This window comes from Tistrella sp., assembly GCF_002684955.1.
Taxonomy (GTDB): domain Bacteria; phylum Pseudomonadota; class Alphaproteobacteria; order Tistrellales; family Tistrellaceae; genus Tistrella; species Tistrella mobilis.
Genome location: NZ_NYWI01000042.1, coordinates 1 through 55082, shown reverse-complemented (window position 1 = coordinate 55082; position 55082 = coordinate 1). Strand labels below are relative to the sequence as shown.

At 68.7% G+C, this 55082-nt stretch carries 54 protein-coding genes and 1 tRNA gene (1 of these 55 running past the window's edge); 31 read left to right on the top strand and 24 right to left on the bottom strand.

Annotated elements, in window-relative coordinates:
• Positions 1-815, bottom strand: partial view of an ABC transporter permease gene (locus CMO28_RS15445; RefSeq protein ID WP_296715030.1) — the 5' portion only. 61 nt of this gene lie to the left of the window's left edge; 815 of the gene's 876 nt are visible here — the first part of the coding sequence; the start codon lies at positions 813-815; its stop codon lies beyond the left edge, outside the window.
• Positions 812-1564 (bottom strand): ABC transporter ATP-binding protein, encoded by a 753-nt coding sequence (locus CMO28_RS15440; RefSeq protein ID WP_296715028.1) that lies wholly within the window; start codon positions 1562-1564, stop codon positions 812-814. The genes CMO28_RS15445 and CMO28_RS15440 overlap by 4 nt, the downstream gene beginning before the upstream one ends.
• Positions 1565-1713: 149 nt before the next feature.
• Here CMO28_RS15440 and CMO28_RS15435 point away from each other — a divergent pair, with 149 nt between their 5' ends.
• The 4 genes from CMO28_RS15435 to CMO28_RS15420 all read left to right on the top strand — a co-directional run bounded on the left by CMO28_RS15435 (position 1714) and on the right by CMO28_RS15420 (position 4865).
• Entirely contained in the window at positions 1714-2214 is a 501-nt protein-coding gene (locus tag CMO28_RS15435) for a class I SAM-dependent methyltransferase (RefSeq protein ID WP_014743541.1), read from the top strand.
• Positions 2211-3560, top strand: coding sequence for an ActS/PrrB/RegB family redox-sensitive histidine kinase (locus tag CMO28_RS15430; protein ID WP_296715023.1), 1350 nt, complete (start codon positions 2211-2213; stop codon positions 3558-3560). The genes CMO28_RS15435 and CMO28_RS15430 overlap by 4 nt, the downstream gene beginning before the upstream one ends.
• 51 nt (positions 3561-3611) lie before the next feature.
• A complete protein-coding gene (locus CMO28_RS15425) occupies positions 3612-4202 on the top strand; it encodes an ActR/PrrA/RegA family redox response regulator transcription factor (RefSeq protein ID WP_014743543.1) in 591 nt (196 codons plus the stop codon).
• A gap of 138 nt (positions 4203-4340) precedes the next feature.
• Positions 4341-4865 carry an acyl-CoA thioesterase gene (locus tag CMO28_RS15420; RefSeq protein WP_014743544.1) on the top strand — a complete coding sequence of 175 codons (525 nt, stop codon included), beginning with the start codon at positions 4341-4343 and terminating at the stop codon, positions 4863-4865.
• A 16-nt stretch (positions 4866-4881) separates the two neighbouring features.
• Here CMO28_RS15420 and CMO28_RS15415 read toward each other — a convergent pair whose 3' ends face one another.
• Entirely contained in the window at positions 4882-5796 is a 915-nt protein-coding gene (locus CMO28_RS15415) for a response regulator (protein ID WP_062762688.1), read from the bottom strand.
• 293 nt (positions 5797-6089) lie between these two features.
• On the opposite strand from CMO28_RS15415, the gene CMO28_RS15410 reads away from it, so the two are divergent.
• The 5 genes from CMO28_RS15410 (at position 6090) to CMO28_RS15390 (ending at position 11004) form a co-directional block, all read left to right on the top strand.
• The gene (locus CMO28_RS15410) at positions 6090-7289 is read left to right on the top strand and encodes an aspartate aminotransferase family protein (protein ID WP_296715018.1); all 1200 of its coding nucleotides are present in this window, start codon (positions 6090-6092) and stop codon (positions 7287-7289) included.
• Positions 7286-8260 (top strand): ornithine carbamoyltransferase, encoded by a 975-nt coding sequence (gene argF, locus CMO28_RS15405; RefSeq protein ID WP_296715016.1) that lies wholly within the window; start codon positions 7286-7288, stop codon positions 8258-8260. The genes CMO28_RS15410 and argF overlap by 4 nt, the downstream gene beginning before the upstream one ends.
• The gene (locus CMO28_RS15400; protein WP_296715015.1) at positions 8260-9243 is read left to right on the top strand and encodes an Hsp33 family molecular chaperone HslO; all 984 of its coding nucleotides are present in this window, start codon (positions 8260-8262) and stop codon (positions 9241-9243) included. Before argF ends, CMO28_RS15400 begins: the two co-directional genes overlap by 1 nt.
• Before the next feature lie 55 nt (positions 9244-9298).
• Entirely contained in the window at positions 9299-9955 is a 657-nt protein-coding gene (locus CMO28_RS15395; protein WP_156503078.1) for a hypothetical protein, read from the top strand.
• Between the two features lie 143 nt (positions 9956-10098).
• Positions 10099-11004 carry an IclR family transcriptional regulator gene (locus CMO28_RS15390; protein ID WP_296715012.1) on the top strand — a complete coding sequence of 302 codons (906 nt, stop codon included), beginning with the start codon at positions 10099-10101 and terminating at the stop codon, positions 11002-11004.
• Positions 11005-11028: 24 nt separating this feature from the next.
• On the opposite strand, the gene menC is transcribed toward CMO28_RS15390, so the two are convergent.
• The 4 genes from menC to CMO28_RS15370 all read right to left on the bottom strand — a co-directional run bounded on the left by menC (position 11029) and on the right by CMO28_RS15370 (position 14915).
• Positions 11029-12138, bottom strand: a complete 1110-nt coding sequence (menC, locus tag CMO28_RS15385) for an o-succinylbenzoate synthase (RefSeq protein WP_296715010.1) — start codon at positions 12136-12138, stop codon at positions 11029-11031.
• 120 nt (positions 12139-12258) lie between these two features.
• Positions 12259-13566, bottom strand: coding sequence for a serine hydrolase domain-containing protein (locus CMO28_RS15380; protein WP_296715008.1), 1308 nt, complete (start codon positions 13564-13566; stop codon positions 12259-12261).
• Positions 13567-13736: 170 nt separating this feature from the next.
• A complete protein-coding gene (locus CMO28_RS15375) occupies positions 13737-14186 on the bottom strand; it encodes an NUDIX hydrolase (protein WP_296715007.1) in 450 nt (149 codons plus the stop codon).
• 42 nt (positions 14187-14228) lie between these two features.
• Entirely contained in the window at positions 14229-14915 is a 687-nt protein-coding gene (locus CMO28_RS15370; protein WP_062762705.1) for a TetR/AcrR family transcriptional regulator, read from the bottom strand.
• A 498-nt stretch (positions 14916-15413) separates the two neighbouring features.
• Between CMO28_RS15370 and CMO28_RS15365 the strand changes: the two genes are divergently transcribed.
• Together CMO28_RS15365 and CMO28_RS15360 are read left to right on the top strand one after the other, a co-directional pair.
• A complete protein-coding gene (locus CMO28_RS15365; protein ID WP_296715002.1) occupies positions 15414-16094 on the top strand; it encodes a Crp/Fnr family transcriptional regulator in 681 nt (226 codons plus the stop codon).
• An 84-nt stretch (positions 16095-16178) separates the two neighbouring features.
• Positions 16179-16925 carry an SDR family oxidoreductase gene (locus CMO28_RS15360; RefSeq protein WP_296715000.1) on the top strand — a complete coding sequence of 249 codons (747 nt, stop codon included), beginning with the start codon at positions 16179-16181 and terminating at the stop codon, positions 16923-16925.
• 33 nt (positions 16926-16958) lie between these two features.
• Here CMO28_RS15360 and CMO28_RS15355 read toward each other — a convergent pair whose 3' ends face one another.
• From CMO28_RS15355 to CMO28_RS15345, 3 genes are all read right to left on the bottom strand, one after another.
• Entirely contained in the window at positions 16959-18932 is a 1974-nt protein-coding gene (locus CMO28_RS15355) for a glycosyl hydrolase family 28-related protein (RefSeq protein ID WP_296714998.1), read from the bottom strand.
• A gap of 253 nt (positions 18933-19185) precedes the next feature.
• Positions 19186-19260, bottom strand: a tRNA-Thr gene (locus CMO28_RS15350).
• 71 nt (positions 19261-19331) lie between these two features.
• On the bottom strand, positions 19332-20804 hold the full coding sequence (locus CMO28_RS15345; RefSeq protein ID WP_296714995.1) for a hypothetical protein: 1473 nt from the start codon (positions 20802-20804) through the stop codon (positions 19332-19334).
• Positions 20805-20994: 190 nt separating this feature from the next.
• Here CMO28_RS15345 and CMO28_RS15340 point away from each other — a divergent pair, with 190 nt between their 5' ends.
• Positions 20995-22440: a hypothetical protein gene (locus CMO28_RS15340; protein ID WP_296714993.1), complete on the top strand. Its 1446-nt coding sequence runs from the start codon at positions 20995-20997 to the stop codon at positions 22438-22440.
• 129 nt (positions 22441-22569) lie between these two features.
• On the opposite strand, the gene fumC is transcribed toward CMO28_RS15340, so the two are convergent.
• The 5 genes from fumC to hemC form a co-directional block, all read right to left on the bottom strand.
• Positions 22570-23976: a class II fumarate hydratase gene (gene fumC, locus CMO28_RS15335; protein WP_296714991.1), complete on the bottom strand. Its 1407-nt coding sequence runs from the start codon at positions 23974-23976 to the stop codon at positions 22570-22572.
• Positions 23977-24149: 173 nt separating this feature from the next.
• Positions 24150-25547 (bottom strand): heme biosynthesis protein HemY, encoded by a 1398-nt coding sequence (locus CMO28_RS15330; protein WP_296714990.1) that lies wholly within the window; start codon positions 25545-25547, stop codon positions 24150-24152.
• Positions 25544-26968, bottom strand: a complete 1425-nt coding sequence (locus CMO28_RS15325) for a COG4223 family protein (RefSeq protein ID WP_296714988.1) — start codon at positions 26966-26968, stop codon at positions 25544-25546. Before CMO28_RS15325 ends, CMO28_RS15330 begins: the two co-directional genes overlap by 4 nt.
• Before the next feature lie 119 nt (positions 26969-27087).
• Positions 27088-27864 (bottom strand): uroporphyrinogen-III synthase, encoded by a 777-nt coding sequence (locus CMO28_RS15320; protein WP_296714986.1) that lies wholly within the window; start codon positions 27862-27864, stop codon positions 27088-27090.
• 60 nt (positions 27865-27924) lie between these two features.
• Positions 27925-28914, bottom strand: coding sequence for a hydroxymethylbilane synthase (gene hemC / locus CMO28_RS15315; RefSeq protein WP_296714984.1), 990 nt, complete (start codon positions 28912-28914; stop codon positions 27925-27927).
• Between the two features lie 105 nt (positions 28915-29019).
• On the opposite strand from hemC, the gene tsaD reads away from it, so the two are divergent.
• The gene (gene tsaD, locus CMO28_RS15310; RefSeq protein WP_296714983.1) at positions 29020-30177 is read left to right on the top strand and encodes a tRNA (adenosine(37)-N6)-threonylcarbamoyltransferase complex transferase subunit TsaD; all 1158 of its coding nucleotides are present in this window, start codon (positions 29020-29022) and stop codon (positions 30175-30177) included.
• 11 nt (positions 30178-30188) lie between these two features.
• Here tsaD and CMO28_RS15305 read toward each other — a convergent pair whose 3' ends face one another.
• From CMO28_RS15305 to CMO28_RS15285, 5 genes are all read right to left on the bottom strand, one after another.
• The gene (locus CMO28_RS15305; RefSeq protein WP_296714981.1) at positions 30189-31235 is read right to left on the bottom strand and encodes a sulfotransferase; all 1047 of its coding nucleotides are present in this window, start codon (positions 31233-31235) and stop codon (positions 30189-30191) included.
• Entirely contained in the window at positions 31232-32404 is a 1173-nt protein-coding gene (locus tag CMO28_RS15300) for an oxygenase MpaB family protein (protein ID WP_296714979.1), read from the bottom strand. The genes CMO28_RS15305 and CMO28_RS15300 overlap by 4 nt, the downstream gene beginning before the upstream one ends.
• A gap of 24 nt (positions 32405-32428) precedes the next feature.
• Entirely contained in the window at positions 32429-33592 is a 1164-nt protein-coding gene (locus CMO28_RS15295) for an oxygenase MpaB family protein (RefSeq protein WP_296714977.1), read from the bottom strand.
• Positions 33593-33709: 117 nt separating this feature from the next.
• Positions 33710-34549 (bottom strand): TSUP family transporter, encoded by an 840-nt coding sequence (locus CMO28_RS15290; RefSeq protein WP_296714976.1) that lies wholly within the window; start codon positions 34547-34549, stop codon positions 33710-33712.
• Positions 34550-34679: 130 nt separating this feature from the next.
• The gene (locus CMO28_RS15285; protein ID WP_296714974.1) at positions 34680-35663 is read right to left on the bottom strand and encodes an NAD(P)H-binding protein; all 984 of its coding nucleotides are present in this window, start codon (positions 35661-35663) and stop codon (positions 34680-34682) included.
• A 257-nt stretch (positions 35664-35920) separates the two neighbouring features.
• Between CMO28_RS15285 and CMO28_RS15280 the strand changes: the two genes are divergently transcribed.
• The 4 genes from CMO28_RS15280 to acs all read left to right on the top strand — a co-directional run bounded on the left by CMO28_RS15280 (position 35921) and on the right by acs (position 39078).
• Positions 35921-36205: a YciI family protein gene (locus CMO28_RS15280; protein ID WP_014743611.1), complete on the top strand. Its 285-nt coding sequence runs from the start codon at positions 35921-35923 to the stop codon at positions 36203-36205.
• A 21-nt stretch (positions 36206-36226) separates the two neighbouring features.
• Positions 36227-36646, top strand: a complete 420-nt coding sequence (locus CMO28_RS15275; protein ID WP_062762752.1) for an EVE domain-containing protein — start codon at positions 36227-36229, stop codon at positions 36644-36646.
• Position 36647: 1 nt separating this feature from the next.
• Positions 36648-37007 (top strand): Rieske (2Fe-2S) protein, encoded by a 360-nt coding sequence (locus CMO28_RS15270; protein ID WP_014743613.1) that lies wholly within the window; start codon positions 36648-36650, stop codon positions 37005-37007.
• Positions 37008-37119: 112 nt separating this feature from the next.
• A complete protein-coding gene (gene acs / locus CMO28_RS15265; protein ID WP_296714970.1) occupies positions 37120-39078 on the top strand; it encodes an acetate--CoA ligase in 1959 nt (652 codons plus the stop codon).
• Positions 39079-39159: 81 nt separating this feature from the next.
• On the opposite strand, the gene CMO28_RS15260 is transcribed toward acs, so the two are convergent.
• Together CMO28_RS15260 and CMO28_RS15255 are read right to left on the bottom strand one after the other, a co-directional pair.
• On the bottom strand, positions 39160-39546 hold the full coding sequence (locus CMO28_RS15260; RefSeq protein ID WP_296714968.1) for a hypothetical protein: 387 nt from the start codon (positions 39544-39546) through the stop codon (positions 39160-39162).
• Between the two features lie 157 nt (positions 39547-39703).
• Positions 39704-39883, bottom strand: a complete 180-nt coding sequence (locus tag CMO28_RS15255) for a DUF1674 domain-containing protein (protein WP_062762761.1) — start codon at positions 39881-39883, stop codon at positions 39704-39706.
• Between the two features lie 156 nt (positions 39884-40039).
• Here CMO28_RS15255 and htpX point away from each other — a divergent pair, with 156 nt between their 5' ends.
• The 14 genes from htpX (at position 40040) to CMO28_RS15185 (ending at position 53782) form a co-directional block, all read left to right on the top strand.
• Positions 40040-40951 (top strand): zinc metalloprotease HtpX, encoded by a 912-nt coding sequence (gene htpX / locus CMO28_RS15250; protein WP_062762764.1) that lies wholly within the window; start codon positions 40040-40042, stop codon positions 40949-40951.
• Between the two features lie 7 nt (positions 40952-40958).
• Positions 40959-42566: an RsmB/NOP family class I SAM-dependent RNA methyltransferase gene (locus tag CMO28_RS15245; RefSeq protein ID WP_296714964.1), complete on the top strand. Its 1608-nt coding sequence runs from the start codon at positions 40959-40961 to the stop codon at positions 42564-42566.
• A gap of 51 nt (positions 42567-42617) precedes the next feature.
• The gene (rpe, locus tag CMO28_RS15240; protein ID WP_296714962.1) at positions 42618-43343 is read left to right on the top strand and encodes a ribulose-phosphate 3-epimerase; all 726 of its coding nucleotides are present in this window, start codon (positions 42618-42620) and stop codon (positions 43341-43343) included.
• 80 nt (positions 43344-43423) lie between these two features.
• Positions 43424-45496, top strand: a complete 2073-nt coding sequence (locus CMO28_RS15235) for a heparinase II/III family protein (RefSeq protein WP_296714960.1) — start codon at positions 43424-43426, stop codon at positions 45494-45496.
• 150 nt (positions 45497-45646) lie between these two features.
• The gene (locus CMO28_RS15230) at positions 45647-46084 is read left to right on the top strand and encodes an SUF system Fe-S cluster assembly regulator (protein WP_014743623.1); all 438 of its coding nucleotides are present in this window, start codon (positions 45647-45649) and stop codon (positions 46082-46084) included.
• A 126-nt stretch (positions 46085-46210) separates the two neighbouring features.
• Positions 46211-47656 carry a Fe-S cluster assembly protein SufB gene (gene sufB / locus CMO28_RS15225; RefSeq protein ID WP_062770121.1) on the top strand — a complete coding sequence of 482 codons (1446 nt, stop codon included), beginning with the start codon at positions 46211-46213 and terminating at the stop codon, positions 47654-47656.
• A 93-nt stretch (positions 47657-47749) separates the two neighbouring features.
• Positions 47750-48508, top strand: a complete 759-nt coding sequence (gene sufC, locus CMO28_RS15220) for a Fe-S cluster assembly ATPase SufC (protein WP_062770123.1) — start codon at positions 47750-47752, stop codon at positions 48506-48508.
• A 4-nt stretch (positions 48509-48512) separates the two neighbouring features.
• Positions 48513-49862, top strand: a complete 1350-nt coding sequence (sufD, locus tag CMO28_RS15215; RefSeq protein WP_296714956.1) for a Fe-S cluster assembly protein SufD — start codon at positions 48513-48515, stop codon at positions 49860-49862.
• A complete protein-coding gene (locus CMO28_RS15210) occupies positions 49862-51106 on the top strand; it encodes a cysteine desulfurase (protein ID WP_296714954.1) in 1245 nt (414 codons plus the stop codon). The genes sufD and CMO28_RS15210 overlap by 1 nt, the downstream gene beginning before the upstream one ends.
• A gap of 11 nt (positions 51107-51117) precedes the next feature.
• Positions 51118-51621: a Fe-S cluster assembly sulfur transfer protein SufU gene (gene sufU / locus CMO28_RS15205; protein ID WP_062770131.1), complete on the top strand. Its 504-nt coding sequence runs from the start codon at positions 51118-51120 to the stop codon at positions 51619-51621.
• A 77-nt stretch (positions 51622-51698) separates the two neighbouring features.
• Positions 51699-52040 (top strand): iron-sulfur cluster assembly protein, encoded by a 342-nt coding sequence (locus tag CMO28_RS15200; protein ID WP_062770134.1) that lies wholly within the window; start codon positions 51699-51701, stop codon positions 52038-52040.
• A gap of 122 nt (positions 52041-52162) precedes the next feature.
• Positions 52163-52849 carry an NnrU family protein gene (locus tag CMO28_RS15195; protein ID WP_296714951.1) on the top strand — a complete coding sequence of 229 codons (687 nt, stop codon included), beginning with the start codon at positions 52163-52165 and terminating at the stop codon, positions 52847-52849.
• Positions 52850-52929: 80 nt separating this feature from the next.
• Entirely contained in the window at positions 52930-53355 is a 426-nt protein-coding gene (locus CMO28_RS15190; protein ID WP_062770137.1) for a MarR family winged helix-turn-helix transcriptional regulator, read from the top strand.
• Positions 53356-53371: 16 nt separating this feature from the next.
• On the top strand, positions 53372-53782 hold the full coding sequence (locus CMO28_RS15185) for a DUF2000 family protein (RefSeq protein WP_296714948.1): 411 nt from the start codon (positions 53372-53374) through the stop codon (positions 53780-53782).
• 37 nt (positions 53783-53819) lie between these two features.
• Here CMO28_RS15185 and CMO28_RS15180 read toward each other — a convergent pair whose 3' ends face one another.
• Positions 53820-54428 carry a GntR family transcriptional regulator gene (locus CMO28_RS15180; RefSeq protein WP_296714946.1) on the bottom strand — a complete coding sequence of 203 codons (609 nt, stop codon included), beginning with the start codon at positions 54426-54428 and terminating at the stop codon, positions 53820-53822.
• A 44-nt stretch (positions 54429-54472) separates the two neighbouring features.
• Positions 54473-55006: a hypothetical protein gene (locus CMO28_RS15175; RefSeq protein ID WP_296714945.1), complete on the bottom strand. Its 534-nt coding sequence runs from the start codon at positions 55004-55006 to the stop codon at positions 54473-54475.
• Between the last annotated feature and the right edge of the window lie 76 nt (positions 55007-55082).

Here is a 55082-nt window from a genome sequence, read left to right as displayed (position 1 = left end):
GCCACCGCCGCCATCACGACCAGCACGCCGTCCAGCGCGAAGGCCCAGGCAAGATGGCGCCAGGGAATGGTGCCGTCGATCAGCACCTGACGCATGCCTTCGAAGATATGCGCCGAGGGCAGGACCCAGGCGACCGGCTGCAGCCAGCCGGGCAGCACCTCGATCGGGTAATAGATGCCCGAGATCGGCTGCAGCACGAAGATCGCCGCCCAGGCCAGCCCCTCGGCACCGAGCCCGACCCGGAGCAGCAGGCTGGCCACCATCAGCCCGATCGACCAGCCCATGATCATCAGCGCCGCCAGGAAGGGCAGCAGGGACCAGCCGAGGGTGAAGATGTCGTAATGGTAGAGCGGCCAGGCCAGCGCCGCCGCGGCCCCCGTGCCGATCGCGACCCTTATGCCCGCGACCGTCAGCATGGCGGCGATCATCTCCCAGGGGCGGAGCGGGCTGACGAAGAGGGTGGCGAGGTTGCGGGCCCAGATTTCTTCGAGCAGGGCGAGGTTGACGCCCAGCTGCGAGCGGTAGAGCACCTCCCAGAGCAGCAGGCCCGAAAGCAGGGTGCCGGCGGCCTGGGCCAGCCAGTCGGTGCGCGTGGTGAGGAAGACGGTGATGAAGCCCCAGAGCAGCATCTGCATCGTCGGCCAGTAGACGATCTCGACCAGCCGGGCCCAGGAACTGAACAGCAGGCGCAGATGGCGCAGCACCAGCGCCTGGATGCGCTGCAGGGAAGCGGCGGTCCCGGTGAGCCGCTCGGGCGCCTCGCTCAACGCCGCCTCCATCGCGGCGGTGGGCGGCATCATCCGTTCGTGGTTCATGCCCCCTCCGCAGGCTGCATCTCGGGCGACCGGGCGACGTCGAGGAAGACGTCTTCCAGGCTGGCACGGCCGTAGCGGGTCAGGAGCTCCGCGGGCGTGCCGTCGTCGACCACCCGGCCGGTGCGCATCATCAGCACCCGATGGGCCAGCCGCTCCACCTCGCCCATATTGTGCGAGGCGAGCAGAATGGCGGCGCCCGACAGCTCGCGGAACCGTTCCAGCAGCCCGCGCAGCCGGTCGCCGGTATCGGGGTCGAGCGAGGCGGTCGGCTCGTCGAGCAACAGCAGCTCCGGCCGGTTGAGCATCGCCTTGGCGAGGGAAACCCGGGTTTTCTGCCCGGCCGAGAGCCGCCCGGTCGGGCGGTCGAGCAGGGCGTCGAGGTCGAAGGCGGCCGAGATCTCGCGCACCCGTCGCGCCGGATGGGCAATGCCGTAAAGCCGGGCATAGACATCCAGATTCTGGCGCACGGTCAGCCGGTGGGGCAGGTCGACATAGGGCGAGGAGAAATTCATCCGCGGCAGGGCCCGCTTGCGATCGCGGGTCATATCCTCGCCGAACAGCCGGATCCGGCCGGCGGTCGGGATCACAACCCCCAGGATCATCGACATCGCCGTCGTCTTCCCGGCGCCGTTTCCGCCGAGAAGTGCAACGGTTTCGCCACGCCGGACGGTGAAATCGAGGCCGGCGACCGCTTCGACGGTGCCGTAGGTCTTGCGCAGGTGCTCGACGGCAAGGACGATCTCGGTCATGGATACGCCGTTCGGCCGGTGGGGCTCAGGAAAGGGTGCAAACCCTGTCGGGCCTGCGGGCTGTTCGATCGAAGGTGGTCCGGTGCCGGCCGGGGGTCAAGCGCGACGGCCGGCGACCCGGGCCCCGTCCGCCTGAACTGGAGCCATCCGTGAGCCGTCTCGACAGTTTCATTCGCCGCCTGACCGCCCAGCGTGCCTGCCTGGATCGTGCCGCGGAGATCATCCGCGATCTCGACGGGCCGGTGCTGGAGCTGGGGCTCGGCAATGGCCGCACCTACGACCATCTGCGCAGCATCCTGCCCGACCGGGAAATCTTCGTGTTCGAGCGCAAGGTCGCGGCCCATCCGGATTGCATCCCCGACGACGCCCATCTGATTTCGGGGGATCTGGCAGAGACCCTGCCCCGCGCGGCCGAACGCATCCCGGCGCCCGCCGCCCTCGCCCATGCCGATATCGGCAGTGGCGATGCCGAGGCGACGGCCCGGAACGCCGCCCGGGTGGCGGCGGCGCTGCCGGTCCTGCTGGCGCCCGGTGCGGTGGTGGCGGCCGATCAGCCGCTCGACGATCCAAGGCTCCGGCCGATCGACCTGCCCGAGGGCGTGGCACCCGGGCGCTACCACCTCTATCTCAGGGTCGAGGTGCCGGAATGAGTGCGGCCGGCCCCACGCTTCCGCCGGCCGGCAGCCTGCCGCCGGGCATGGGATCCCCCGATGGCGGGCGGGTGCGTGCCCATACCCTGGTCACCATCCGCTGGCTGGCGATCGCCGGGCAGCTGGCGGCGATCATGCTGGTGTCGCAGGGGCTCCGCTTCCCGCTGCCTTTGCTGGAATGCGTGGCCGCGGTGGGGGCCTCGGCCCTGCTCAACCTTGCCACCACCCTGGCGCGGCCGGCCAATGCCCGGCTGACCGACGGCCAGGCGGCACTGTTCCTGGCCTTCGACGTCTGTCAGCTGGCGGTGCTGCTGCAGCTCACCGGCGGTCTGGCCAATCCCTTCTCGGTGCTGGTGCTGGCCCCGGCCACGATCAGTGCGACCATCCTGTCGGTGCGCTCCACTGTGGTGCTGGCCGGCATGTCGCTGATTGCGGTGACCATGCTGGCGGTCTGGCATCATCCGCTGCCCTGGGACGGCGAGGGCGGACCTCTCGCCCTGCCGCCGCTCTATGTCGCCGGGGTCTGGGCGGCACTGGTCCTGAGCCTGCTGTTCCTGACCGTCTATGCCGCCCGGGTCGCGGCCGAGGCCCGGCGGATGTCGGATGCGCTTTCCGCCACCCAGATCGCCCTGTCGCGGGAGCAGCAGCTTTCGGCGGTGGGGGCGCTTGCGGCGGCGGCGGCCCATGAACTCGGCACGCCGCTCGGCACCATCGCCATCGTCGCCCGCGAACTGGAGCGCGATCTGGGCCCCGACGGTCCGCAGGCCGAGGATCTGGCGCTGCTGGTTTCGGAAAGCGCCCGCTGTCGCGAGATCCTGGCCCGGCTGGCGCGTGCCCCCGAACAGGCGAGCCCCGCCTTCAAGCGCCTGGGCCTGCCGGAACTGCTGGAGAGTGCGGCAGCACCCTATCGGCGCAGTTCCGGCCCCGAGATCGTGATCGAGATCGACCCCGGATCCGATCGTGCGCAGATGCCCGATGCGGCGCCCGTGCCCGAACTGCTCCACGGCCTGGGCAATCTGGTCGAGAACGCCTCTCAGTTCGCCGCCGGCCGGGTAACGCTTTGGCTGGGCTGGGATCCGCGCTATATCACGATCGAGGTGCGCGACGACGGCCCGGGCTTCCCGGCGGATCTGCTGCCCTGGATCGGCGAGCCCTACATGTCCACCCGCCGCGAGGCGGGGCGCATGGGGCTCGGCGTGTTCATCGCCAAGACCCTGCTGGCCCGCACCGGCGCCGATGTCCGTTTCGCCAACCGGCCCGAGGGCGGAGCCGTGGTCAGCCTGCGCTGGTCGCGTTCTGCCCTGGCGGGCGGCGGCAAGGGTGCCGCCAGACCGGTGTCGTTCTGAATGCAGCCTGCCGCTGCTGCGGGTCCGTATCGCAAGAGGAAATGCCGTCCCATGTCCACGCCGCCACATGTCGATGCGGAAGATGCCGATCTGATCGATCTCGCCGCCGCAGCCCCCGAAGACCGCGTGCTGATGATCCTGGATGACGATGCGCCGTTCCGGCAACGCCTGGCCCGGGCGATGGAGCGCCGCGGTTTCGATGTCCATGCCGCCGGCTCGGTCGCCGAGGCGCGCGACCTGCTCACCAGCCTGCGGCCCGCCTTTGCCGTGCTCGACATGCGCCTGGACGATGGCAGCGGCCTGGATCTGGTGCCCGCCCTGCGGGACCGGCGCGAGGACGCCCGGATCGTGATGCTGACCGGCTATGGCAACATCGCGACCGCGGTGGCGGCGGTGAAGGCCGGTGCGCTCGACTATCTGGCCAAACCCGCCGATCCGGACGATCTGGAGCGGGCGCTGCTGTCGCGGTCGGGGGTTCTGCCGCCGCCGCCCGAGCATCCGATGTCGGCCGATCGCGTGCGGTGGGAGCATATCCAGCGGGTGTTCGAGCAGTGCGACCGCAACGTCTCCGAGACCGCCCGGCGGCTGAACATGCATCGCCGGACCCTGCAGCGCATCCTGGCCAAGCGCTCGCCGCAATAGGCCCCTTGACCGCCGGACCCTGGCGGCGCCGGATTGTGATGCGGGCTGGCCGCCCGGATCGGTAAGCGATAGTCTTTGGGGCATGGATCAATTCCGGCGCGAATCTGTCGCCGGCCTGCCCCGAAGGCCGCCATCGCCATGACCACGTCCGAGACCCTGCCGCCCTATACGGCCGATGACCTGCTGATCGATACCGTGCCGCCGCCGACCGATCCGGCAGCCATCGGCCCCGGTGCCGGTCGCTTCCGGCTCTGGATCCCCGAGCGTATCCGCTTCGGCGAGACCGATATGCTGGGGCATGTGAACAACGCGGTCTATGCCCGCTGGCTGGAGCTGGGGCGCACCCGGCTGTTCGATCTTTGCGGTCTCGCCACCCGCTATGATCAGGATGCCCCGACGGTGATGGTCCAGGCCGAGCTTCGGATCGGCTACAAGGCCGAGCTGCGCTATCCGGGGCTGGTGATGATCGCGACCGGGGTTCAGCGCATCGGCCGCAGCTCGATCGCCATTCCGCAGGCGCTTTATGCCGGCGGCGTGCTGATCGCCGACAGCGACAGCATCTGTGTCGCCATCGATCGCGACAGCCGACGCCCTGCAGAAGTGCCGGCGGATCTGCGCCGGGCGCTGGAGCGCTATGCGACCCGCGAGCCTGCGGCGGGATGACGGGTGACGGCCGGCCTCAGCGCCGGCCTTCCGCCTCGCGGCGCCCTTCTGCCTCGCGACGGCTTTCCTCGAATTCGCGCAGGGCCAGCGGCTCGAACGGGCCGGTGCCGTTCTCGGCCTCGCCGGCTTCGCGGCGGCCGGCGGTGCGACCGGATTTGAAGGTGCGCTCGTTGACATATTCGACCAGCGCCGAAATCAGCTTGTCGCCCTGGGCCTTGTCGACGATGCCGGTATCGCGCAGTGCCGCGCGGAGATATTCGTCGAAGCGCCGTTTCACCTCGGGCATGCGCTGGGCCCAGAACTCGACCGAACCGGTGAGATAGCCCAGCATGAAAACCTGATCGGCATGGCTGTTGCCGAAATCCGGGCTGGCGAGTGCGCGGGCGAGGGCGACGATCCGGCTCACCTTCAGCAGCACGTCGTCGTTCTGAATGGTCGGCGGTGTGCCCTCGGCCAGTTTCAACTGCCGGGCGGCGAGCTCGGCCTGCGGCTTGGCCAGCGCGTCGCGCGCGCTGGTCAGCACCTCGCGGCGACGCTCGCGGGCATGGGGTGTTTTCGGGCGGGTCCAGAACTCCACCCGTTCCACCAGCTTGGCAAGACTTTCCGACTTGATGATGTAGTCGTCGCCGCCCGCTTCCAGGCAGGCCCGCACGGTTTCGCGCGTGTCGAGCGAGGACAGGAAGATGATCGGCACGGCTGAGCCCAGGATCCGGCGGATCCGCCCGCAGGCCTCGATGCCGTCCATGCCCGGCATCATGATGTCGAGCACGACCAGTTTGGGCGTGTTCGAGGTACACAGCTGGATGGCCTGCTCGCCGTTATTGGCGGTAAAAACCGAAAAGCCATGCGCCTCCAGCACGTCTCGGTAGAGCTTGCGGAGACTGTCCTGATCCTCGGCGAGGACGATGAGACCACGGCTGGTGACGGTCATGTTCTGCCTGTACGCGGGCCGACCCGTTGCCGGGTGGTCATCTGACGTCCGGAGCGGACGCGGGCCATTGAATTCCGACGGGAGCGGTGCCGCCGTCACGGGAATCCATACCCGTCGGATACGCCTCCGAAGGTACACCGGGCCGCAGGCGCACACCAAGGAAATCCGCCGCTTGCCGCCTGTGCTGCGCGATTGACAGCACAGGTTCCACACCGGATACTCGCCCCTTTCCAGCGTGTCCGTCGCCGTTATGACGGGTGCGGACACCCAACCGCCACGAGGAGCGAGGGACAATGATCCCGGCCGTGATGCCGACCTATGCGCGGACCGATCTGACGTTCGACAAGGGCGAAGGCGCGTATCTGTATACGGCGGACGGGCGACGATTCCTCGATTTCGCCAGCGGCATCGCCGTGAATGCCCTCGGGCATTCCCACCCCCATCTGGTCTCTGCGCTGACGGAGCAGGTGGGGAAGCTCTGGCACGTGTCGAACCTGTATCAGAGCCCGGGCCAGGAAAAGGCTGCGGAACGGCTGGTGGCCGCCACCTTCGCCGACACCGTGTTCTTCTCCAATTCGGGCGCCGAGGCGATCGAGTGCGGCATCAAGATGGTGCGGCGCTATTTCGATCTGTCGGACCAGCCCGGCCGCTATCGCATCATCACCGTCCAGGGCGCCTTTCACGGCCGCACGCTGGCGACGCTCGCCGCCGCCGGTAACAAGAAGTACCTGGACGGCTATGATCCGGTGGTCGACGGGTTCGATCACGTGCCCTTCGGCGACCTTGCGGCCGCCGAGGCGGCGGTGACGGAGGAAACCGCGGCGATCCTGATCGAGCCGGTGCAGGGCGAAGGCGGCATGCGGCCCGCGGCGCTCGACTATCTGCGCGGCCTGCGCAAGCTCTGCGATCAGCATGGCCTGCTTCTGTTCCTGGACGAGGTTCAGTGCGGCTTCGGCCGGACCGGCCGGCTGTTCGCCCATGAATGGGCGGGCATCGCCCCGGACATTATGGCGGTCGCCAAGGGCATCGGCTCGGGCTTCCCCATGGGCGCCTGCCTTGCGACCGAAAAGGTGGCGGCGGTGATGGGGCCGGGTACCCATGGCTCCACCTTCGGCGGCAATGCGCTCGCCATGGCGGCGTGCAATGCGGTGCTGGACGTGATGCTCGAGGACGGTTTTCTCGACCGGGTCCGCCAGGCGTCCGAACGGCTGTGGGGGGAGCTGTCGCAGCTGATCCCCAACTATCCGGGCGTGCTGGAAGAGATCCGCGGCGCCGGGCTGATGCTGGGATTGAAATGCGTGGTGGCCAACGGGCGCATGGTCGATGCCTTCCGGGCAAACGGCCTGCTGACCGTTCCTGCGGGCGACAATGTGGTGCGTCTGCTGCCACCGCTGATCATCGGTGATGCCGAGATCGACCAAGCCATCGACGCGATCCGTCGGGCCTGCGACAGCGTCGCATCCGAGATCGCCACAGAGGAGGCCGCCGGATGACGGCCCTGGACCTGACCATCGACGCGCCGCTCACCGCGGCGCGGACGCCCCGCCATTTCCTGGATCTGGACGCGCTGCCGACGGCTGAGCTGCGGCGCATTCTGGATTTTGCCCATGCGCTGAAGGCCCGCCGTGCGGCAGGTGAGCGCCCGCCGCTGCTGGGCGGCCGGACGCTGGCGATGATCTTCGAGAAGCCGTCGACCCGGACCCGCGTATCGTTCGAGGTGGGCATGAACGAGCTGGGCGGCTCGGCGCTGATCCTGAACCCGCAGGACAGCCAGCTGGGCCGCGGCGAAACCATCGCCGACACGGCGCGCGTCCTGTCGCGCTATGTCGACGCGATCATGATCCGCTGCCATGCGCACGAGACGCTGACCGAACTGGCGGCCCATGCCAGCGTGCCGGTGATCAACGGTCTGACCCGCCGCTCGCATCCCTGCCAGCTGATGGCCGACCTCATGACCCTGGAAGAGCAGTGGGGGCCGGGCAATCTGGCCGGCCGGCGCATCGCCTGGGTCGGTGACGGCAACAATATGTGCGTGACCTTCGTACAGGCGGCCGTGCATTTCGGTTTCGACCTGGCGATCGCCTGCCCCGCGGCCTATCAGCCGGATTCCGACGCGGTGGCGGCGGCCCTGGCGGCCGGCGCCCGTGTGACGGTGGGCGAGGATGTCGGTGCCGCCGTGGCCGGCGCCGATTGCGTGGTCACCGACACCTGGGTGTCGATGGACAGCAAGGACGCCGAAGCCCGCCAGCGCGATTTCCCGGCCTATCAGGTGAATGATGCGGTGATGGCGAAGGCGGCACCCGGGGCGGTGTTCATGCATTGTCTGCCGGCCCATCGCGGCGAGGAAGTCACCGACGCGGTCATGGACGGTCCGGCCTCCGTCGTGTTCGACGAGGCGGAGAACCGGCTTCATGCCCAGAAGGCGGTCCTCGCCTGGTGCCTGGGTGTCATGGAGACCAAGTGATGACGACGACGCCGACCCACGGCGCCGGAACCCCTGCCGAGCGGTCGACCCTGGTCGACCGCTCGTTGCCGTTCCGGCTCCCCTGGGCCGAGGCTCGCGGCCGTGTTGCACGGCTGGGCCCGGCGCTGGACGAGATCCTGGGGCGCCATGCCTATCCGGCGGCGGTCTCTGCCGTGCTGGCCGAGACGGTGACGCTGGCCGCCATGGTCGCCCATTCGCTGAAGACCGACGGTGTGTTTACGGTGCAGATCCGCGGTGACGGCCCGGTCTCGCTGATGGTCGCAGATGCGACCGCGTCGGGCGCATTGCGGGGCTATGCCCAGTTCGATGCCGACGCCGTGGCGGCGCTGGACACGGCCGTTGCCGGCGTGCGCCATCAGGGCGCACCGTCGATGCCGCGCCTGTTCGGCCGGGCCTATCTGGCGCTGACGCTGGACCCGGGTCAGGGTATGGAGCGCTATCAGGGCATCGTCGAACTCGATGGCGAGCGTCTGGCCGATGCGGTTCATGCCTATTTCCGGTTGTCCGAGCAGATCGAAAGCGCCGTGCGGTTTGCGGTGACGCCGCCCGAGGGCGACCGGGGCTGGCGGGCCGGCGGGCTGCTGCTTCAGCGCATGCCGGCCGAGGGCGGCACGGCGACTGCGGCCGAGGATGCCGAGGACGGCTGGCACCGTGCGGTGGTGTTGGCCTCCAGCGTCCGCGACCAGGAGCTGACCGACCCGGATCTGCCGCTCGAAACCCTGCTGCTTCGCCTCTATCACGAGGATGGCGCCATCGCCTATGAGGCGCTGCCGCTCGGTTTCGCCTGCCGCTGCTCGCCCGAGCGTGTCGAGGGGCTGATCCGCAGCCTGCCCGGCGACGATCTGGCCGAGCTGACCGTCGACGGCAGGGTCGACGTGGTTTGCGAGTTCTGCGGCACATCCTATGTCTATGACGATGCAGACATCGCCCGGTTGCGGGCGAATGATGCCCACCGGCACTGACGGGCCGCCGGATCACGTCGAGGACGCCGGCCATATCGAGGGAGACTGACCGACGATGACCACCTCCCCGTTCCATCCGACGCGCCTTCATCCGATGCGCCCCCATGCGGGCATCGGACCCACCCGTCGCCGGGTGCTGGGCCTGGCCGCCGGTCTTGCCGCGGCAGGCCTTCTGGCCGGCTGCGCCTCGGAGCCGCTGCCCGAGGGGCCGAAGCCGATCCGGTTCGACGACAAGCCGAAATTCCGGCTGAACGTGGCCCGGGTGCAGCTGCTGGACAATTACCAGCCGCCGCGCAAGGCCCCCAATGTCGAGCATCTTTTCCCGACCTCACCGGCCCGGGCTGCCGGCGACTGGGCGCGGGACCGGTTGGAGGCGGCGGGTGTGTCGGGGACGGCGCGTCTCGTTATCCGCGACGCGAGTGTGATCGAGAAGCCGCTCCCCCAGACCGGCGGCATTCGCGGCACGTTCACCCAGGAACCGACCGACGAATATGCCGCGACGCTGATCGCGACGCTCGAGATCCTGTCGGAGACCGGCGAGCGGCAGGCCTATGTCGATGTCGAATCGCGCCTGATCCGTGCCATCGATGCCAGCGGCTCTCCGCTTGCCCGTGAAGTCGCCTTCGATCGCATGACCCGCGACCTGCTGGCGGGCTTCGATCAAAGGTTGAGTGAGAATCTGAATACAACCCTCAAGGACTATGTTCTCTGACGGTTCGCGTCTGATCGCCGCAGGGCTCGTCTTTCGGCTAAAGCAAAACCCATGGTGGTTTGACAGGGGTCATCATATCGCCTAGGTTCATCCGACCGTCGGCCGCGATCGCGCCGGCTGCGGTCGGAATGGAGGACCGGGGCATGAACCGGATGTCGGGTGTCGAGGAGCTGCCGCGGGTTGCCCGCGGCGAGGGTGGCCATCGTGGGGATGCAGCGTCGACGGCACGGCGCGCGACCGATGCCGGTAACGTGCAGAGTGTGGCGCGTGCCGCCGCAATCCTCCGCGTCCTCGCCGGCCATGTGGGCGAAGGGGCGCGGCTGTCCGAGATTGCAGGCGCGACCGGGCTGCACAAAGCGACGGCCCACCGGCTGCTCGCGGCCCTGAAGGAGCAGGGTCTGGTCGACAAGGCCGCCGATACCCACCGCTACCATCTGGGGCTCGAGCTGTTTCTGCTCGGCTCGTCGGCATCGAACCGTTTCAGCATTCGTGACATTGCCCGTCCCTCGCTGCAGCGTCTGGCGGAGCAGACCGGCGATACGGTCTATCTGTTCGTGCGCAGCGGCATGGATGCGCTGTGCGTCGACCGCGTGGAAGGCGCCTTTCCCATCCGCACCCTCAGCCTTGATGTAGGGGGGCGGCGGCCTCTGGGCGTTTCCGCGGGGTCGCTCGCCCTGCTCGCCGCACTGGGCGATGAAGAGGTGGCCCAGGTGATTGCGGCCAATGCCGAACGCTTCGCCCGCTTCGATTGCGGTCCCGACGAGGTGGGCCGGATGGTCGAGGCCACGCGGCGGGCCGGCCATGCCGTCAGCGATGGCATGATCGTGCCCGGCATGTGCGCCGTGGCGGTGCCGATCAACGATCGCACGGGAATGCCGGTGGCAGCGATCAGCATCGGTGCGATCAGTCAGCGCATGGACGCGACGCGTCGTGCCCGCATCGTGGGCCTGATGGCCGCCGAGGCCCGGCGGATCGAGCAGGGCCTGCAGCCGGCCGCCACCCCCGGCCGGCGCCGGCGCAGTGCGCGCAGCGCCGGCGCATCGGCCTGATCGGCCCTCAGTCCCCGATCCCCCTCAGTCCCCGATCCTCAGAATCCGGGTCGTGACCCGGGTGAGCTGCACCGGGTCCGGTTCGGTGCCGAGGCCCGGCGCATCCAGCGGGGCGACCAGCCCCCGCCCGGTCAACTCGACCGGAAGGGTGGTGATGTCGGGGGCGAAATAGCGGGCGCTTTCTGCGACATCCGACGGATAGGTCATGCCGGGCAGGGTGGCGAGCGCGATATTCGTCCAACGGCCTATGCCGGTCTCGAATTTGGCCCCGGTGAAACAGCCGATCCCCTCTGCCGCAAGCCGATCGTGGATCGCCCTTGCCCGGATCAGCCCCCCGACCCCGCCGACCTTGATGTTGACGGCGCGGGCCGCGCGACGTTCCAGCAGGTCGTCGACGTCCTCCATCGTGTGGATGCTTTCGTCCAGGCAGACCGTGGTGTCCAGCCGGGACTGAAGGGCTGCATAGGCCTTCCAGTTGTGGGCTGCCATCGGCTGTTCCAGCAGCATCAGCCCGAACCGGTCGAAGCCCGCCAGATGATCCAGATCCTCAGGCCCATAGGCGCCGTTTGCGTCAGCCAGCACAGGCATATGGGGCAGTTCGGTACGCAGCGCCGACAGCGGCTCCACATCCCAGCCGGGTTTGATCTTCACCTTGATCCGGTGATAGCCGCCATCTTCCGCCCGCCGGGCCGCCGCCAGCAGATCGGCGACGCTTCCGGTCACGCCGATCGTGGCGCTGGCTTTCACCGGTCTGATGGCGCCGCCGATACGCACCGCCAGTGCCACGCCATCGCGGCGGGCCAGCAGGTCGTGTAACGCCACTTCCAGCGCTGCAATGGTCTCGACATGGCCGGCGACGTCGCGGAACCGGTTGAGCATGTCTTCCGGTCCGTCCACGTCGCTGCCGACCAGCAGCGGCGCCAGGTGCCGCTCGATGATGTGCCAGGCGGTTTCGATGGTTTCGTAATGGTAGAAGGGCGACTCCATGGCCGTGCATTCGCCCCAGCCCGACAGCCCGTCGGACCGGATCTCGACGATCAGCTTGGTCCAGCGTTCCATGCGCTGCCAGCGATTGGCGAAGGGCGCCACCATCTTCGGCGTCACGAAACGCAGCACGATCTCGTCGATCCGCATCGGGGAGTCTCCCTGGGGTTGAGATGATCCAGGGATGATAGCGACAGGTAAATATCAATCCAACGTTGAATATCGAGGTAAGGAAGACCGCGGGGCCCAAGGGCACCGCGGCCTTGCGGTTCAGCGTGTCATGGCACCATAGACGCCCTGGCGAACGATCAGCCGATAAGGTTCACGTTGCGAGACGCTCTGCATCATGTAGACCACCAGCAGCTTCTCGCGCGGGTCGATCCAGAAATAGGTGCCGGCATAGCCGCCCCAATAGAGATCGCCGGTGCTGCCCGGCCAGGCACCGTCCTCGCCCCGACGCACGGCGAAGCCCAGGCCGAAACCATAGCCCAGGGGGGCCAGCCCGCCGGTATCGATCTCGGGTGTCAGATGATCGGCGGTCATCAGCCGCACGCTGGCCGGGCTCAGGATCCGGGTGCCCTCCAGCTCACCGCCATTCAGGATCATGCGCAGGAAGCGCAGATAGTCGCGGGTGCTGCCGTACATGCCGCCGCCGCCCGAAAGGAAGGTATCGGGGCGCGCAGGGTCGAGCAGCTCGGGCGGCTTGTTGCCGAAAGCGGCCTCGGGGTCGGCGGCCGCCACCCGGCTGCGCAGGGCCTCGGGCACGTGAAAGAACGTCTCGGTCATGCCGAGCGGTTTCAGCACCAGCCCGGCCACGACCTCATCCAGTGGTTTGCCGGCGGCGACTTCCAGCACCCGGCCAAGCAGGTCCGTCGAGCGGCCATATTCCCAAAGCGTGCCCGGTTCCGCCACCAGGGGCAGCTTCGCCAGCCTGGCTGCATACTGCTCGTTGGTGTCGGTCCAGAGATGGGTGCCGGCTGCCAGATAGCGGCTCTTGATCGCCGACTTGCCGAACACGCCATAGGTCAGGCCGCTGGTGTGGCGCAGAAGATCACGCACAGTCATCTTGTGCGTGGCGGGGGTGGTCTCGACCGTCGGCTTGCCATCGGCACCGGCGACCTCGCGGCCGACCTCCAGCCTGGCGAAATCCGGCAGATAGGCCGAGACGGGGGCCGCGAGCAGCAGCCGCCCGTCTTCGATCAGGCGCATGGCCGCGACCGATACGATCGGTTTGGTCATGGAATAGAGCCGGAACAGGCTGTCTTCGGTCATTTTCGTGCCGGCAGCCCGATCCTGCCACCCGACGGCACGCAGTGTGACCAGCTGCCCGTCACGTTCGACGGCAAGCACGGCGCCCGGAATGCGGCCGGCTTCGGCATCCGCTGCCAGCCGGTCGCCAAGGGCGGTGAGCCGTGCGGCATCGAAGCCCGCGCCCGCGGCATCCGCGACAGTGGTTTCCGCAGCCCGGGCAGCCGGAAGGCCGGGTATCGTGGTCAGCAGGGCTGCGGCCAGAAGGGCGGCGTGCAACGACCGGCGTCGGCCGACCGCCGATCCGGCAAGGGATGTGAGACAGATCATCTGGGTCTTCCTCCCTCCGTCGCCCGATGCGTTGCCGGGCGATCATGGTCGGCCCGGATGCGACATCCGGACCTGTCATGATCAGGCGGGGCCGATGTCCTGCTGTCAACGCGGGCGGGAGAAGAATCCGCCATGCGAAACCTGTCGTCTCCCGACCGTCCCGCCGGCCATCAGCCCGGGCGGGTGGCGGTCACCAGGGCCTCGACATCGCGGCACAGCGGCCGGGGCAGATTGTCGGGGTCGGCCCAGACGGCATCGCGGGCGTCGTCAGCCGCCTTCAGCCCGGCGGATCCGGTCACGGCAAGACGGATGGCCACCAGCACGAAATGATGGTCCGGCCGGTCCGCGGCACCTTCGGCGACTTCCAGCACCGCGACGGGTTCCGGTGCGGGCGAGGCATCGGCCCGGGCCTTCAGGCCGGTTTCCTCGGCCAGTTCACGGATGGCCGCGTCGACGAGCCCCTCTCCCCAATGCACCCGGCCGCCGGGGAAGCCCCAATGCCCGGCCTGGGGCGGGTTTGCGCGCAGCACCAGGGCGACGCGCCCGTCATGCCAGGCGATGGCAATGACGCCGACCCCGGGCATGGCCGGATGCGGAAGAGCGGGGGCTGTCTCGGTCACGGGCGGGAAGCTCCGGTCATGACCTCCCCGCCCGGCCGGCGGTCAATGCGGTGCAAGGCGGCGGAGCAGGTCGGCGGTGTAGCGGTCGAGCATCGCCTCGGCATTGCTGCCGAGTGCGCCAAGCCGATGGGTGCAATCGCAGATCAACAGACCCATCAGATAGCTGAACACCTGACAGAGTTCCATACGCCGGGCATCCGCGTCCAGACCGGCATAGGCGGCAAGCGCGTCTCCGATGACGTCCAGCGCCTGGGAGAGCTTGCGATTCAGCCGGCGGTCGAGCTCGGGCGTCAGGCCCGCCGGCTTCAGCCCGTGATAGAGGTAGAGGCCCAGGCTCAATTCGTCGGGGCGGCTGCGGTAATAGGCGAAATAGCTGCGCAGGGCGATTTCGACCCGCTCGCGCGGATCCGTCGCATTGCCGCTGGCCGTCGCCAGATGCTCGTGCAGGCTGGTCAGCCCGTCCGAGAGGACCGCGGCATAGAGCTCTTCCTTATTGCGGAAATACGGGTAAATCGCGCCGGTGGTGCAGCCGGCGGCGGCGGCGATACCGCGCATCGACGCGGCTTCCAGGCCCATCTCGGCAAAGACCGACCGGGCGGCATCGACGATGATCTGGCGTTTGAGTGCCCGAACCGCCTGGTCGCGCGCCATGCGCGGCCGCACTGCCGGGGCCGGACCCCGGGCGGGCAGTTGGGTGGCGGTGGTGGTCTGCGTGTGGCTGAGCATCATGGTCAGGATCCCCCCTGTGCCGCCCGGCCTGTGTCTGGCCGGCGGCTGCGGACCCGGAATATGGCGGGCATGGTTGATCCGTGCTCCGTCCGGGGCGCATGTTCTCGGCGTGGTGCCGCAGTGGTCGAGCCCGGTTTCCGCTGATCGCGATGCGGATCCGGCAAGCCGGACACCGCAGGCTCGTTCCGATATGAGGAAAAGCCTACCCGAACCGCAATTTTCCGTTCCTCGGTGCGTTGACAGATGGTGTGACCTGAATCATGATAATTTTGCAGGGGTATATCTAATATTTCTGGGTGTTGTCTGTGTGGCCCCTGCGTGCTGGTCTGCACGGCCTGCCGTGGCTGGTGACGGGCCGTATCCTCACCGCCCGTATCTGATGGCGATCAGCCGGGACAGCCGCCCGCGCCAGGGTTATCCTTCATGGATCGGGGTCATCCGTCATGGATCAGCCGACGGCCAGCCGGCCAACCTGTGCCCCACCGGACAAGGGATGCCATGCTCTCTGAAGCGAAGTTCATGACCGTCGCTCACTGGGCAAAGGATCTGAATGAGGAGGATCGCGAACTCGCCCGGCGCAATATGACCGAGAAGCTGCTGCCCAAGGGCGCCTACCTGCTGCACGAGCATGACCATGTCGATGCCTGGTTCGGGGTGATCGACGGGCTGCTGAAGATCAGCGTCGTGGCGGAAAGCGGGGAGATGGTCAGCCTGACCGGCATATCGCGCAGCGGATGGGTGGGGGAAGGCTCGGTCATCAAGAACGAACCGCGGCGCTATGACGTGGTGGCCCTGCGCGATACCAGCATTGCCCTGCTCAACGGCCGGACTTTCCGCTGGCTGATGGACAACAGCCCGCCCTTCAACAAATTCCTGGTCCGGCAGCTGAACGAGCGCCTGGGCCAGTTCATCGCCTTTGTGGGCTATGGCCGGTTGCTGGACCCGACGGCCCGGCTTGCCCGGTCGATCGCCTGGCTGTTCAACCCGGTGCTGAGCCCCAATGACCAGCTGCAGCTGGGCATCTCGCAGGAAGAGATCGGCCTGCTGTCAGGCATGTCGCGTCAGACCGCGAGCAAGGCGCTGCGGCAGCTGCAGACCGAAGGACTGCTTCGGCTGCAGCACGGACGGATCGAGATCCTGGATCTGGAACGGCTGAGCCGCTACGGCACCAAGCTTTAGGTCGGATCTGAAACCGGCCCCACCCGCCCTGAGCCCGCCACCATCAGAAGCGGGCCCGGCAGTTTCGAGGATGGAAACGCACCTATGCCTGTCACCGACACCGCGCCCCGCGTGGCGCTGGTTACCAATGCGACCAAATATGCCGGCGCCCCTACGGTGGCGGCGCTTGCCAGCCAGGGCTGGCAGATCATCGCCCATGACACATCCTTCACCGACGTGGCGGCCCGCGCCGCCTGGGAGGCGGAAAATCAGGGCATGACCGCCGCCGAGGCCCAGGATCCGGCCCGGCTGATCGCCGAAGTGCTCGACCGGATGGGCGGGCTGCACGGCATCGTCTCCAACGACGCCTATCCCGCGATCCGTCGCCGCATCGAAGAGACCGAAGCGGAGGCGCTGCGCGAGATGCTTGAGGCGCTGACCGTCTTCCCCTTCGCGCTTGCCTCGGCGGCGACCCCGCATCTGAAGGCGCAGGGCGCCGGCGCCATCGTGATGGTCACCTCCGCCTCGCCGCGCCGTCCCTATCCGGGGTTCGCGATGTACGCGACCGCCCGCTCGGCCTCGACCGGACTTGCCAAGGCACTGGCGAACGAGCTGGCCCCCCATGGCATCCGGGTGAATGCCGTGGCACCGAACTTCCTCTACAGCGAGACCTATTACCCGCGCGCGAAATGGATCGACGATCCGGCCGGCGCTGCCCGTGTGCGCGAGATGGTGCCGCTCGGCCGTCTGGGCCGGCCCGAGGAGATCGGCGAGCTGATTGCTTTTCTGCTGTCCGACAAGGCCGGCTTCGTGGTCGGCGAGACCGTGGGTTTCACCGGTGGGTGGCCGTGAGGCGTCGGTGAAGCCCTGAAGTGGGGGCGTCGGTCAGGTGACGGGCGTCCCGCCGGTCTTCCAGTCAGTTATCGGAAAGGTTCCCTGCCGCAATCCGGCAGCATACTGCCAAAGTGCCCGATCACCGATCAGACTTACGGTCCGATCGATGCCGGTGGTGATGTCGAAGCGGTGGCCGGCTGTGATCGCCGCAGAGAGTTCAGCCGTGATGTCGTACCAGAGCGCAAGCACGCCGGCCGAGTTGTTGCCGGCGATGTACCAGGCATCACGGGTCGTGCTGTCGATCAGGAAGTGGCCAGCATGCTCGTCGGCCGTCATTGTGACACCCGTTGCGACCTCGGTAAGGCAGGCCGTGCCGTCGAATGCAGGACCGGACAGGGACAGGCCGGATGCGACTTCCGTGAACAATCGTGGCACTTCGGCTGCATTGCGGGCCTCGCGCGGACGGAGGATATTGCTGTCACGCAGCGCCATACGGAATCCCGGGAAGACGTCCCATTCCACCTGCATGGCTGCGCCTACAGTCACTTCGGCCGCGACATTGCCCCAGAGGCGGAACTGCCGCGGCGTCCCGGCGAAGTCATCCTGGATCTGCCAGCGCCGGCCTGACGTCTTGTCGACGAGGAACAGGCCTTGGGCGACGTTGTTCGACGATGGGAAGCTTCCCGGAACGTCGCAGTAGACTGCCGTGTGGTTCGCACTGGAATTGTAGGCCCGCGAGGTCACCGTGAGATCGTCGTAACGGACGGGTTCTGCGACCGTTACGTCGCAGAAGGCGTCAACGGTCCCGGCTGAATACGTGGGCATCTGCTGATTGAGGCTGCCACCGGTGATCGTGACGCCGGGCACGATAATGTGGCCTGCCAGGTAGTTGAGAGCCGAGGGAGCCCCGAATGCCGCCGTGCCGGTGATCATGGCCTTTCCCTGGCCAGGAGCCCAGATCGGGTCGATGATTTCAGCAGAGCTGTAGCCGTCGATGTGGAGATTGGGGCCTTTCATGCCGGCGACAAACGAGTCCCGCCAGCGCAGATTGGTCGTATTCTTAAGGTGGATCGCAGGCACGCCCTCGGGTACGACGCTGCCGAAAGAGCCGTCGATCTTACCACTGAAGAGCTGGATGCCCCGGCCATCCTCGACATAGAGACCAGTGGCACGCGGATCTTCGATCCGCAACCCGTGGAAGTAGAGGTTGTTCGGACGTACGCCGGCATAGGCCGGATCGGCAAACCCCTCATGGTAGATCGAGAGTGTCGCGCCGAGACGGGGCACCTGATCCGGACGACCGATTTTTGCCATGACCAGGTTCGAGAACTCGCAGTCCTGGCAATCGATCAGACGCAGTCCTGCGCTGCCGTCACCATTACCTGAATAGTTGAAGGACAGATTGCGAATCTGCATGCGGCCGCCGCCTTTGATCGACAGGAGGGCACCGCCAGTGCCGGCCTGACCGGCGATCTGCAGGTTCGACACATGCATCGCCGTGCCGTTCGCCTTCTCGAAGTGTGCCCGCAAGCCGTCTGCACCAGAGGACATTGATGATGCCCTGAGGACGCTCAATTCCGGAGCGACGCCGGTCAGGTGAATGGTCGAGGGCAGGTCGATCGTCTGTTTGAAGACAAAACGGCCAATCGGCACGTGAATCCGACAGATGTCCTGGGTCCCGCCGGAGACGATGCGGGCGGCGTTGAAGGCGGCCTGGAGAGCGGCTGAGCAGTCGGTCGTATTGTCGCCCACAGCGCCGAACCAGATGATGTCCAGCTGACCATCCGTATCGCGATGCCAGCGTCCGGCGACACCGGATGGCACATCATCAGGCTGCACCACTGTGCCGGTATTGTCGGCGGCGGTGGATGTGGCCTCCCAACGCCAGAGGCCACCGCCGCCGTCATTGGTCGCGACGGCATCAATGGTTCGGATCCAGGGGGTGGCAGGGCCGCCTGCAGTGGCAACGTCCCGCAGAGCTATGGTAGTGGCGATGGCTTGAAGTGGGGCAGGAAGAAGTGGCATGGATCTGAGCTCTCAGTTGAGGTGGCTCCGATGGAGAGATTCCTCGGAGTGAGAACCAGGATGCCGGTAGGGATTGATCTGGAAATTTCTTATATGTTGCAAGGAGTTGCAATAATTTATGCGCCGCTGTCGCGACCTGAACAAAAAACAGGCCGCATGCACATCACTGCATGCGGCCTGTTTTTTGGAGTTGAACGTTCAACTTTTTAGAGTTGAACGTATCCGCCTTGACAGGCGCTAACCCCTTGAAATCTGGTGCCGGCGGTAGGAATTGAACCTACGACCTACTGATTACGAATCAGTTGCTCTCCCCCTGAGCTACGCCGGCGTGGTCCGGAGACGGGCGAGCCTCTCCGGACGGCGCGGACGATAGCGCCGGAAGCCGGGTTTGGCAAGCGGTTAAGCTGCGGCCGCAAAGCCGGCTGCCGCCGCGGCTGCGGCAAGCAGAAGGGCGATCGTCACGGGCAGCGGCGTGGCCGCCCGGCGGATGGCCGCTTCGTCGGCGGGATGTGCGCCGGCCAGGGCCGCGGCCATGGCAAGGCGCATGGGGGAGATCATGGTGGCGATACCGCCTGCGGCCAGCAGGGTGGCGGTGATGCCAAGCGGCAGGGGCCCCGTGGTCGCGGCGGCATCGAGCCCGGGCAGGGCGCCGATGAGCGGTGCGATCATGGCTGCGACCGCGACATTGCTGCCGGTCAGGAAGCCTGCAATTCCGGCCAGCGGCGGGACGATGGCCGGGGCGGCTGCCCCGGCCGTGCCGGCCCAGGCCTGGGCCAGGAGTGCGGGCGCGCCGCCTGCGGCCCAGAGCCCCGCCAGCAGCACGAAAGCGAAGGTGGCTGCGGCCGGGCGCAGGCTGCGCAGAAGGCCGGTGCGCGCCGCGCCGATGATGCCCTTGCGGCGGGCATGGAGGGCGACGCCGAAACCGGACGCGAGCAGCCAGAGGGAGGGATGATGCAGCGGTGCCCAGCCCGGCAGGTCGGCGAAGGGCCGGATCATCGGTCCGCGGAGCAGACCGGCCAGCGGGTCGATCAGCCGCGTGGCGAGCAGCACCAGGGTCAGCACCAGATAGGGGGCAAGTGCCGTGATGGTGGCATCCTGCCCGCCCGACTGCCGACGGCGAAGCAGCAGATCTACGGCGATCGGCAGGCCGAGTGCTGCGAGTGCCGCCGTTTCGGGCCCGATCAGCAGATTGGCGCCGGCAAGCAGCAGGATGGTGAGGGCGATCAGCAGTGGATCGGTCAACCGGTCACGCCCCCGCGGGCGGATGCCGGACGCCGCAGCCTGAAAGCGCAGCAATATCAGTGCGCCGGCATAGACCGGGGTGGAGAGCAGCGCTGTAGCGGCGCCCAGCAGATGCGGGTCGTGGTCGAGCAGGGCGGCCGTGACCTGGGTTCCGATGGCGAGTGCGCCCCAGGGCACCAGCAGCTGGCTCAACAGCGACAGCACCGCGACCCGGATCGGCGGCAGCCCTTCAAGGCGGAGCAGGGCGGCTGTGACCACGGCACCGACGCCGAAACCGGTGGCGCTTTCGGCGAAGGGGCCGATCAGCATGCAGGCGGTGAAGATGCGGCGATAGCGCGCCGGATCGGCGGCGATCGTGCGCTCCCCGCCAAGGGCGGCGGCAGGCGAGGCCACGGCATCGAAAACCAGCCCGGCGAGGATGACCGAAACGGCCGTCCAGGCGATCCAGCCGGCGCGGAGCCCGGCATCGATCAGGGAGGTGACATCCACCCCGCTGCCGAGCGCGATCAGCACCGCCACCCCGGCACCGGCGAGCCCCGCTTCCAGGGAACTGCGTCGCAGTGCCAGCAGGACCATGGCGAGCAGAACCGGCAGCGGAGCGAGCAACAGGGCAGGGGCAGAGGGCGACATCAGCGTTCCGGTTGCAAAGGAAAGGGCCCGCGCATCACAGCCGATCATCCCCCATTGCGGCAACTGATTACGAATCAATGGGGCCAGGAATCGCGGGCCATGATATTGCCACGGGGGCGGGCTTGACCTGCCATGGTCCCCGTGGCCGACTGTCGGTCGACCGCATCTGCCAGACGGATATGTCCCGCCCATGATCCTGCGTCCATCTGCCAGCCGGCTTGCGGTTCTGGCCATGTTGCTGCCTGCGGGGGGCTGTGCGCCGCTGCTGCAACCGCTGGTGCCGCCCCGTTACGGGTTGATGGCCGAGTGGCAGTCTCCGGTGCGGATCGACTGGCCGGAGCTGCAGCGCCAGCCGTCGCGCTTCGTGGTTCAGCCTTATGGCATCTACGACCGGGCGATTGCCGATTACGGCGACCTTTATGGCGCCGTGCCCCGGGGACAGGTGCGTCTGCAGCGCCTGGCATCGGAAAGCCGGTCTGCCCTGCTTGCCCCCGATGCGCCTGAGCCCGAGCCCGAAACCGCTGCCGTTGCCGGGACGGGGACGGCGAGCGGCCAGAGCACGGTGGCCGGCGAGGAGGGGGCCCCGACGCGGCCCGCCACCGTGCCGGTAAGGGCTGCGGATCCGCGCCTGGCCGGGCTGGACCTGTCGGCACCCGATGAAGACGGGGCACCGGCTGCCGGCGATCCGGCAGGCAGCCAGGCGTTTTCGGTGGTGAACGGCTTTCTTAACGGGGCCGGACGGAATGGCGGCAGCCGCAGCTCCGTGCCGGCTGCCCCGCCTGTGGATGACGGGGGCGGAGCGGACCGGCCGGACGGCCCGGATGGGCCACCGGATCCTGTTACTGCGCTTGAAGAGGCGCTTCCGCTCTATTTCCAGCGCTTCGCCTATAGGGTCGGCAGCGGCGGCAGTCTGGATGTGGCGTTGAATGACGGGCCGCGCGCGCGGCTGGACTGGGTGCGGGCGGAAACGGCGAATGCGCATTGCGTTCTGTTTGCGACCAGCCTGCCCGACCAGTCACTGATCGATGCCGCGGCCGAAGCCGATGCCCGGGCCGCAGCGGACGAGGTCGCCGAAGCCGATGCGGTGAAAACAACGCCGGCACCGGCACGGGGCCGGCGCGCGCCGGAGCCCGATGCGCCACCGGTCGTCGATACCGCGATCGGCGAGATCGACGGCGACACCGGCATCGGTGCGGTGTTCGCCGGGATCGGGCGCTGGTTCGACAGCCAGGCTTACGAGACGCCGGAAACCGCCGGGCCGCCCGCCCCGAAGGCCGTGCCGGCAGAACCGGCCGATCAGGCGCCGGCCGAAGCCGAAGCGCCTGCCGAAGAGCAGGGGGATCCCGTTGGTGCCTTCTTCTCGCGGCTGTTCGGAGGGGATGAGACCGCGGAGCCCGAGGCGGTGCCTGCCCCCGAACCGGAGGCCCAGCCCGAGCAACCCGCGGCAAAGCCCGCAGCCGGGCCTCAGCCGCAGGCGGCACCGCGGTCCGAACCGGTCTCCGCACCTGCAAAGCCGGCGCCGCTGCCCGCCAGCCTCAGCTCCATCCGCCTCGACGGCCATATCTGCGTGCCGCTGGACGAGCCTCTGGATCAGGCGCGGATCGTGGATCTGCTGAACCGCATCCGGGTGAAATGACTGCCGGGTGAAATGACGGGGCGCTCCTGAAGGCCCGGGCCGGATACACGACGGGCGGCATCGGAGATCCGATGCCGCCCGTGGCGTTTCCTCCCGTCTGCCGACGGGGTCGTTCCGTGGCGTGACGGCTCAGGCGCTGGGGCCGATCATCAGCTTCGGATCGACATAGCGATCGAACTCGTCCTCGGTGAGCAGGCCGAGCTTGACCACCGCTTCCTTGAGGCTGGTGCCTTCCTTATGGGCGGTCTTGGCCGCCTTGGCGGCGTTGTCATAGCCGATATAGGGGTTCAGCGCCGTCACCAGCATCAGCGAGTTGCGCATCAGCTCGTCGATGCGGCGGGTGTTCGCCTCGATGCCGACCACGCAGTTGTCGGCGAAGCTGACCGCGGCGTCGCCCAGCAGACGGATCGACTGCAGGACGTTGTAGATGATGACCGGCTTGAAGACGTTCAGCTCGAAATGGCCGTTCGAGCCGGCGACGGTCACCGTCACATGGTTGCCCATCACCTGGGCGGCGACCATGGTCAGCGCCTCGCACTGGGTCGGGTTCACCTTGCCCGGCATGATCGACGAGCCGGGCTCGTTCTCGGGCAGCAGCAGCTCACCCAGGCCCGAGCGCGGGCCGGAGCCCAGGAAGCGGATGTCGTTGGCGATCTTCATCACGCTGGCGGCAAGCACGTTCAGCGCGCCCGACAGCTCGACCAGCGCGTCGTTCGCGGCCAGCGCCTCGAACTTGTTCGGCGCGGTGATGAAGGGCAGGCCGGTGATCTTCGCCACCTCGTCGGCGAAGGCCTCGGCGAAGCCGATCTTGGCATTGAGGCCGGTGCCGACCGCGGTGCCGCCCTGGGCCAGCTCGTAAACGCGGGCCAGCGACGACTCGACCCGGGCGATGCCATATTCGATCTGGCGGGCATAGCCGCCGAATTCCTGGCCGAGGGTCAGCGGCGTCGCATCCTGGGTGTGGGTGCGGCCGATCTTGATGATCTCGGCAAAGGCCTCGGCCTTGTCGGCCAGCGCCTTGTGCAGGTGGCGCAGGCTCGGGATCAGATGGCCGGTCGCTTCCACCGCGGCCGCGATATGCATCACGGTCGGGAAGGTGTCGTTCGACGACTGGCCGCAGTTCACGTGATCGTTCGGATGAACCGGGCTCTTCGAGCCGATCTCGCCGCCGAGCATCTCGATCGCGCGGTTCGAGATCACCTCGTTGGCGTTCATGTTGGTCTGGGTGCCCGAGCCGGTCTGCCAGACCACCAGCGGGAAGTGATCGTCGAGCTTGCCGTCGGCAACCTCGCGGGCGGCGGCGACGATGGCCTCACCGACCTTCGCGTCCAGAGCGCCCAGCGCCATGTTCACCCGGGCCGCGGCCAGCTTCTGCACGCCCAGCGCGCGCACCAGCGGCACCGGCATCTTCTCGCCGCCGATCTTGAAGTTCTGCAGCGACCGCTGGGTCTGGGCACCCCAGTAGCGGTCGGCTGGCACGTCGAGCGACCCCATCGTGTCCTTCTCGACGCGCGTCTTCGGCGTGGTCTCGGTCATCGCGTCCTAGGCTCCATCGGCAAGTGGTCCGCGGGAGGGCCGGAGATGGCACGGCCGCCCGCGTCCGGGCTTATCCATCCGCCCGGTATATGCGCCCCTCGCGGCGCCCGCGTCAAACATTCCGGGGGGTTGACCGACCTTGGTCGCGAGGTTGCAGCCCCCGGGGCCCGTGCTCAGGCCGCAGCGGGTGGTCGACCTGGGGCGGCGGGATCCATCGGCGGGGTCGCGGCGGCGCTGCCGACCACCGGTGCCGGACCGGTGGTTGCGGGCATGGCGGCGGGGACCGTGGCGGGGCGGCTCCAGCTGACGGTGTCGAAGCTGCCGCAGCTGCCGCAGACGGCGTGCCAGCGGGTGTGCACCGTGTTGCAGCGGCTGCAGATCCAGCCCGGCGCCGGGCGGGCATCGGCGGCGCGGTGCCAGGCCTGGGCGGCGGACTGCCAGTCGCCATCCGCTTCGGCGGCCCGCGCGGCAATACGCTCCGCGCGGGTGTCGCGATCGGCGACCGCGATCTTGTTGGCCGAGTCGCGGGCGACCCCCAGAATGCCGGCTTCAAGCGCGGTTTCCGCGACCAGCAGCCGGCTTTCGGCCTGGGTTGGCGCGATCTGGGCCAGGTCGCGGGCGCGCTGCACCCGTTCGGTCGGCGTGGTGTTGCCGCCGAGCAGGGTGACATAAAGCCGCCCCAGCTCCGGATGGGCCGCAGCACCCCAGTTCTGTTCGATCAGCTTGCGGGCGACCGGCAGCTTGCCGGCCGCGATCGCGACCTCGACCTGGGTGATGGCGGCCTCGGGCCGGCCGGGGGCCAGCTTGACCGCAGTACGCGCACGAGTGGTTGCGTCATCGTGATGGCCGGCCGCGCTGTCGGCGCGGGCACGTTCGATCTCCAGCGCCGATTGCCGGCGCCGGCTTTCCTCGCGGTCCAGATGCTTGTGGCGTTCAAGCGCGGTCAATGCGGCTTCGGCCTCGGCCCAGTCGCCTTCGGCAAGCTTCACCTCGAACACTGTTTCCAGCGCCCAGCGGGTGCCGGGGCGCTTCGCCAGCGCCTCACGGGCGCGGGCGACCGCGGCGGCACCGTCGCCCTGGCGGCGGGCCATCACCGCCAGGCCGCGCAGGCCCAGCTCGGCGGTTTCTTCATGCTCCAGCATCCGGGTCCAGCGGCGCTCGGCCTCGGCCGGATCCTCGGCCAGCTGGGCCGACTGGGCGGCGAGCATATCGGCGAGCGGCTGGGCATCGAGCAGGCGTTCCGCCCGGGCCGACAGCTTGCGGGCGTCGCGGGCATCGCCGGCGGCGACTGCGGCGAGACCGCGGGTCATGGCCTCCAGCCCCCGGCGGCGGCGGCGTTCGGCGCGACGGCGCAGGAAGCTTTTCGGGCCGGTCACGAGGCCTGAGAGCAGGCGGACGATGATCGCGAGCGCCGCCAGCCCCACCACCAGCACGGCGAGCGCCACGGCGAAGCTGGTCTCCACCCGCCAGCCCAGCCAGTCGACCGAGAAGCTGCCGGGATGGTCGGCGATCCAGGCGCCGCCCAGGCTGAGGGCAATGATGACCAGGACGAGCAGGATGACGCGGATCATTGGGCGGCCTCACCAGCATTCCGGGAACCGGCCTCGCCGGCGGCGGGGACGGCGGCAGTCTCGCGGGCGCCGGCCTCGAAACGGGCGGCGACCGCATCACCGAGGGCTGCGGCGGCCTGCTCCCCCGCAAGCCGCGCCCTGGCGGCCTCGGTCCAGGCGGCGGCACGCTCTGCGGCGGCCGGCGGCAGTTCTTCCGCCCGGGCGACGGCACCGGCGAGGTCACCCGCCTTCAGCCGCCGCTCGATCGCGGCCACGGTCAGGTCGGCATCGCCTTCGGGCGCACCGGCGGCCGGCGCGGTCTGTTCCTGGCCGGTGCGCCGCACCGTCACCAGGCCGCGCAGTTCGGCCAGCACCCCGCCCACCACGTCGCCTTCGGCGGGTTTGGTCTCCGCAGCCTGCAGGATGGTCGGCACCAGGGCCTGGAAGCGCGCGATCAGTTCGTCGCGCGTCGGCACGCCGTCGGCTGCATGCGGTGCCAGCTGCCCGACCGCGTCGGTGATTTCGCCATCGCCGCGGCCCAGGGCGCGGATCGCGCCCAGCGGGCCTTCGAAGCTGCGGCCGGCATCCAGCGCGTCCGAGAGCTGCGCATCGGCCAGCGCCAGCGCGGTCAGGCGCATGGCGTCGGCGGTGGGGGTATCCGCCAGCCGGCTTTCGGCGATGGCGGCGCGATCCGAAAGGTTGCGGGCCGCACCTTCGACATTGGCCAGCCGGTTCTCCAGCGGTCCGATCCGCGCCACGGTCTCGTTGGTGCGCGACAGCTCCGCTTCCAGCTTCGACACGGTTTCGGTCAGGGCCTCGAGCCGGGCGACCGCGTCCTCAAGGGAGCCGATACGCTCCCCCAGCCGGTCGTCTTCCAGGTTGCCGAGGCCGCTTTCGACGGCACCCAGCCGCCGCTCGATTTCGGCAGTGTCGGGCGGGCCCTGGTCGAGCCGCTGCTCCAGCGCTGCGATACGGTCCGAGAGGGCGGGTTCGACGGTGGCCGGGGCGGCACCCAGCATGGTCCGGACCCTGTTGGGGGCCGCGGTCACCACCACGCCGCCCACCACCACCAGCACCAGCGCCAGGATCGAGACGCCGAGGGCGGCACGGCCGACCCGGTCGCGGGGCTGGGGGCGCTGGTCGGTCGGGGTGACGATGCGGGCAGCCGGCGGGGCGTCGTCGGCTGCCGGTGCAGCCTTGGGCGTCTCGGGCTTTGCAGGCTCGGGCTTCGGCGTCCCGGCCTTGCCGGCGGCATCCGCGCCTCCGGCAGGTGAGGACGTGGCGTCGTCGGCGCCGGTCCGGGCAGCAGGCGTCGGCTCCGCAGGCGTCGACGCCGCACCCTTCGGTGCGGCGGTGCCTTCGGTTTCGGCCGTGGCAGCGTCGGGCCGACCGGCCTCGGGGCCGGTCTTCTTCCCGGAGGGCGGCGTCCGGCTTTCGGTCATCGGGCGGTCTCCGTCTGGTCGGCTTGCACCCTTTGTCGCCCATCGGGCACCCATAGGCAAGCCGCGAGGGGCCGACGGTGTTCCCGCCCGACGCGTTGTTCCCCCGTTTCGCGAGACGGTCAGCCCTGCGGCGTGGCGGATTGAGGGGGCGTGGCCTGCGGGTTGGGCGCCTGAGAATTGGGGCCGGCCTGATCGAGCAGCGCCAGCATCGCATCCCCTGCGGGTTCGGCGGCGACCAGCAGCCGCCGCCAGGGCAGGCCGGCGGCCATCTCTGCCACGGCCGGGCTCAGGCACAGCGCATCGATGCGACAGAAGGACGCGCCGATGCCCAGGCGTTCGATTTCGTCCAGGAACAGGCGGGCCGTGCGGGGCGAGAACAGCATCACCACCGGCAGCTGGCCCTGTGCCAGCCCCTCTGCAACCGGCGGCGGCAGCTCGCCGATCGCGGCGGCGTCATAGCCGACCCGGCGCTCGACGGCGAAGCCCAGCGCGCCCAGCTGCTCTCCCAGCCGCCCGGTGACCACGCTGCCGGCGATATGGGCAAGCGGGCCGTCTTCGGGCCTGTAGGAATTGGCACAGAGTTCGGCCAGCCGGTCGGCGTCGCCGCCGGCGACATCGATGCGGGTGAAGCCGGCGCGCCTTGCCGCCTCGGCGGTGGCGCGGCCGACGGTGGCCAGTTTCAGATCGCGACGGTCTGTCGCCCGTGACAGCGCCCGGGCGCCGTTGGCGCTGGTCAGCAGCACCCGCTGCGCCCGGTCCAGCACCCGTTCAAGATCGGGGATCGGTCGGTAGCGGACGGTCATCAGGGGCGCGATCACCGCCTGGTGTCCCAGGCGATGCAACTGTTCCGCGAGCGTCTGTGCGTCGTCTATCGGACGGGTCACCAGGATGCGCATGGCGGGGCGGGCTCCGATCTCGGGCGGAAGGGCAGGCGACGATGTCGGCGGCGGGGCGTGTCAGGTGGCGCCGGGGACCCATTGACCGGTCACCCCGGCGGCCCAGCGGGCGATGTCTTCTCCCGCCCGCTCTCGCAGGGCCGTGCCGACCTGGCGGCCCAGGGCCTCGGCGGCGGCGCGGTCTGCCGCACCGACATCGGCCACGCCCGCCTCTTCCAGCAGCGTGCCGCCATCCGGGCTGGCGACCCGGCCGGTCAGGGCCAGGCGGCCGTCGTCGTCGCGGCGGGCGAGGGCGGCGATCGGCGTGCGGCAGGATCCGTCGAGCACCGCGAGCAGCGCCCGCTCGGCGATCACCGCCAGGGCGGTTTCGCCGTCGTCGAGCGCGCCTACCCAGGCATTGGTGCGGTCGTCGGCACTGCGCGTCTCGATGCCGATGGCGCCCTGGGCCACCGCCGGCAGCATCACCGCCGGATCGATCGGGCTGCGGTCGACCTCGGTCAGTTTCAGCCGGTTGAGCCCGGCCATGGCGAGCAGGGTGGCGTCGATCCGCCCCTCGCGCAGCCGCGACAGCCGGGTCTGAACATTGCCGCGCAGCGGCACGACCGTCAGGTCGGGGCGGGCGGCGAGCAGCTGGGCCTGACGGCGCAGGCTGGCGGTGCCGATCACGGCCCCGGCCGGCAGGTCGTCGAGGCGGCGGGCCTTGAGCGACAGGAAGGCGTCGCGCGGATCCTCGCGCGGCAGCAGGGCGGTGATCGCCAGCCCTTCGGGCAGCTCGGTCGGCATGTCCTTCATGGAATGGACCGCCAGATCGATGGCGCCGGTGATCAGCGCCTCTTCGATCTCTTTGGTGAACAGGCCCTTGCCGCCCAGTTCGACCAGGGTCCGGTCCTGGACCTGATCGCCGGTGGTGCGGATGATGACGATCTCGACCGTGCCGGCTGCGGCGAGGGCCGGATCGAGTGCAGCCAGCCGTCCGCGAACCTCGTTCGCCTGTGCGAGGGCGAGCGGGCTGCCACGGGTGCCGATGCGGAGGAGCGGATGCGTGACCATGATGGCCCTGTGTTAGTGCCTGACGTGCGGTTTGGGAAGTGGTAATCGGCGGCCCGAGCCGCTACCTCTTGCCGCGGTCCCACCCGCGAACCGGAACCCTGCCCGATGACCGCGTCCGCCGCCAGCCTTTCCGATCCCGCCGCTGCCCGACGTCCCCGCATCTGTCTCGGTATCGAGACCAGCTGCGACGAGACGGCGGCGGCCGTGGTCGTGTCCGATCCGGCCGCGCAGCCGGGGCAGGGGCGGCCGCTCGGCACCATCCGCGCCCATCTGGTGCTCTCGCAGATCGACGAGCATCAGGGCTTCGGCGGGGTGGTGCCCGAGATCGCGGCACGCGCCCACATCGACCATCTCGACCGGCTGGTCGCGGCAACGCTGGACGAGGCGAAGCTGGGGCTGGGCGATCTGGATGCGATCGCCGTCACCTCGGGCCCGGGGCTGATCGGCGGGGTGATGGTCGGTCTGATGACCGCCAAGGGGCTGGCGCTGGGCGCGGGCGTACCGCTGCTCGGCATCAATCATCTGGAGGCGCATGCCTTGACCGCCCGCCTCACCCATGGCGTCGCCTTTCCCTTCCTGCTGCTGCTGGTCTCGGGTGGCCATTGCCTGATCGCCGAGGTCACCGGCCTCGGGCAGTATCGCCGCCTGGGCGCCACCATCGACGATGCGGTGGGCGAGGCCTTCGACAAGACCGCGCGCCTTCTGGGTCTCGGCTATCCCGGCGGGCCGGCGGTCGAAGCGGCCGCCCGTGACGGCGATCCCGCCCGTTTTGCCTTTCCGCGGCCGATGATCGGCCGGCCGGATTGCGACTTCTCGTTCTCGGGCCTCAAGACCGCGGTCCGTCAGGAGGCGGAGCGGATCCGGGTGCTGAGCCGGCAGGACGTCGCCGATCTGGCGGCGAGCTTTCAGGCCGCGGTGTCCGACAGCGTCGCCGACCGGGTCGGCCGCGCGGCCAAGGCATTCGTGGCCAGCCATGGCCGCGGCCATGCGCTGGTGGTGGCCGGCGGTGTCGCCGCGAACACCGCGCTGCGCACCCGGCTCGGCGATGTCGCCACCCGGCGCGGCCTGCATCTGGTGGCGCCGCCGGTCAGGCTGTGCACCGACAACGGGGCGATGATCGCCTGGGCCGGTCTGGAGCATCTGGCGGCGGGCGGCGACCTGTCCGCCGATGACGGCCTGGCCCTGATCCCCCGCGCCCGCTGGCCGCTCGACCCCCATGCCGAGCAGATCGTGGCCGGCGGGCGGGGACGACATCGGGGCTAGGACGCCAGCGCTCAGACGGAATAGCCCAACGCCTTCAGCCCCGGCCGGCAGGCTTCGGTGAGGGCGGCGTAGACGTCCGGCGGCAGGTCGGCGGCGCGGGAGCGGGCGGGGCGCGGGATGGCCGAGACCTCGTCGAGCCAGGCCGGATCGTCGAGGCCGGGATCGATGAAGCGGATCATGGCCTGAAGCTGTTCACGGGGCGCGCGCTGAACGTCTTCGAAGGCGACGGTCAGCAGGCGGTCGGGCGGCAGCGGGTCCAGAACCTCGCGGGCGAGGCCGATCATCAGGCTCCAGAAGGCGCCGAGTTCGGACAGGGTGACGCCCTCCGCCAGCCGGCGGGCATTGATGAACGGGAAGATCATCCGCTGGGAGAGGACATCGATCTGCCGGCCCCGATCGCGGGTGAAGTCGCGGGTCGCATCCACGCCCAATCGGCGGGCCGCCTTCATCGCCCCGACCAGGACCTTGAAATTGTGATGCTTCTCCATCGACATCGCGGTGTCGCGGCCGTCGCGATGGACATGGATCACGCGGGCGTCGGGGAAAAGGCGCAGCAGCTTGGCCGCCAGCATCAGCGACCCGCCGGAACGCTCGATCCAGACCCTGCGGCCAAGGCGGCCGGCGAGGTCTTCGAAGAGGGCCCGGTACTGATCGGCAAGCGGCATCGCCGGCCGCGCCCGCACCACGGGTTCCAGTGCATCGTAGAGCGCTTCGGGGGCGTCGGTCAGATGCGGCAGGGTGACCATCATCATCGGCGGCAGATCCGCCAGGCCGTAGCGCATGCCCGGCCGATCATAGGGGTAGAGCATTTCATCGACGACGATGCCGTCGCGGAGCATGGCGCGGAGCGCCGGGCTCTGGCGGGAGAGGATCCGCCAGAAGCCGTCGCCGTCGATGCTGTCATGGGCGAAGGCCTCGGGGCCGAGCGGCACGAAGAATTCCGACAGGCTGAGCACAGCCGGATGGCGGGAGAGCAGGTCCGAGATCATGGTGGACCCGCATCGCCCGGTGCTCAGCACCAGCACCGGCGGGATGTCGGTGGTCCGGGGCACGGTCACGACGGGCGGTCCTTTTCGGCATGGAGATGGGCGGGCATGCGGTAGTCGTTGCCGGCCCCGTCCGAAAAGGAGAGGTCGATCATCTGCGCGAACTGGAAGGCGCGGCGGCGGCGATCCCAGGCCGGGACGTGGCGCCGCAGCACCCGGTCGGCCCGGTTGCGCAGGCGCAGGGCCGCCAGGGCACCGAAATTGCGCGCGGGCGGGTAGTTCAGCGCATCGGCCAGTTGGTCGCCGATCATGCCCCGCGACACCGAATAGATCAGGCGGACCAGCTTGCGGCGCTGGCCCGCATCGGTGATGCCGGCGACCACCGGTGCCGAATTGATCAGACCGTTGGCGAGCAGGATCGCCTCCAGATCCGGCGGAGGCTCTGCCGCCATGCCCAGGCGGAAGAGACGCATGGCGGCGGCTTCGTCCACCGCCTGCAGCTCGGGCGCCACCCCCATCAGATGGCCGGAATAGCGCCAGATCATCATGAAAGAGCGGCGCTCGTCCTCGGTGGGCTCGACGCCGAGTTTGCGGGCGCGATCCAGCAATCCGCCCGAGAAGGCGGCGGTGGCGAAAGCGATATGGGCCGAACTGAGTGGCACGCCCCAGGCGGGGGTGTCCCATTCCTCGGCCGTGGCCAGCAGTACGCGCAGCCGGGCATGCATCAGCCGGATGCGGACCGACATCTTCCAGCCGTCGCCATGGCGGTCGAGCCCGCCGGGCAGAAAAATCTCCGAGATGTGGCGGTTGTTCTGCTTCAGCCGGCGCACGCCCTGATCCACCAGCCGGCCGGTGATCGAGAACGACTTGCTGATCAGGGTGGAGAACCCCTCGACGAGCACGGCGCCCACGAAGGCCGCAATGAGCATCTCGGAATTGCCATGGAAAGCCCGGCAGCCCGGGCCGGTGAAGCCGGGATCGAACCAGTCGGGCACCCGCTCGGTTTCGGCCAGGAAATCGCGCCAGGCGGCAGGGGCATCGGCCACGGCCATCGGGCCGCCATCCATGCCCCGGTGCATCCAGTCGCGCTGAACCGGAGCCGGTACGTCACGGAAGGCCGCCATCACCGCATCCGCCAGGGGATCGCCGATCATGGTATGACGGAGATATGTTTCGGTCAGTGCAGGATCGATGCGGCGGGCACGGGCCATGCCGTCCTGGTAGGCACTCGGGATCTGCATGCGTGGCTCCGGGCAGACGTCAGGTCAGGCGGGGAGTTCGTCCTCCACCGCCGCTTGGGGAAGGCCGGTGTCCAGCCCTTCGAAAGAGAGATCGAGCAGCTGGGTGAACTGGCCGGCACGGCGGCGGCGGTCATAGAAACCGATATGCCGGCGCAGCAGCAGATCGGCCCGGTTGCGCAGCCGGATCGCGGTCAGGGTATCCATGCCGCGGGTTTCCGGGAAGTGCAGGGCGGTTGCGAGATCGCCACCGATTAACCCGCGCGAGATGCCGTAGAGCTGCCGTACCAGCTTGCGGCGCAGGTCGGGATCATCGACCCCGGCGGCCATCGGGGCGGAATTGATCAGCCCGTTGGCGAGCACGATGCCTTCGATCTCGGGCGGCGGTTCCATCATCCGGCCGATCCGGAACAGCTGCTGGGCCTCGATTTCATGGCGCGGCAGCAGCTCGGCCGGCACGCCGGTCAGATGGCCGGCCATGCGCCAGATCATCATGAAGGCGCGGCGCTCTTCGGGGAACAGCTCCACACCCAGCACCCGGGCGCGTTCCAGCAGCCGGCCCGAGAGAGCGGCATTCATGAAGGCGATATGGGCGGCGTTGAGCGGCGTGCCCCAGTCTTCATGGTTCCAGTCGGCGGAGCGCGCGGTCAGCAGGCGCAGGCGGGCATGCATCAGCCGGATGCGCAGCGCCATCTTCCAGCCTTCGCCGAACTCGCCGAGCCCGCCCGGCAGGAAGATCTCGGACAGCAGCTGGTTGTTCTGGCGGAAGCGCCGGCCGGCCTGGTCCCCCAGCCGACCGCTGGTGATGAAGGCCTTGGCGATCAGGGTCGAATAGGCTTCGACCAGCGAGCCCGCGACGAAGGCCGCGAGAAACATGCGTGAATTGCCGTGAAAGGCCCTGCAGCCGGGCAGGGTCCGGCTTTGGGTGAACCAGTAGGGCACGTCCGTGGCATGCGCGAAGAGGTCGCGCAGCGCCTGCGGCGCGTCATCCAGCCCGGCCAGACCTTCGTCCAGTCCGATCTGGATCCACGGGCGTTGTCGCGCGGTGGCGGCAGCCGCAACCGCCGCATCGGCGAGCGGATCGCCCAGGCTCAGATGACGGGCATAACGCTCCGCCAGCCCGGCATCGAGAAGCCGGGCGCGGGCGAAGCCGTCCCGAAAGGCGGCGGGTATGTCCACGACCTGGGCCATGTGGCGGCAGAGGCTCCCGTGACCTGCGGGCTGGATCGGGCTGCGGAATCTTAGGCGCAGCCGACCCGTCGGGTCCAGGGGCGCAAAGCCCTGCCGCTCATGAACGTATCCGGTGGGTCACTCCGTGGCGGGGATTTCTGCGCTGACGGCCGCCGGCGGTGGTGCCGCATCGGCGCGGTATTCGGTCCAGGCCAGGCGCGCCGAAAGCGCCAGACAGGTGCAGACCAGCAGCGGTTTCACGATCCGGGTGCCGCGGGCGATCACCAGGGCGGCCCCGATGCGGGCGCCGATGATCGCACCCGTGGCCATCACCGCCCCCAGCATCCAGTCGATATGGCCGCCGAGTGCGAAGACGGCGAGGGCCGAGAGATTGCTGGTCAGGTTGAGCAGCTTGGTCTCGGCCACGGCCCGGCGCATGCCGCGGCCATCGAGGGCGACCAGCGCCAGCATGAAAAAGGAGCCGGTCCCGGGCCCGAAGAAGCCGTCATAGAAGCCGATCAGCGGTGCCACGATCCAGCCGGTGACCCAGCCCGGCACGCGGGCCTCGGCATCGATGTCGCCCACCCGTGGCGAGAGCAGGAAATAGGCGGCCATCACACCCAGCAGCACCGGCAGGATGCGGCCCAGTGCCGAGGGGTCGATCGACTGGACGGCAAGCGACCCCAGGGCCGCGCCGGCCAGCACGGTCAGGATCCGCGGCACCACCTCGCGCACACGCACCTGGCCCGAGCGGACATAGGTGATCGCCGCCATGGTCGTGCCCATCGAGGACTGCACCTTGTTGGTGGCGATCGCGGTGGCAGGCGCCACGCCGGCTGCGAGCATGGCGGGCAGGGGGATCAGCCCGCCGCCGCCGGCGATGGCGTCGATGGCGGCGGCCACGATCGCGGCTGCGAACAGGGCCAGCAGCAGCTCCGGACCGACGGGATGGGTGAGTAAGGCCGACAGGATGTCCATGACACGCAGAAGCCGGGAAGGGGGCGGGGGTGCCTTGGGGTGTACGCCCGCCCCGCCTGCCGGTCACCCGAATTTCCCTCGCGCCCGACGCAGGGCCGCCCTGCATCTGCCGTCAGTCCCGCATCTGCCATCAACCCTGAGTCGGGCGCACATCCTGTGCATGGGCGGCCATGGTGGCCGCAATCGCGCGCTCGGGCGCCGTCGGCCGGAAATCGGGCACCAGCACCTGAAGACGATTGCCGGTGAGCACGACCGGATCGTCGAACAGATAGCGCAGCTCCAGCAACTCGCGGGCGACCGGATCGGTCAGGGCCGCCAGGCGCAGCAGCCACCAGGGCAGGCGCTTCGGGCGGAGCCGGGGGCGGCCGGCGGCAGCTGCCGCCATCTCCATGAAGCGGCGCTGCGTGTCGAACAGCTGCGCGGCCAGATGAACATGCTCCACGGAGGCCAGGCGTTCCGGCGCCTCCAGAAGGTCGGCGGTGAGCCGGGCGAGGTCGGGCACGAAGCACCACTGGTGCGGCAGGTCCAGCGGCCCCGGCCAGCGCGGCGCCTGTCCCTTCGCCAGCCTGGCGAAGATCATGTCGGTCAGCCCGTTGCGCACCGTCGGGCCGTAGAAATCGCCGGCGCGCAGGATCAAGACCGGTGCCGCGCCCTCGCGGCCCAGCGTCTCGATGGCGGTCTCGAGATCGGCCCGCAGCCGGCCCTTGACCGTATCGGGGCGGCGCTCCGCCTCTTCGTGCAGCGGCCGGGCATCCTGACGGCCGAAGGCATAGACATTGCCGGGGAAGACCAGGCGGGCACCGCTTGCGCGGGCACCTTCGATCGCGGCCGCGGTGATGCGGCGCATCGCCGGGTCCCATTGCGGATAGGGCAGGTTCACGGCATGGAGGATCGCATCCATGCCCTGCGCGGCATGGGCGACGAGCGCCGGGTCGCGGGCGTCGCCGACCACGATATCGGCGTCTTCCGGCAGGCCCAGCCGGCCGAGCCGGGCCGGATCGCGGACCAGAAGCCGCAGATACCAGCCGCGCCGGCCCAGCTCCTGCGCCATCGCGCCGCCGAACCCGCCCGCCGCCCCAAGGATCAGGGCCTGCCTGTTGCCGCTGTCGACCATGCGCGTCTCCCGCTCCGGACCGATATCGCCAAAGGTAGGGGGCGCGGGGCCGGCCTGCCAATGTCATGATGTGTGAAGGACAACCGACGGCAACCATGGCGCGTTCCGCGGGCCACCGCTCCGGGGAGGGAGAGGGTGGAAGGCCCCCTCGGAACGCGGCCCTGGCGGTCTTGGCCGTCCCGGACTTGCCGCACAGGACGTCATCGGCGCAGAATGGCGACGCCCGAACCATCCTGCTGCCGAGGAGTAAGGCCCCCATGCTGTTCGCCATCATCTGTATCGACAAGCCCGGCCACGAGGCCGTACGCCTTGAGAACCGCCCCGACCATGTGGCCTTTCTCAAGGAAGAGGGCGAACAGGTGGTCTTGGCCGGACCTTTCCTCTCCGACGACGGTGCCACGATGATCGGCAGCCTGCTGATCTACGACGCCGAAACGCTGGAGGAAGCGAAGGAGTTCGCCGCAGGTGATCCTTACGCAAAGGCCGGGCTGTTCGAAAGCGTCACGATCCGTCCGTGGCGCAAGGTTTTCGACAATCGCTGACCGGCCGGGAGACGCGACGCGATGGCCCGCTGGCTGGTGAAATCGGAACCGTTCAAGTATTCCTGGGACCGGATGGTCGCGGATGGCCGTACCCATTGGGATGGCGTGCGCAATCATCAGGCCTCGGCCAATCTGAAGGCGATGAAGACCGGCGATCGCGCCTTCTTCTATCATTCGAACGAAGGCAAGGAGATCGTGGGCGTCGTCGAGATCGTCCGCGAATATTATCCGGATCCGTCGGACGAAAAGGGTCGTTTCGGCATGGTCGATGTGGCACCGGTCGCTGCGGTCAAGCGGCCGGTGACGCTGGCCGAGATCAAGGCCGATCCGGCGCTGGAAGGCATTGCGCTGGTGCGCCAGTCCCGGCTGTCGGTGATGCCGGTCTCGGACGAGCACTGGGACCATATCTGCCGTCTGGCCGGCATCGAGCCCGGTGTCTGAGATGCAGGATGACGGGGGGCGCCGACTGCGGCTCTGCCCGGCGGCAGAGGTGCCGGAAGGTGGCGGCCGGGGCTTCGTGTTCGGGCGCATGCCCGAGGAATTCCGGGTCTTCGTGATCCGCTGGCAGGGGGAACTTCGGGCGTATGAGAATGCCTGCCCCCATGCCGGCGTCTCGCTGGACTGGACACCTGACCGGTTCTTCGACCGGACGGGCGACCTGCTGATCTGCGCGCTCCACGGCGCGCGGTTCCGTCCCGATGACGGGCTCTGTGTCGCCGGCCCCTGCCGGGGGCTGCGGCTGCCGGCGCTGGCGCTGGAGTGCGACGGGGACGGGGTGTTGCATGCAATCCGGCCGGACTGACGGCCGCGTTGCCACGTGTAAGTGTGACGTCCGGATTTCAACCGGGCGCTGAGTGACGCTGCCGCGCCTGACCGCGGCCGCGAGGGATCCGACCGAGGGGGAAACCCAGCCCATGTCAGACGACAAGACCGCAGAGCCGAAGACGCTCTATCCCGTTCCGGAGGCCTTCGCGCGTGAGGCCCTGATCGACAAGGCCCGCTACGACGAGATGTACGCGCGCTCGATTTCGGATCCGGAAGGCTTCTGGGCCGAGCAGGCCGAAGCACTGGACTGGATCAGGCGCTGGGACCGGGTCAAGAACACCGACTTTACCGGCGATGTGTCGATCCGCTGGTTCGAGGGCGGGCAGATCAACGTGGCCTGGAACTGCCTGGACCGCCACGAGGCGACCCGCGGCGCCAAGACGGCGATCATCTGGGAGCCGGATGATCCGAAGGCGCCGAACCGCCTGATCACCTATGCCGAACTGGCCGCCGATGTCCGCCGCTTCGCCAATGTGCTGAAGGCACAGGGCGTGAAGAAGGGCGACCGGGTGACGATCTATCTGCCGATGATCCCGGAAGCCGCGGTGGCGATGCTCGCCTGCGCCCGGATCGGGGCGGTCCATTCGGTGGTCTTTGCCGGTTTCTCACCCGACAGCCTGGCCGGCCGCATCGAGGATTGCGGTTCCACCGTGCTGATCACGGCCGACGAGGGCCTGCGCGGCGGCCGCAAGGTGCCGCTGAAGGCCAATGCCGACAAGGCGCTGGACCATGCGGGCGGTGTCGGCACCGTGATCGTCGTCCGCCATACCGGCGGCAACGTCGCGATGAAGGACGGCCGCGACGTCTGGTGGCATGAAGCGGTGGCCGAGGTTTCCGATGATTGCCCGCCGGAGCCGATGGAGTCCGAGGACCCGCTGTTCATCCTCTATACCTCGGGATCGACCGGCAAGCCCAAGGGCGTGCTGCACACCACCGCCGGCTATCTGCTCTACGCCTCGCTGACCCACAAGACCGTCTTCGATCTGAAGGAGGATGATGTCTACTGGTGCACGGCCGATGTGGGCTGGGTGACCGGGCATTCCTACATCCTCTACGGGCCGCTCGCCAACGGCGCCACCACGCTGATGTTCGAGGGCGTGCCCACCTGGCCCGATGCCGGCCGCCACTGGGAGGTGGTCGACAAATACGGCGTCACGATCTACTACACCGCGCCCACTGCCATCCGCGCCCTGATGCGCGAGGGCGAGGCGCCGGTGAAGCGGTCGTCGCGCAAGTCGCTGCGCCTGCTGGGCTCGGTGGGTGAGCCGATCAATCCGGAAGCCTGGCGCTGGTATTACGACGTGGTCGGCGACGGCCGCTGCCCGATCACCGACACCTGGTGGCAGACCGAGACCGGTGGTCTGATGATCGCACCGCTGCCCGGCGCCACCGACCTCAAGCCGGGATCGGCGACCCTGCCGCTGTTCGGCGTGAAGCCGCTGATCGTCGATAATGAAGGTAAGCCGCTGGAAGGCGCCTGCGAGGGCAATCTCTGCATTGCCGACAGCTGGCCCGGCCAGATGCGCACGGTCTATGGCGATCACGAGCGCTTCGCCCAGACCTATTTCAGCACCTTCCCCGGCCTCTATTTCACCGGCGACGGCTGCCGGCGCGACGAGGACGGCTATTACTGGATCACCGGCCGCGTCGACGACGTGATCAACGTCTCGGGCCATCGGATGGGCACCGCCGAGATCGAGAGCGCGCTCGTCGCCCATGCCAAGGTCGCCGAGGCGGCCGTGGTCGGCTACCCGCACGAGCTGAAGGGCCAGGGCATCTATGCCTATGTCACCCTGATCGCCGGCGAGACCCCGTCGGAAGAGCTGCGCAAGGAGCTGGTGGCCTGGGTGCGCAACGAGATCGGCCCGATCGCGACGCCGGATCTGATCCAGTGGGCGCCGGGCCTGCCCAAGACCCGCTCGGGCAAGATCATGCGCCGCATCCTGCGCAAGATCGCCGCCAACGAGCATGACGGGCTGGGCGACACCTCGACGCTGGCGGACCCGACGGTGGTCGACGATCTGGTCGGCAACCGCATGAACAAGTGAAGCTTGCCGGATGACGTGCAAGGGCCCGGCAGTCAGCTGCCGGGCCCTTTTCGCATGGCGGCACATCGCCGGCCGGCTGTGTCAGGCTGTCCGAGGGCCGGTCGCCTTGAACACCAGCGCGATGAAGGCGAGCCCGCCCAGCAGCACGATGACGCTGCCGGCCTTGGCGAGCGGCTCTCCGGTTGCGGCATCGCCCGAGAACAGGAGGGTGAGGCCGATGGTCATCACCACCAGGCCGAGATGGGCCAGAATGGCGTGAACCTTCGCAAGGCGGGTGGCCGCCAGATCCGGGCGGTCCTTCAGCACCAGCCCGTAGATGGCGGCCGAGGCGAAGCCCAGAAGGTTGAGATGGCCGTGGGCCGGCCCGTATTCGAAGTGCTGGCTGGCGGCCATTACGATGCCTGCGACCATGCCGAGGGCGACATAGATCGCGGCGGCACGCAGATGGAAGGCGGCGAGGGCGTTCATAGACGGCCCTTTCTGTGCAGAGTGGTGTGACCCTGTCGTCGATGCGAATCGGCCGGAGGTCGGTTCCGGCCCGGCGCGCATTTCCACACCATATCCTGCCGCCGATCAACGCCCTGCACAGGGCGGGTCGAAGGGGGGTGAACGGCCGTCAACCTCCTCAGAAGTCGACGCATTTCCCGTTGCGTTCCCAGTCGCCGTAACGGACCGGATCCAGCCCCTTGGGACCGCCGATTTCGGCGGGCTTTTCCGGTGCGGGTGCCGGGGAGGCCGTGTCCGTCGCGGGGGCCGCGTCCGGGGCCACGGCGCGGCCGGCGTCGTTCTGCGTCTTTTCGGTCATAGCCTTCGATCCTCCTGCACTGCATGACACCGATGCGGGCGGTTTCGCTTGAAGCCCCCGTGCCTGTCCATATATGTCAGGCGTTCCGGCGGCGCACCCCCGCCCGATGCGGAAGCCGTCTTCGGCCTCGTCCTCCATCCGGGCTCGACACATCCCATGAACCACATCCGAACGGCAGTGCTGCTTGCGGTCATGACCGGGCTGTTCATGGTCGTGGGCTATCTGATCGGCGGCGGCGGCGGCATGATGATCGCGCTGCTGATCGCCATCGCGATGAACGGTTTCGCTTATTGGAACGCGGACAAGCTGGTGCTGCGCATGTATGGTGCGCGCGAAGTGGATCCGCGCGCGGCACCCGAACTGCACGACATGGTGGCGCGCCTTGCCGCCAATGCCGGCCTGCCGATGCCGAAGCTCTATATCGTCGAAGAGGCGCAGCCCAATGCCTTTGCCACCGGCCGCTCGCCTGAAAAGGGCGCCGTGGCGGTGACCCGCGGCCTGCTGCAGGCGCTGTCGCCTGAAGAAGTTGCCGGTGTGGTGGCCCACGAGCTTGCCCATATCCGCAACCGCGATACCCTGATCATGACGGTGACCTCGGTCATCGCAGGCGCGATCGGCATGCTTGCCAACTTCGCCTTCTTCTTCGGCGGCGCCCGGGACGACAACGGCAATCCCAACCCGTTGGGCTTCGTGGGTGTGCTGCTGATCTCGATGCTGGCGCCCGTCGCCGCGGCTCTTGTGCAGATGGCGATCAGCCGCTCGCGCGAGTATCAGGCCGATCGCATCGGTGCCGAGATCTGCGGCCGGCCCGACTGGCTCGCCTCGGCGCTGACCCGTCTTGAGACTGCTTCCCGCCGCGTGGTCAACGGCCACGCCGAACACAACCCGGCCTCGGCCAATCTCTTCATTGTGAACCCATTGAAATCCAACGCCGTCGACAGCCTGTTCCGCACCCATCCGACCACCGCCGACCGGGTGGCGCGCCTGCGCGCCATGACCGTGGGCACCGCCCCGGCCGGCGCGCCGGCGGGCTTTGCCCGCGGCCCGCGCCGCGGCCCCTGGGGCTGAGCGCCGGATGCGCCCGCCCCGCCGCCCCGAGGACGACCGCCGCAATGACCGCGGCGCCAACCTCTCTCGTGATTCCGGGCCCTCTCGTGATGCCCGGCCTTCTCGTGACGACCGGCCCTCTCATGACGACCGTCCCGCCCGTGATCAGGCTGCCGGTGACCGCCCGCGCGGCGCCCGTCCGCCCCAGGGCCGCGACCGGAGCTATCAGGGGGATCGCGATGGCCGGATCCAGGGCGGCAAGCCCCGGAACGACCGCTATCGTGCGGCCCGCGATCACGCCCATGAGCCGCGGCCCCGCGCCGGCTTCCGTGAGCCGACGCCCTCGCGGGCCATCGCGGCCGAGCTGCTGATGGATGTGCTGGATGACGGCCGGCCGTTGGACGATGCGGTCGCCACCCATCCGGGCTTCCACCGGCTGGAGCCGCGCGACCGTGCCCACGCCCGGATGCTGGTCGCGACCGTGCTGCGCCGGAAGGGCGAATTCGACCGGCTGCTCGGCCGGGTGATGCAGCGGCCGGCACCCGAAAAGGCCATGCATGTCCTGCGCCTGGGGCTGGCCGATCTCAGGGTTCTGTCGACCCCGGATCATGCCGCGGTGGACAATGCCGTGCGCCTCGCCCAGGCGGGCGGGCTCGGCGGCCTGTCGGGGCTGGTCAATGCGGTGCTGCGCCGGCTGGCGGCCGAGGGCGACCAGATCTTCGCGGCCGCAAAGATCGATCCCAAGCGCGAAAACCTGCCCCGCTGGCTGCGTGCCTCGTGGGAGGCGGCCTATGGGGTGGAGGCGACCGACGCCATCGCCGAGGGGCTGCTGCGCGAGCCGCCGATCGATCTGTCGGTCAGAAACCCGCGTGAGGCGGCGGCCTGGGCCGAAAAGCTCGGCGGCCGTGCCGTCGGCGGCCGCACCGTCCGCCTCGATCGGGCCGAGGGTGGTGTCGACCGGCTGGAGGGCTATGACGAAGGGGCGTGGTGGGTTCAGGACCTGGCCGCCACCCTGCCGGCCATGCTGCTCGGCGATGTGAAGGGCAAGCTGGTCTACGACCTCTGCGCGGCGCCGGGTGGCAAGACTGCGCAGCTGGCGGCCGCCGGGGCCCATGTCACCGCCGTCGATCGCAGTGCCCGGCGGATGATGCGCCTGGGCGAGAACATGGCCCGGCTGGGCTTCACCGACGTCACGCCCGTGACCGCCGATCTTCTTGAATGGCGGCCCGAGGGCGCAGCCGATGCCGTGCTGCTGGATGCCCCCTGCTCGGGCACCGGCACGCTGCGCCGGCGCCCCGACCTCGCCTGGTCGAAGCGCCCGGACCAGGTGGCGGAACTGGCGGAGCTGCAGGAGAAGCTGCTCGAAGCGGCCCTGAAACTGGTGAAACCGGGCGGCCTGGTCGTCTATGCCACCTGTTCGCTGGAACCGTCGGAGGGCGAGGATCTTGTCCGCCGGGTGCTCGACCGCGGTCTTGACGCCGACCGTGTGCCGATCGGTGCCGATGAACTTCCTGCCCGGCTCGGCGTTGCGATCAATGCCGCCGGCGAATTGCGCACCACGCCCGCCCTGCTTGCCGATGCCGGCGGCATGGACGGGTTCTTCGCCGTCCGTCTGCGACGCCGCGACGCCGCCTGAGACCACCCGTAACCAGCCGTCATGACGGCCCCGTCGGAGGCTTCCCACCCGATGACCGCACCCGCCGCCAGCAGCCGCCCCGCCACCCCCAGCCCGGCACCGATCCGGATTGCGCCGTCGATCCTGTCGGCCGATTTCGCCCGGCTGGGCGATGAGGTCGCCGCCATCGATCAGGCGGGGGCCGACTACATCCATGTCGATGTCATGGACGGCCACTACGTGCCGAACCTGACCATCGGCCCGATGGTGGTGAAGGCGCTGAGGCCGTGGTCGAAGAAGGTCTTCGACGTCCATCTGATGATCGCGCCGGTCGATCCCTACATCCCGGCCTTCGTCGAGGCCGGGGCGGACATCGTCACCGTCCATGCCGAGGCGGGGCCGCATCTGCATCGCACCGTACAGCTGGTCAAGTCGCTGGGGGTGAAGGTGGGGGTGTCGCTCAACCCCTCCACCCCGCCCGAGGTGCTGGACTATGTGCTGCCGGATCTGGATCTGGTGCTGGTGATGAGCGTGAACCCCGGCTTCGGCGGTCAGAGCTTCATCTCGTCCCAGCTCGACAAGATCCGCATCCTGCGGTCGAAGATCGATGCCACCGGCCGGGCGATCGATCTTGAGGTCGACGGTGGCGTGACGCCCGAAACGGCGGCCCTGGTGGCCGCCGCCGGGGCGGATGTGCTGGTTGCAGGGTCGGCCGCCTTCAAGGGCGGTGCCGAGGCTTACGCCCCGAACATCCGGGCATTGCGCGCCGGCGCAGATCGGGGGCGCATCGGCGGCTGATGCCGCCCTCTCCTTCCGAACCCGTCTCCGTCTACACGTCTTCCTTTTCTCCCCCCCCGCAATCGAGAGACCAGAGGCCCATGGCCGCGATCACGCGCATGCCGCCGCCCGGAAGCCCGCTGCCCGGCGCCGGCGATCGTCTGAGAGCGCTGGCTCATCGGTGGTTCGTGGCCCCGCTGCCGGATGCGCGCGGCGGGCTGAAACGGGTGCTGGAACCCCTGCGCCCGGGCGACCCGAACCGCGGCGTGGAGATGGTCCAGGGGCATTTCCGTCTGGCGGGGCAGGTGGTGGAAGCCAGCCACAAGCTGGGCCCGGACCCGTTTCGCCCCGACGAGGACGGGATGGCCCGGGGCGACGACGAGCCGGACATCGAACTGACCCCGGTGCCGGCGCAGCCGCCGGCCCCCGAGCCGATCCTGGACGATACCGCGCGCCCCGAAGATGCCGCCCTGCTGGAAGGCGGTGACGCGTCGGCGGACGGCGAGACGCCGGCAATGGTCTTCAACACCCCGACCCCCGCGCTGTCGCGGCCGGACTGGCTGCCCGACGAGGCCTCGGACGCCTGGCTGGTCGCCTGGCAGGGCTTTCAGTGGCTGGGCCATCTGAGGGCCGTGGCGGGGCCCCATGGCTCCCGCGCCCGGGCGCTGGCCCGCGCGCTGGTCTTCGAATGGATCGCGGCCGACCGGGCTGAATTCCAGCCCTATGTCTGGTCGCCGGGCATTGCCGGCCGCCGGCTGGCGGCGCTGTCGATGCATGCGAATTTCCTCATCGACGCCGATGACGACCGGCTGCAGGCGGCCCGCACCGATGATCGTCGCCTGATGGCGGCGCTGCGCCAGCATGCCGACCGTCTGGAGCGGATGGTCAAATGGCGTCGTCTGGACGGGATCGAGCGTATCCAGGCGCTCCGCGGCCTGTGGATGGGGCGGGCGGCGCTGGGTGCCGGCCGGCGCAGGCTCGCCCGGATCGCGAAGCTGTTGATGCAGGCGCTGGAGCGCCAGATCCTTGCCGACGGCGTGCATCAGTCCCGCTCACCGGTCTGTCAGCTCGATCTCGTCTCGGATCTGGTCGAGTTGAAGACGATCGCCGCCGCCCATGACGCCGATCTGCCGGCCGGGTTCGACGATCTGATCAGCCGGCTGGCTGCAGCACTCCGGCTGATGCGCCATCGCGACGGCGTGCTGGCCCTGTTCAACGGCACGCCCGAAATTCCCGCAGCCCGGGTCGATCAGGTGCTGGGGCATGTGCCGGCCCGCGGCATGGAACGGCTGGACGGCGCCGTCGGCGGCTTCGAGCGTCTGGCCGCCCGCCGGACCACCGTGCTGGTCGATCTGGGGCTGCCGGCACCCGTCACCGCCGGACAGGCCGGCTTTTCCGGTTTCTCGTCGTTCGAGATGTCGACCGGGCGCGAGCGGCTGGGGGTCAATTGCGGCGCCTATGTCGCAAGGCCCGGGCCCTGGATGCAGGCCGTCACCCAGGCGGCTGCACATTCCGGTGTGACGGTCGAAGATCAGGGGCCGCAGCGTGTCGAAGCCGGATCGGGGGAGCGCCGGCGCAAGGCCGGCCCGCCGGTCACCATCGATCGCCGCGACGACGAGGGGGCGCAGTGGCTGGAATTCACCCATCACGGTTTCCGTGATCACGGCCTGATCCATGCCCGCCGCTTCTATCTTGGGCCGGATGGCGACGATCTGCGTGGCGAAGACCGCTTCATCGCCCTGCCGGGGCGTGGCGAGGTGCCGGTCCGCTTCGCGCTGCGCTTCCATCTTCATCCCGCCGTCAAGGCCTCACCCATTCAGGGCGGCGCCGCCGTGCTGGTGCGGCCGGTCCACGGCCCCGGCTGGTATGTCCGGGCCGATGGCGCCAGCATCGCGATCGAAGAGAGTGTCCATATGGGCCATGAGGGGCGGGTGCGCCCGGCCCAGCAGGGGGTGGTGAGCGGCGTCGCCGAGGGGCCGGAGACCCGGGTGCGCTGGGCGTTCCAGCAGGTCCAGCCCAGGGGTGAGGGGGATGTGCGGCCGCAGGGCGGTTTCGATGCCCGACCTGCGCGTATCGATGATCCGCGCCGCACCGCGCCCGCTGTGGCGGAGGCGCCGCCGGTGCCGCAGGGCGCCGAACGCGACGGCATCGCGGACCCGCCTGCGACTGCGTGAAAGCCGCACCGCGCCTTGCGTTTTTGCCAAAGTTGGGTCTTGCCTTCCGGACGCCGATGACCGATATAGGACCTGAACAGTCCTGATTGGCACGAGGCCCCCGTGGCCCTCGTGTCCGACCGGCCCATCCGACCCGGGACAGACCGTCCGATGCTGAAAATCGCCAAGCTCACCGACTATGGGATCGTGGTTCTGACCCATATCGCCAACGCCCCCGATCGGGTTCATCGGGTGACGGAGCTTGCCGAAGAGCTGGCCATTCCCGCGCCGACCGTCGCCAAACTGGCCAAGACCCTGGCGCGGGACGGTCTGCTGATTTCGCATCGCGGTGCGCATGGCGGCTATCGCCTGGCGCGGCCGGCGGCCGAGATCCGGGTGGTCGACATCGTCGAGAGCCTGGAAGGCCCGGTCGCGATCATGGAATGCATCGAACATCCCGGTACCTGCCGGCAGGAAAGCGTGTGTCAGACCCGCGGCAACTGGATCCGGATCAACCGGGCGATCAGCCGCGCACTGGAAGGGATCAGCCTCGCCGACATGGCGGCGGATGCGGCTGTACAGCCCTTCCCCGCGGCCCAGGCGGGCTGAGCCGGACCGGAAATTTCTGGCTGGCGCGGGCGCTGTCCGGGCCGGTGACGACGAGATCAAGAGGCGACGCCCGCCGGCCCGATGGACGGGCCGTTCTTCAAAGAACGGGCGCGCGGAGGACGAGTGATGACGAGCAAGAACGCAGTCGAGGCGCTTGTCGCCCGCGAGTACACGGAAGGCTTCCATGTCGACATCGACGCGGACAACGTGCCGCCGGGTCTCGACGAGGACGTCATCCGCGTGATCTCCGCGAAGAAGGAAGAGCCCGACTTCATGCTGGAGTGGCGGCTCAAGGCCTTCCGGACCTGGCAGGCGATGGAGGAGCCCGACTGGGCCTTCCTCAAGAAGCCCAAGGTCGATTTCCAGTCGATCATCTACTACTCCGCCCCCAAGCCCAAGGCCGATGCGCCGAAGAGCCTGGAGGAGGTCGATCCCGAGCTGCTGAAGATCTACGAGCGTCTGGGTATCCCGCTCAAGGAGCAGGAGATGCTGGCCGGCGTCGCGGTCGATGCGGTGCTCGACAGCGTTTCGGTCGCCACCACCTACAAGGGCAAGCTCAAGGAACTCGGCATCATCTTCTGCTCGTTTTCTGAAGCGGTGCGCGAATATCCGGAGCTGGTCCAGAAATATGTGGGATCGGTGGTCCCGGTTGGCGACAACTTCTATGCCGCGCTCAATTCGGCCGTGTTCTCGGACGGCACCTTCGTCTATGTGCCGAAAGGTGTGCGCTGCCCGATGGAGCTGTCGACCTATTTCCGCATCAATGCCGCCGGCAGCGGCCAGTTCGAGCGGACGCTGATCATCGCCGAAGAAGGCGCCTATGTGAGCTATCTGGAAGGCTGCACGGCGCCGATGCGCGACGAGAACCAGCTGCATGCTGCGGTGGTCGAACTGATCGCGATGAAGGATGCCGAGATCAAATACTCGACCGTCCAGAACTGGTACCCGGGCGACAAGGACGGCAAGGGTGGCATTCTGAACTACGTCACCAAGCGTGGTGCCTGCCGCGGGGCCAATTCCAAGATTTCCTGGACCCAGGTCGAGACCGGCTCGGCGATTACCTGGAAGTATCCCAGCGTCATCCTGCAGGGCGACAACTCGATCGGCGAGTTCTACTCGGTCGCCGTCGCCAACAACGCCCAGCAGGCCGATACCGGCACCAAGATGATCCATATCGGGCGCAACACCCGCAGCACGATCATCTCCAAGGGCATTTCGGCCGGGCGCGGCCAGAACACCTATCGCGGCCTGGTGCGGATGCAGAAGGGGGCGGAGGGCGCCCGCAACTACACCCAGTGCGACAGCCTGCTGCTGGGGCCGGACTGCGGGGCGCACACCTTCCCCTATATCGAGAGCCGCAACCCCACGGCACAGGTCGAACACGAGGCGACGACCTCGAAGATCAGCGACGACCAGCTGTTCTATCTGATGCAGCGCGGGCTGTCGGCCGAGGATGCCGTGTCGATGATCATCAACGGCTTCTGCAAGGACGTCCTGAAGGAGCTGCCGATGGAGTTCGCGGTCGAGGCGCAGAAACTGCTCGGCATCACGCTGGAAGGCAGCGTCGGCTGAGCCGGCCATCCGTTTCCCGCGGCCCGCGACCCTGCCGGGCCTGACGCATTGCGGCCGCGCAAGGCCGCCGGACGATCTCATTCGAGGACCAACATGCTCATCATCCGCGACCTGCACGCCCGCGTCGACGGCAAGGAGATCCTGCGCGGCCTGAACCTGGACGTGCGCCCCGGCGAGGTCCACGCCATCATGGGGCCCAACGGCGCCGGCAAGAGCACGCTCTCCCACATCCTGGCCGGCCGCGACGGCTATGAGGTCACGCAGGGGTCGGTCACCTATATGGGGCAGGATCTGCTGGAGATGGCGCCGGAAGAGCGGGCGCGGTCGGGGGTGTTCCTGGCCTTCCAGTATCCGGTCGAGATCCCGGGTGTGAACAACACCTATCTGCTGAAGGCGGCGCTGAACGCCCGGCGCAAGCATGAAGGCCAGCCCGAGCTGGACGGCGTGCAGTTCCTGAAGCTGGTCCGCCAGAAGCTGAAGATCGTGCATCTGGACGAGAGCCTGCTGAAGCGCCCGGTCAATGCCGGTTTCTCGGGCGGCGAGAAGAAGCGCAACGAGATCTTCCAGATGGCGGTGCTGGAGCCGAAGCTCTGCATCCTGGACGAGACCGACAGCGGGCTCGACATCGACGCGCTGAAGGCGGTGGCCGACGGGGTGAATGCGCTCAGGGATGCGGCGCGGTCCTTCGTGATGATCACCCATTATCAGCGCCTGCTCGATCACATCGTGCCCGATTTCGTCCATGTGCTGGCCCGGGGCCGGATCGTGCGCTCCGGCGACAAGTCGCTGGCGCTCGAGCTGGAGCAGAAGGGCTATGGCTGGGTCGAGGATCTGGCCGGGGCGGAGGCCTGAGATCATGGCGGTTCTGGATGCCACGCCCGACAAGCTGGACCTGCTGATCGCGGCCCAGGGAGCCAAGACCGGGCCGGACTGGCTGGAGGCGCTGCGGGCGGCCGGTCGGGACGGTTTCCGTGCCCTGGGCCTGCCGACCCCGCGCCAGGAGGACTGGCGCAATCTTCGCCTGAACGCGCTCTACGGCCAGAGCTTCGCCGCCGCCGATGCGGCGGCACCACGGCTGACCTGGGCGCATCTGCAGCCGATCGTGCCCAAGGGGCTCGACTGCGACCGTATCGCCATGGTGAACGGGGTCTTCTCCGACGAGCTCTCGGCGGTGGGGGAACTGGCCGACGGGGTGGTGGTCGCCGGGCTGTCCCAGGCACTCGCCACCGCCCCCGATCGGGTGCATGCGGTGCTGGGTCAGGTGGCGCGCGGGGATCGTGACGGCTTTGCCGCCCTCAATCAGGCGGCGCTTGCCGATGGTGCGGCGGTTCTGGTGCCGCGCGGGGTGGAACTGGCCCGGCCGGTGCACCTGCTCCATCACGCCCTCGCCCCCCGTATGCCGGTGGTCGCGCAGCCGCGGATCGTGATCGACCTGGCCGAGAATGCCCGGGCGACGGTGATCGAGCACTGGCGCGGCCTTGCCGGCGAGACCGCCTTCGTCAATGCCACGGTGGAGATCCGCCTGGGCCGCGGGGCGAAGCTGACCCTGATCCGCCTGCAGACCAGCGGCGAGAAGGGCTTCCATATCGACCGGCTGGCATCGTCGATTGCGGGCGATGCCGAACTCGACATGATCCAGATCGACATGGGCGGCCGGCTGTCGCGCCACACGCTGGACGTGGCCCTGGAAGGCCGCGGCGCGGCGGCGGTGCTGGACGGGCTCTTCGCCATCGGTGCCGAGCAGCAGACCGACACCCGGTCCAATGTCGAGCACCGCGCCCGCGACTGCCGCCTGTCCCAGACCTGGAAGGGTGTGGCGGGTGGCCGGGCGCGCGGCATCTTCAACGGCCGGGTCCATGTCCTTCCGGGGGCGATCGGCACCGATGCGGAGATGTCGAGCCGCAACCTGCTTGCCTCGCGTGAGGCCGAGATCCTGCCCAAGCCCGAGCTCGAGATCCATGCCGACGAGGTGAAATGCGCCCATGGCGCAACCGTCGGCGCCATCTCGGAGCAGGAACTGTTCTACCTGCGAAGCCGCGGACTGGATGCCGCCGAAGGCCGGCGGATCCTGACCCGGGCCTTCGCCGAGGAAATCGTCGACCGTCTGCCCTTCGAGACCTTCCGCGAGCAGGTCTCGGGCTGGGTCGACCGCCACATGGCCCAGACCGTGCTGAACGAGACGGTCGCGAAGGAGGCGACGGCGTGATGACCGATCAGAAGACCCTGCCGGTTTACGACGTGGAGCGGATCCGCGCCGATTTCCCGATCCTGGCCACCCAGGTGCGCGGCAAACCGCTGGTCTATTTCGACAATGCGGCCTCCTCGCAGAAGCCGCGCCAGGTGCTGGATGCCGAGCGGGCGGTCTATGAGACCTCTTACGCCAATGTCCATCGGGGCGTGCACTACCTGTCGGAAAAGGCGACCTCGGCCTACGAGGCGGCGCGCGAAACCGTGCGGGCCTGGCTCAACGCCGCTTCCGAGCGGGAGATCGTCTTCACCCGCGGCACCACCGAAGGGCTGAACCTCGTCGCCTATACCTGGGGCCGGGCCCATCTGAAGCCGGGTGACGAGATCCTGATCACCCATCTGGAACATCACTCCAACATCGTGCCCTGGCAGATCGTGGCGGAGCAGACCGGCGCGCGGCTGGTGGTGGTGCCGGTGACCGATACCGGCGAGGTCGACCAGGATGCCTTCGACCGGATGATCGCCGGCGGCCGGGTGAAGATCATGGCCGTGGCCCATGTCTCCAACGCGCTCGGCACCATCCTGCCGCTGCGGCGGATGATCGATGCGGCCCATGCCGCGGGGGCGATTGCGGTGATCGACGGCGCCCAGGCCCTGCCGCATATGCGGGTCGATGTCCGGGCGCTGGATGCCGATTTCTATGCGGTTTCGTCGCACAAGGCCTATGGGCCGACCGGTTTCGGGGTGCTCTACGGCAAGCTGCCGCTGCTGGAAGCCATGCCGCCCTGGCAGGGCGGTGGCGACATGATCGAGACGGTGAGCTTCGAGAAGACCACCTATGCGCCGCCGCCGGCGAAGTTCGAGGCCGGCACGCCGCATATCGTGGGGGCGATCGCCTTTGCCGCCGCGCTCGACTATCTGGCCGCGGTCGGCGTCGAGGCCGTGGCGGCCCACGAGCACGACCTGACCGCCTATGCCCATGAGCGGCTGCGCGAGATCAACCGGCTGAAGATCGTGGGCGAAGCGCGCGAAAAGGCGGGTGTGGTGTCCTTTGCCATCGATGGCATTCATCCGCATGATATCGGCACGATCCTGGATCAGCAGGGCATTGCGGTGCGCACCGGTCATCACTGCACCCAGCCGCTGATGGCCCGTTTCGGCCTGCCGGCAACGGCGCGTGCGTCTTTCGGCATGTACAACACCCGCGCCGAGGTCGATGCGCTGGTCGACGGGCTGCGCAAGGTCGTGAAGTTCATGGGCTGAGGAGACCCGCCATGCCGGCCGATACCGCCCTCGACGACGACCTCCGGTCGCTCTATCAGCAGATCATCCTGGACCATAACCGCAACCCGCGGCATTTCGGCCGGCTGGACCCGGCCGATGCCAGCGCCCATGGGCATAACCCGCTCTGCGGCGACGAGGTGACGGTCGATCTGAGGTTCGAGGGGGATCGGGTGGCGGAGATCGCGTTCAAGGGCCGTGGTTGCGCCATCTCGACCGCCTCGGCATCGATGATGACCGAGGTGGTGCAGGGGCGCAGCCGGGCCGAGATCGCGGAGATGTTCACCCGGTTCCGCGATCTGGTGACCGGGGCCGATCCCCGGGCGCTGGACCATCCGGAGGTCGAGGCGACCCTGGGCGTTCTGGCGGCACTGGGGGGCGTGCGTGAATTTCCGAGCCGCGTGAAATGCGCCACCCTGCCCTGGCACACCCTGGCCCGGGCATTGGAGCATGGCGGCGACGCAGGCGGGGCCGGCGGGCCGGTTTCGACCGAGTGACGCGGGCCCAAGGCAATCATCAGGCCCGCCCGATGCAGGCGGCCGGAGACGACGGGTTTCGAACGGAAACAGGCGATATGAGCGACAACACGAACCCACTGCCACAGGACGATCCGGGGGATCTCGAAGCCGCCGTCATCGACGTGCTGCGCAGCTGCTACGACCCCGAGATCCCGGTGAACATCTACGATCTGGGTCTGATCTACGAGGTGCGCGTCGATGCGGGCGACCAGGCCTATATCCGCATGACCCTCACCTCGCCGATGTGTCCGGTGGCCGAAAGCCTGCCGGTCGAGATCGAGACCAAGATCCGGGACATTGCCGGCATCTCCGACGTGACCGTCGAGGTTGTCTGGGATCCGCCCTGGACCCCTGAGATGATGAGCGAGGACGCCCGACTCGAACTCAACATGTTCTGAGCCGGAATATGTTCCGGGCAGGCCACCTGCCCGGGATTGAACCCGTCATCCTGCTGCGTCATGCTGCCTTGAGCATGACCGGGCACGGGCACGTGCCATAAAAAACGCAGAGGACGGGATCCATGCATCAGATGATCGGCCTCGCCATTGGCGCGGTGCTGTTCCTCATCACCCATCTGGTGCCGGGCATCCCGGCGGTCAGACGCTATATGATCGCCTCGCTGGGGGAGGGCGCCTATCGCGCCCTGTTCTCTCTGGTGGCGCTCTTCTCTCTGGGCATTCTGATCTGGGGCTATGGGCAGGCGCCCTATGTGCCGCTCTGGGACGGCAGCGGGGCGCTGCGCCATCTCGCCTTCACCCTGATGCTGTTTGCCGTCGCCTTCGCCGTGCTGGGGCTGACCCAGCGCAACCCGACCATGGCCGGGGCCGATGCCGCCGGTGCGCCGGCACCCAAGGCGGTCGGCGTGCTCAAGATCACCCGTCATCCGCTGATGTGGGGGATCATGATCTGGGCGGTCGCCCATGTCCTGGCCAATGGCGACCTGGCCACCACCATTCTGGGCGTCACGATCTTCATCGTCGCATTCGCCGGCAGCCGGCTGATCGAGATCCGCAAGCGCCGCGACATGCCGGTTTCGTGGATGCTGTTTGCCGCCGCCAGCTCCTATGTCCCCTTTGCCGCCATCTTCGCGGGCAAGGCCAAGGGCGCCTTCGCCGAGATCGCCTGGTGGCGCTGGCTGGTGGCGCTCGTGGTTTACGTAGCCCTTTTCGCAGGCCATCGCTGGATCGCAGGCGTGCCGCTGATGTGAGGCAGGCCTGTCATTCGCCCGGTGATATCGGCCGATAAAAAGACTCGTATACGAGATATATGTATGCGAGCGTTTATCTCATGAACCGTATCGAAGACTGCATCAGTTTCCTGACCGGCAAGGCCGCCCAGGCCGTGACACGTGCGGCCCGCGACCGGCTGGCCCGGCATGGGGTGACCCCGGTCCAGTACGCCGTGCTCCAGCTCCTGTGGGAAGAGGACGGGCAGAGCGGTGCCGCCATCGGCACCCGCCTGGTGCTGGACAGCGCCACCATCACCGGCGTCATCGACCGTCTGGTCAAGCTGGAGCTGATCGCGCGCCGGCCATCTGCCCGGGACCGGCGGGTCAACGCCCTGCACCTGACCGATCGGGGCCGTGCGCTGCGCGGCCCGCTCCAGGCCGAGATGGATGCACTGAATGCCGATGTCGATGCGGCCCTGGGCGGCCCGGCAGCAGAGGAGCTGAAATCACTCCTTCGCCGGATCGCAGCTGCCCCCCTCCCGTAAGGAGCCCCCCGGAGATATGCGGTTCGAGACCAAGATCGCGCTGGTGGTGCGCGATGACCTTGCCGTGTGGCAGAAACTGAACGTCACGGCGTTCCTGATGAGCGGTGTAACCGGGGCCGCGCCTGAGATCATGGGCGAGCCCTACCGCGATGCCGCGGGCAATGCCGCATTGCCGCTGTCGGTGCAGCCGGTCATCGTGCTGTCGGCCGATGGCCCGACGCTCGCCACCATCCGCCGCCGCTGCCTGGAGCGCGAGTTGGTGCCGGCGCTCTATGTCGAAGAGATGTTCGCGACCGGCCATGACGCCGCCAACCGCGCGGTCTTTGCAGAACAGCAGCCAGAGACGGCGAAGCTGGTCGGCCTGGGCATCCGGGCCGATCGACGCGTGGTCGACCGGATCACCAAGGGCGCGCGCATGCATCCCTGACCGGCAGGGAGGGCGGGGCGGGCTAAGCGATCGCGGCTCAGGCGAGGGCGGTATGCAGATCCGCCCGCACGCCGTCGATATGGGTGGTCAAAACCCTGCAGGCCGCATCGATCTCCCCCCTCCGGCAGAGGGCGATCAGCATGCCGTGTTCCCGCTCGGCCCGGCCGGGGGACGGGGTGGTGGAGAGCTGAAGCCGGGTATAGCGATCGCAGGTCTGCAGCAGCCCGGTCACGATGCGCAGGCTGCGTGGCAGACGGGCATGGGCGTAGATCGCCAGATGCAGTTCGGCATTCAGGGCGCCCCAGCGGGCCATGTCGCTGGCGGCGACGGCGCCGATGAACAGATGGTGGATGGTCTCGATCCGGGCGAAATCGGCCGCTGTCAGGGCGGGAATGGCGCGGCGCAGCAGCCGCGGCTCCAGGATCACTCTCAGGTCGAAGACGTCGTCGATCTCCTCTCGCGAGATCGACGACACCACGGCGCCGATGCCCGGCAGGATCCGCACCAGCCCTTCTGCATCCAGCTGCAGCAGGGCTGAGCGGATCAGGGCCGGATCGACCCCATGCCTTTCCGCCAGCCTGTCCTGGCGCAGTTCCGTGCCTGCCGGACAGGCCCCGTCGATGATCGCCTGACGGAGTTCGTTCAAGATGTCGGCGGCGGACGGATGAAGCATAGGGCCAAAGCGCCTGCCTATTCGGGGGTCTGTTCCGGCGCGCCGGCGAAGAGTGCGGCACCGGGCGACTGGACCAGGGACTGGTAGTGGTCGAACTGGACCAGCACGTCGGCGATCAGCTGATCGCGGGTCAGGCCGTAGACGTCATAGCCGCGGCTGCCGTCGCTGAACCAGGTGCGGGCCTCGTGGCGCAGATCGGGGCGGGCGGCATCCATTGCCGTCAGGGCGGGCAGCGGATGGCTGGCCGGCTGGATGCCATAGATGAAGTTTCGCACGCCTTCGGCAGGCAGCACCAGCGAGACACCGCCCGTCGTCTCGTCGCGTTCCACCTCGGCCGGATGGCCGCGGCCGTTGAATTCAGCCGCCACTGCCCTCAGCGCATCCGTGGCGGTACCGTCCAGGAAGCGACGCACATCCTTTTCATCCGGCGTGTGCAGGATCTGACCAAGACGGCGCTTCCAGCCGGCTTCGACGGCCGGGACCCCTGTGGTCGTGACGGGGGCGCCGAGCGGCCGGTGGGCAAGATCTGCGCTTGTATGAATTCCACTCATCGGGCCGTCTCCTGGTAGGATGTTTGGCCTGATAGCCGGGAGAGGGTCGCCGCGTTGCGCTCGAAGGATGATCTTC

Excerpts from the sequence above, each read along its gene's own strand:
- CMO28_RS15440 (WP_296715028.1), bottom strand. The coding sequence starts at position 1,564 with ATGACCGAGATCGTCCTTGCCGTCGAGCACCTGCGCAAGACCTACGGC.
- CMO28_RS15430 (WP_296715023.1), top strand. The coding sequence starts at position 2,211 with ATGAGTGCGGCCGGCCCCACGCTTCCGCCGGCCGGCAGCCTGCCGCCG.
- CMO28_RS15425 (WP_014743543.1), top strand. The coding sequence starts at position 3,612 with ATGTCCACGCCGCCACATGTCGATGCGGAAGATGCCGATCTGATCGAT.
- CMO28_RS15420 (WP_014743544.1), top strand. The coding sequence starts at position 4,341 with ATGACCACGTCCGAGACCCTGCCGCCCTATACGGCCGATGACCTGCTG.
- CMO28_RS15415 (WP_062762688.1), bottom strand. The coding sequence starts at position 5,796 with ATGACCGTCACCAGCCGTGGTCTCATCGTCCTCGCCGAGGATCAGGAC.
- CMO28_RS15410 (WP_296715018.1), top strand. The coding sequence starts at position 6,090 with ATGATCCCGGCCGTGATGCCGACCTATGCGCGGACCGATCTGACGTTC.
- argF (WP_296715016.1), top strand. The coding sequence starts at position 7,286 with ATGACGGCCCTGGACCTGACCATCGACGCGCCGCTCACCGCGGCGCGG.
- CMO28_RS15400 (WP_296715015.1), top strand. The coding sequence starts at position 8,260 with ATGACGACGACGCCGACCCACGGCGCCGGAACCCCTGCCGAGCGGTCG.
- CMO28_RS15395 (WP_156503078.1), top strand. The coding sequence starts at position 9,299 with ATGACCACCTCCCCGTTCCATCCGACGCGCCTTCATCCGATGCGCCCC.
- CMO28_RS15390 (WP_296715012.1), top strand. The coding sequence starts at position 10,099 with ATGAACCGGATGTCGGGTGTCGAGGAGCTGCCGCGGGTTGCCCGCGGC.
- menC (WP_296715010.1), bottom strand. The coding sequence starts at position 12,138 with ATGCGGATCGACGAGATCGTGCTGCGTTTCGTGACGCCGAAGATGGTG.
- CMO28_RS15380 (WP_296715008.1), bottom strand. The coding sequence starts at position 13,566 with ATGATCTGTCTCACATCCCTTGCCGGATCGGCGGTCGGCCGACGCCGG.
- CMO28_RS15370 (WP_062762705.1), bottom strand. The coding sequence starts at position 14,915 with ATGATGCTCAGCCACACGCAGACCACCACCGCCACCCAACTGCCCGCC.
- CMO28_RS15365 (WP_296715002.1), top strand. The coding sequence starts at position 15,414 with ATGCTCTCTGAAGCGAAGTTCATGACCGTCGCTCACTGGGCAAAGGAT.
- CMO28_RS15360 (WP_296715000.1), top strand. The coding sequence starts at position 16,179 with ATGCCTGTCACCGACACCGCGCCCCGCGTGGCGCTGGTTACCAATGCG.
- CMO28_RS15355 (WP_296714998.1), bottom strand. The coding sequence starts at position 18,932 with ATGCCACTTCTTCCTGCCCCACTTCAAGCCATCGCCACTACCATAGCT.
- CMO28_RS15345 (WP_296714995.1), bottom strand. The coding sequence starts at position 20,804 with ATGTCGCCCTCTGCCCCTGCCCTGTTGCTCGCTCCGCTGCCGGTTCTG.
- CMO28_RS15340 (WP_296714993.1), top strand. The coding sequence starts at position 20,995 with ATGATCCTGCGTCCATCTGCCAGCCGGCTTGCGGTTCTGGCCATGTTG.
- fumC (WP_296714991.1), bottom strand. The coding sequence starts at position 23,976 with ATGACCGAGACCACGCCGAAGACGCGCGTCGAGAAGGACACGATGGGG.
- CMO28_RS15330 (WP_296714990.1), bottom strand. The coding sequence starts at position 25,547 with ATGATCCGCGTCATCCTGCTCGTCCTGGTCATCATTGCCCTCAGCCTG.
- CMO28_RS15325 (WP_296714988.1), bottom strand. The coding sequence starts at position 26,968 with ATGACCGAAAGCCGGACGCCGCCCTCCGGGAAGAAGACCGGCCCCGAG.
- CMO28_RS15320 (WP_296714986.1), bottom strand. The coding sequence starts at position 27,864 with ATGCGCATCCTGGTGACCCGTCCGATAGACGACGCACAGACGCTCGCG.
- hemC (WP_296714984.1), bottom strand. The coding sequence starts at position 28,914 with ATGGTCACGCATCCGCTCCTCCGCATCGGCACCCGTGGCAGCCCGCTC.
- tsaD (WP_296714983.1), top strand. The coding sequence starts at position 29,020 with ATGACCGCGTCCGCCGCCAGCCTTTCCGATCCCGCCGCTGCCCGACGT.
- CMO28_RS15300 (WP_296714979.1), bottom strand. The coding sequence starts at position 32,404 with ATGCAGATCCCGAGTGCCTACCAGGACGGCATGGCCCGTGCCCGCCGC.
- CMO28_RS15295 (WP_296714977.1), bottom strand. The coding sequence starts at position 33,592 with ATGGCCCAGGTCGTGGACATACCCGCCGCCTTTCGGGACGGCTTCGCC.
- CMO28_RS15290 (WP_296714976.1), bottom strand. The coding sequence starts at position 34,549 with ATGGACATCCTGTCGGCCTTACTCACCCATCCCGTCGGTCCGGAGCTG.
- CMO28_RS15285 (WP_296714974.1), bottom strand. The coding sequence starts at position 35,663 with ATGGTCGACAGCGGCAACAGGCAGGCCCTGATCCTTGGGGCGGCGGGC.
- CMO28_RS15280 (WP_014743611.1), top strand. The coding sequence starts at position 35,921 with ATGCTGTTCGCCATCATCTGTATCGACAAGCCCGGCCACGAGGCCGTA.
- CMO28_RS15275 (WP_062762752.1), top strand. The coding sequence starts at position 36,227 with ATGGCCCGCTGGCTGGTGAAATCGGAACCGTTCAAGTATTCCTGGGAC.
- CMO28_RS15270 (WP_014743613.1), top strand. The coding sequence starts at position 36,648 with ATGCAGGATGACGGGGGGCGCCGACTGCGGCTCTGCCCGGCGGCAGAG.
- acs (WP_296714970.1), top strand. The coding sequence starts at position 37,120 with ATGTCAGACGACAAGACCGCAGAGCCGAAGACGCTCTATCCCGTTCCG.
- CMO28_RS15260 (WP_296714968.1), bottom strand. The coding sequence starts at position 39,546 with ATGAACGCCCTCGCCGCCTTCCATCTGCGTGCCGCCGCGATCTATGTC.
- CMO28_RS15255 (WP_062762761.1), bottom strand. The coding sequence starts at position 39,883 with ATGACCGAAAAGACGCAGAACGACGCCGGCCGCGCCGTGGCCCCGGAC.
- htpX (WP_062762764.1), top strand. The coding sequence starts at position 40,040 with ATGAACCACATCCGAACGGCAGTGCTGCTTGCGGTCATGACCGGGCTG.
- CMO28_RS15245 (WP_296714964.1), top strand. The coding sequence starts at position 40,959 with ATGCGCCCGCCCCGCCGCCCCGAGGACGACCGCCGCAATGACCGCGGC.
- rpe (WP_296714962.1), top strand. The coding sequence starts at position 42,618 with ATGACCGCACCCGCCGCCAGCAGCCGCCCCGCCACCCCCAGCCCGGCA.
- CMO28_RS15235 (WP_296714960.1), top strand. The coding sequence starts at position 43,424 with ATGGCCGCGATCACGCGCATGCCGCCGCCCGGAAGCCCGCTGCCCGGC.
- CMO28_RS15230 (WP_014743623.1), top strand. The coding sequence starts at position 45,647 with ATGCTGAAAATCGCCAAGCTCACCGACTATGGGATCGTGGTTCTGACC.
- sufB (WP_062770121.1), top strand. The coding sequence starts at position 46,211 with ATGACGAGCAAGAACGCAGTCGAGGCGCTTGTCGCCCGCGAGTACACG.
- sufC (WP_062770123.1), top strand. The coding sequence starts at position 47,750 with ATGCTCATCATCCGCGACCTGCACGCCCGCGTCGACGGCAAGGAGATC.
- sufD (WP_296714956.1), top strand. The coding sequence starts at position 48,513 with ATGGCGGTTCTGGATGCCACGCCCGACAAGCTGGACCTGCTGATCGCG.
- CMO28_RS15210 (WP_296714954.1), top strand. The coding sequence starts at position 49,862 with ATGACCGATCAGAAGACCCTGCCGGTTTACGACGTGGAGCGGATCCGC.
- sufU (WP_062770131.1), top strand. The coding sequence starts at position 51,118 with ATGCCGGCCGATACCGCCCTCGACGACGACCTCCGGTCGCTCTATCAG.
- CMO28_RS15200 (WP_062770134.1), top strand. The coding sequence starts at position 51,699 with ATGAGCGACAACACGAACCCACTGCCACAGGACGATCCGGGGGATCTC.
- CMO28_RS15195 (WP_296714951.1), top strand. The coding sequence starts at position 52,163 with ATGCATCAGATGATCGGCCTCGCCATTGGCGCGGTGCTGTTCCTCATC.
- CMO28_RS15190 (WP_062770137.1), top strand. The coding sequence starts at position 52,930 with ATGAACCGTATCGAAGACTGCATCAGTTTCCTGACCGGCAAGGCCGCC.
- CMO28_RS15185 (WP_296714948.1), top strand. The coding sequence starts at position 53,372 with ATGCGGTTCGAGACCAAGATCGCGCTGGTGGTGCGCGATGACCTTGCC.
- CMO28_RS15175 (WP_296714945.1), bottom strand. The coding sequence starts at position 55,006 with ATGAGTGGAATTCATACAAGCGCAGATCTTGCCCACCGGCCGCTCGGC.